42 protein-coding genes (2 of these 42 only partly in view) are annotated in these 57671 nt (G+C 73.5%); 17 read left to right on the top strand and 25 right to left on the bottom strand.

Annotated elements, in window-relative coordinates; genetic code table 11:
- Positions 1 to 55 carry the start of a hypothetical protein gene (locus tag NQZ70_RS39975; protein ID WP_272826527.1) on the bottom strand. Its footprint begins 137 nt before the window's first position, so 55 of the gene's 192 nt are visible here — the first part of the coding sequence; it begins with the start codon at positions 53 to 55; its stop codon lies off the left edge, out of view.
- Between the two features lie 393 nt (positions 56 to 448).
- On the opposite strand from NQZ70_RS39975, the gene NQZ70_RS39970 reads away from it, so the two are divergent.
- The 4 genes from NQZ70_RS39970 to NQZ70_RS39955 all read left to right on the top strand — a co-directional run bounded on the left by NQZ70_RS39970 (position 449) and on the right by NQZ70_RS39955 (position 4072).
- Positions 449 to 1369 (top strand): transposase, encoded by a 921-nt coding sequence (locus NQZ70_RS39970; protein WP_129578912.1) that lies wholly within the window; start codon positions 449 to 451, stop codon positions 1367 to 1369.
- A gap of 185 nt (positions 1370 to 1554) precedes the next feature.
- Entirely contained in the window at positions 1555 to 2205 is a 651-nt protein-coding gene (locus tag NQZ70_RS39965; protein ID WP_237244472.1) for a TetR/AcrR family transcriptional regulator, read from the top strand.
- Between the two features lie 467 nt (positions 2206 to 2672).
- A complete protein-coding gene (locus NQZ70_RS39960) occupies positions 2673 to 3341 on the top strand; it encodes a hypothetical protein (RefSeq protein WP_129578910.1) in 669 nt (222 codons plus the stop codon).
- On the top strand, positions 3338 to 4072 hold the full coding sequence (locus NQZ70_RS39955) for a ferritin-like domain-containing protein (protein WP_129578909.1): 735 nt from the start codon (positions 3338 to 3340) through the stop codon (positions 4070 to 4072). The genes NQZ70_RS39960 and NQZ70_RS39955 overlap by 4 nt, the downstream gene beginning before the upstream one ends.
- Before the next feature lie 55 nt (positions 4073 to 4127).
- Here NQZ70_RS39955 and NQZ70_RS39950 read toward each other — a convergent pair whose 3' ends face one another.
- Positions 4128 to 4775 (bottom strand): TetR/AcrR family transcriptional regulator, encoded by a 648-nt coding sequence (locus NQZ70_RS39950; protein WP_129578908.1) that lies wholly within the window; start codon positions 4773 to 4775, stop codon positions 4128 to 4130.
- Between the two features lie 161 nt (positions 4776 to 4936).
- Between NQZ70_RS39950 and NQZ70_RS39945 the strand changes: the two genes are divergently transcribed.
- Together NQZ70_RS39945 and NQZ70_RS39940 are read left to right on the top strand one after the other, a co-directional pair.
- Entirely contained in the window at positions 4937 to 5971 is a 1035-nt protein-coding gene (locus NQZ70_RS39945) for a DUF6268 family outer membrane beta-barrel protein (RefSeq protein WP_129578907.1), read from the top strand.
- A 94-nt stretch (positions 5972 to 6065) separates the two neighbouring features.
- Positions 6066 to 8900 (top strand): serine/threonine-protein kinase PknK, encoded by a 2835-nt coding sequence (locus NQZ70_RS39940; RefSeq protein ID WP_129578906.1) that lies wholly within the window; start codon positions 6066 to 6068, stop codon positions 8898 to 8900.
- A 4-nt stretch (positions 8901 to 8904) separates the two neighbouring features.
- Here NQZ70_RS39940 and NQZ70_RS39935 read toward each other — a convergent pair whose 3' ends face one another.
- On the bottom strand, positions 8905 to 10548 hold the full coding sequence (locus NQZ70_RS39935; RefSeq protein WP_272826523.1) for a sigma 54-interacting transcriptional regulator: 1644 nt from the start codon (positions 10546 to 10548) through the stop codon (positions 8905 to 8907).
- Positions 10549 to 10876: 328 nt separating this feature from the next.
- Between NQZ70_RS39935 and NQZ70_RS39930 the strand changes: the two genes are divergently transcribed.
- Positions 10877 to 12160, top strand: coding sequence for a serine hydrolase (locus NQZ70_RS39930; RefSeq protein WP_237244471.1), 1284 nt, complete (start codon positions 10877 to 10879; stop codon positions 12158 to 12160).
- 82 nt (positions 12161 to 12242) lie between these two features.
- Here NQZ70_RS39930 and NQZ70_RS39925 read toward each other — a convergent pair whose 3' ends face one another.
- The 5 genes from NQZ70_RS39925 to NQZ70_RS39905 all read right to left on the bottom strand — a co-directional run bounded on the left by NQZ70_RS39925 (position 12243) and on the right by NQZ70_RS39905 (position 18098).
- Positions 12243 to 13211 (bottom strand): DMT family transporter, encoded by a 969-nt coding sequence (locus NQZ70_RS39925; protein WP_129578905.1) that lies wholly within the window; start codon positions 13209 to 13211, stop codon positions 12243 to 12245.
- 105 nt (positions 13212 to 13316) lie between these two features.
- Entirely contained in the window at positions 13317 to 13490 is a 174-nt protein-coding gene (locus tag NQZ70_RS39920) for a hypothetical protein (protein ID WP_165374401.1), read from the bottom strand.
- A 230-nt stretch (positions 13491 to 13720) separates the two neighbouring features.
- Positions 13721 to 16015: a substrate-binding domain-containing protein gene (locus NQZ70_RS39915; protein ID WP_129578904.1), complete on the bottom strand. Its 2295-nt coding sequence runs from the start codon at positions 16013 to 16015 to the stop codon at positions 13721 to 13723.
- A 233-nt stretch (positions 16016 to 16248) separates the two neighbouring features.
- Positions 16249 to 17016 (bottom strand): TVP38/TMEM64 family protein, encoded by a 768-nt coding sequence (locus NQZ70_RS39910; RefSeq protein ID WP_237244470.1) that lies wholly within the window; start codon positions 17014 to 17016, stop codon positions 16249 to 16251.
- Between the two features lie 134 nt (positions 17017 to 17150).
- Positions 17151 to 18098, bottom strand: a complete 948-nt coding sequence (locus NQZ70_RS39905) for a hypothetical protein (protein WP_129578903.1) — start codon at positions 18096 to 18098, stop codon at positions 17151 to 17153.
- Positions 18099 to 18356: 258 nt separating this feature from the next.
- On the opposite strand from NQZ70_RS39905, the gene NQZ70_RS39900 reads away from it, so the two are divergent.
- From NQZ70_RS39900 to NQZ70_RS39890, 3 genes are all read left to right on the top strand, one after another.
- Complete coding sequence (locus tag NQZ70_RS39900) at positions 18357 to 19610, top strand: hypothetical protein (protein WP_129578902.1); 1254 nt, start codon at positions 18357 to 18359, stop codon at positions 19608 to 19610.
- Between the two features lie 311 nt (positions 19611 to 19921).
- A complete protein-coding gene (locus tag NQZ70_RS39895) occupies positions 19922 to 20383 on the top strand; it encodes a hypothetical protein (RefSeq protein WP_129578901.1) in 462 nt (153 codons plus the stop codon).
- 49 nt (positions 20384 to 20432) lie between these two features.
- Positions 20433 to 21440, top strand: a complete 1008-nt coding sequence (locus tag NQZ70_RS39890) for a cupin-like domain-containing protein (RefSeq protein WP_129578900.1) — start codon at positions 20433 to 20435, stop codon at positions 21438 to 21440.
- Positions 21441 to 21540: 100 nt separating this feature from the next.
- Here the strand turns inward: NQZ70_RS39890 and NQZ70_RS39885 are convergent, their stop codons facing one another.
- On the bottom strand, positions 21541 to 22428 hold the full coding sequence (locus NQZ70_RS39885; RefSeq protein WP_129578899.1) for a LysR family transcriptional regulator: 888 nt from the start codon (positions 22426 to 22428) through the stop codon (positions 21541 to 21543).
- A 65-nt stretch (positions 22429 to 22493) separates the two neighbouring features.
- On the opposite strand from NQZ70_RS39885, the gene NQZ70_RS39880 reads away from it, so the two are divergent.
- Positions 22494 to 23297 (top strand): SDR family oxidoreductase, encoded by an 804-nt coding sequence (locus NQZ70_RS39880; RefSeq protein WP_129578898.1) that lies wholly within the window; start codon positions 22494 to 22496, stop codon positions 23295 to 23297.
- Positions 23298 to 23397: 100 nt separating this feature from the next.
- Here NQZ70_RS39880 and NQZ70_RS39875 read toward each other — a convergent pair whose 3' ends face one another.
- The 3 genes from NQZ70_RS39875 to NQZ70_RS39865 form a co-directional block, all read right to left on the bottom strand.
- Positions 23398 to 24063, bottom strand: a complete 666-nt coding sequence (locus tag NQZ70_RS39875) for a hypothetical protein (RefSeq protein ID WP_165374399.1) — start codon at positions 24061 to 24063, stop codon at positions 23398 to 23400.
- Between the two features lie 190 nt (positions 24064 to 24253).
- Positions 24254 to 24988 carry an iron-containing redox enzyme family protein gene (locus tag NQZ70_RS39870; protein ID WP_129578896.1) on the bottom strand — a complete coding sequence of 245 codons (735 nt, stop codon included), beginning with the start codon at positions 24986 to 24988 and terminating at the stop codon, positions 24254 to 24256.
- Between the two features lie 231 nt (positions 24989 to 25219).
- The gene (locus NQZ70_RS39865) at positions 25220 to 27169 is read right to left on the bottom strand and encodes a putative Ig domain-containing protein (RefSeq protein ID WP_272826518.1); all 1950 of its coding nucleotides are present in this window, start codon (positions 27167 to 27169) and stop codon (positions 25220 to 25222) included.
- An 879-nt stretch (positions 27170 to 28048) separates the two neighbouring features.
- Between NQZ70_RS39865 and NQZ70_RS39860 the strand changes: the two genes are divergently transcribed.
- The gene (locus NQZ70_RS39860) at positions 28049 to 28813 is read left to right on the top strand and encodes a DUF1287 domain-containing protein (protein ID WP_165374398.1); all 765 of its coding nucleotides are present in this window, start codon (positions 28049 to 28051) and stop codon (positions 28811 to 28813) included.
- A gap of 245 nt (positions 28814 to 29058) precedes the next feature.
- On the opposite strand, the gene NQZ70_RS39855 is transcribed toward NQZ70_RS39860, so the two are convergent.
- Positions 29059 to 29874, bottom strand: coding sequence for an SRPBCC domain-containing protein (locus NQZ70_RS39855; protein WP_129578893.1), 816 nt, complete (start codon positions 29872 to 29874; stop codon positions 29059 to 29061).
- A 12-nt stretch (positions 29875 to 29886) separates the two neighbouring features.
- Complete coding sequence (locus NQZ70_RS39850) at positions 29887 to 30474, bottom strand: helix-turn-helix domain-containing protein (protein WP_061624597.1); 588 nt, start codon at positions 30472 to 30474, stop codon at positions 29887 to 29889.
- 1423 nt (positions 30475 to 31897) lie between these two features.
- On the opposite strand from NQZ70_RS39850, the gene NQZ70_RS39845 reads away from it, so the two are divergent.
- Positions 31898 to 32485, top strand: a complete 588-nt coding sequence (locus NQZ70_RS39845; protein WP_237244469.1) for a hypothetical protein — start codon at positions 31898 to 31900, stop codon at positions 32483 to 32485.
- 86 nt (positions 32486 to 32571) lie between these two features.
- Here NQZ70_RS39845 and NQZ70_RS39840 read toward each other — a convergent pair whose 3' ends face one another.
- Positions 32572 to 32802, bottom strand: a complete 231-nt coding sequence (locus tag NQZ70_RS39840; RefSeq protein WP_129578892.1) for a DNA-binding protein — start codon at positions 32800 to 32802, stop codon at positions 32572 to 32574.
- Between the two features lie 342 nt (positions 32803 to 33144).
- Here NQZ70_RS39840 and NQZ70_RS39835 point away from each other — a divergent pair, with 342 nt between their 5' ends.
- The gene (locus tag NQZ70_RS39835) at positions 33145 to 34008 is read left to right on the top strand and encodes an SDR family NAD(P)-dependent oxidoreductase (RefSeq protein ID WP_237244468.1); all 864 of its coding nucleotides are present in this window, start codon (positions 33145 to 33147) and stop codon (positions 34006 to 34008) included.
- On the opposite strand, the gene NQZ70_RS39830 is transcribed toward NQZ70_RS39835, so the two are convergent.
- The 8 genes from NQZ70_RS39830 to NQZ70_RS39795 all read right to left on the bottom strand — a co-directional run bounded on the left by NQZ70_RS39830 (position 34005) and on the right by NQZ70_RS39795 (position 41904).
- Positions 34005 to 34421, bottom strand: coding sequence for an aldo/keto reductase (locus tag NQZ70_RS39830; RefSeq protein WP_237244467.1), 417 nt, complete (start codon positions 34419 to 34421; stop codon positions 34005 to 34007). The two genes, NQZ70_RS39835 and NQZ70_RS39830, sit on opposite strands and share 4 nt — an antisense overlap.
- A gap of 31 nt (positions 34422 to 34452) precedes the next feature.
- Positions 34453 to 35217 (bottom strand): dienelactone hydrolase family protein, encoded by a 765-nt coding sequence (locus NQZ70_RS39825; RefSeq protein WP_129578891.1) that lies wholly within the window; start codon positions 35215 to 35217, stop codon positions 34453 to 34455.
- A 63-nt stretch (positions 35218 to 35280) separates the two neighbouring features.
- Entirely contained in the window at positions 35281 to 36588 is a 1308-nt protein-coding gene (locus NQZ70_RS39820; RefSeq protein ID WP_129581849.1) for an LLM class flavin-dependent oxidoreductase, read from the bottom strand.
- 263 nt (positions 36589 to 36851) lie between these two features.
- Positions 36852 to 37751 carry an ABC transporter ATP-binding protein gene (locus NQZ70_RS39815; RefSeq protein ID WP_165374397.1) on the bottom strand — a complete coding sequence of 300 codons (900 nt, stop codon included), beginning with the start codon at positions 37749 to 37751 and terminating at the stop codon, positions 36852 to 36854.
- Positions 37748 to 38821: an ABC transporter permease gene (locus NQZ70_RS39810; protein WP_129581847.1), complete on the bottom strand. Its 1074-nt coding sequence runs from the start codon at positions 38819 to 38821 to the stop codon at positions 37748 to 37750. The genes NQZ70_RS39815 and NQZ70_RS39810 overlap by 4 nt, the downstream gene beginning before the upstream one ends.
- Positions 38822 to 38889: 68 nt before the next feature.
- Positions 38890 to 39960, bottom strand: a complete 1071-nt coding sequence (locus NQZ70_RS39805) for an ABC transporter substrate-binding protein (protein WP_129578890.1) — start codon at positions 39958 to 39960, stop codon at positions 38890 to 38892.
- Between the two features lie 184 nt (positions 39961 to 40144).
- Positions 40145 to 40675, bottom strand: a complete 531-nt coding sequence (locus NQZ70_RS39800; protein WP_129578889.1) for a hypothetical protein — start codon at positions 40673 to 40675, stop codon at positions 40145 to 40147.
- 545 nt (positions 40676 to 41220) lie between these two features.
- On the bottom strand, positions 41221 to 41904 hold the full coding sequence (locus tag NQZ70_RS39795; RefSeq protein ID WP_129578888.1) for a hypothetical protein: 684 nt from the start codon (positions 41902 to 41904) through the stop codon (positions 41221 to 41223).
- Between the two features lie 573 nt (positions 41905 to 42477).
- Between NQZ70_RS39795 and NQZ70_RS39790 the strand changes: the two genes are divergently transcribed.
- Positions 42478 to 54639, top strand: coding sequence for a tetratricopeptide repeat protein (locus tag NQZ70_RS39790; protein WP_272826514.1), 12162 nt, complete (start codon positions 42478 to 42480; stop codon positions 54637 to 54639).
- A gap of 359 nt (positions 54640 to 54998) precedes the next feature.
- Positions 54999 to 55337 (top strand): HU family DNA-binding protein, encoded by a 339-nt coding sequence (locus NQZ70_RS39785; protein WP_129578885.1) that lies wholly within the window; start codon positions 54999 to 55001, stop codon positions 55335 to 55337.
- Between the two features lie 183 nt (positions 55338 to 55520).
- Here NQZ70_RS39785 and NQZ70_RS39780 read toward each other — a convergent pair whose 3' ends face one another.
- Positions 55521 to 56156, bottom strand: coding sequence for a hypothetical protein (locus NQZ70_RS39780; RefSeq protein ID WP_129578884.1), 636 nt, complete (start codon positions 56154 to 56156; stop codon positions 55521 to 55523).
- 179 nt (positions 56157 to 56335) lie between these two features.
- Entirely contained in the window at positions 56336 to 56614 is a 279-nt protein-coding gene (locus tag NQZ70_RS39775) for a hypothetical protein (protein ID WP_129578883.1), read from the bottom strand.
- Between the two features lie 271 nt (positions 56615 to 56885).
- Here NQZ70_RS39775 and NQZ70_RS39770 point away from each other — a divergent pair, with 271 nt between their 5' ends.
- Positions 56886 to 57671 carry the 5' portion of a hypothetical protein gene (locus NQZ70_RS39770; RefSeq protein ID WP_237244465.1) on the top strand. The gene runs 42 nt beyond the window's last position, so 786 of the gene's 828 nt are visible here — the first part of the coding sequence; the start codon lies at positions 56886 to 56888; the stop codon falls past the right edge of the window.

Below are 57671 nucleotides of genomic sequence, written 5' to 3'. Positions count from 1 at the left end.
CCATGAGCCCGTGCGCGGCCCGTGCCTCGGCGAGGCTCCACGAGCGCACGGGCACCCTGGCGACGTCTCCGATCGCCGAGATGAGGGTCGCCGTCGCCGTAGACCATGGGCACCAACCCGACCCAGGTTGGACCTGGCCCGGGTTGGACCCGACCCGGGTTGAGGTAGCTGGGCACCAACCCGACCCAGGTTGGACCGGTTGGACCCGACCCGGGTTGAGGTAGCAGAGGTAGCACCAGCACCAGCACGACCCGGGTTGAGGTAGCAGAAGCAGCAGAAGCAGACGGTAGCAAAGCGGCGTAACAACAGCAGAGATAGCCGCAGCCAGGATAAATAAGGATGGCGGACACGGATACCACCATGGCGCCGCCACCCACGGGGCCGAGATAACCCCTTGCAATCACTCGCGGCAAGTGTTGGCACGGCGTTTGTTGGTGCGCCTTCAACCATGAGCCAGCCCCGCGAGGTCATTCCCGGCGCCACGTACATGATCACTCGTCGCGTCCTGCGTCGACATCTGCTCTTCCGCCCCGACGCGGCGATCACTCAGCTCCTGATCTACGCCCTCGCGGTCTCCGCGCGGCGCTATGGCCTCCAGGTCCACGCGCTCTGCGCGATGTCGACGCATCTGCACTTGATCGTGACCGACGTGGCGGGCGTTTTGCCTCGCTTCCTGCAGTTCTTCCATCGCATCGTCGCGCTCGGCACGAAGGTGCTCCGCGCATGGGAAGGACCGGTGTGGGACCATGAGGCCCCGAGCGTGGTACGGCTGCTGACGCGCGCGGCCGTGGTGGAGAAGATCGCGTATATACTCGCGAATCCCGTGGCTGCTGGCCTCGTCCGACATGCGCGTGAGTGGCCGGGCGCCAAGGTGGATATGGATGCGCTCGGCCGCGGCGAGCTGCGCGCCGCGCGCCCCTCTGCGTATCTCGACCCGGACAACCCTCAGTGGCCCGAGGAAATTACGCTCCCGCTCTCGCTGCCGCCGGTCATTGCACAGGACACCGCGGAGGCCTTCCGCCAAGAGGTCGCCGCCGAGCTCGGGCGACAGGAAGCACAGGCTCATGCGGATCTGCTGCGGCAGGGGCGCCGCTGCCTGGGCGCTGAGCGAGTCAGTAACGTCTCCCCCTACGCGCGTGCTACGAGCTTCGAGGCGCTGCGCGAATGCAATCCTACGTTCGCGGTCGGCCGCGAGCAGGGTGACGCTCGGCGCACCGCTGGTGCTGCTGTGCGGGCGTTTCGCGCGTCGTACCGCGCTGCGCTCGAACGCTGGCGCGCCGGTGTGCGCAGCGTCGTATTCCCGGCCGGGACGTGGTGGATGCGCGTGTTCCACGGTGTCATCGTGCCGGACGTCGTGCTCTCGGCATAGACGCGGTGCACGTGCGCGCGCGGGGAGCGGCCGCATCCTGGATTGGGCCGCCCAGCATCGTCGTCTGGCGACGCGGGTCGCCGCCGTGTCGCGGCGCAGCTGGCAGCCCGGCTCGGGCGACCGGCCACAGGTCGCCCCCTGCACCAGTCCACCGCCGCGATCCGCCTTCTGGTATGCTGGTGATCATGGTCAGCTCGAGGGTCAGGCAAGCGCACGGGAACGAGACCCGCGAGCTCATCGTCTCCACCGCGGAGCGGCTCTTCGCCGAGCAGGGAGTAGCGGCGGTCTCGAATCGTCAGGTGAGCGAGGCCGCAGGGCAGGCGAACAACTTCGCGGTCGGCTATCACTTCGGCACCAAGGCCGACCTCGTGCTCGCCATCGTCCGCCGCCATGCCTCGGCCATCGAGCGACGGCGCGCGGAGATGCTGGCGTCGATCAAGGGCTCGTCCGATCTGCGCGATTGGATCGGATGCCTGGTGCGGCCGCTCACCGAGCACCTCGCCTCGCTGGGCAGCCCGAGCTGGTATGCGCGCTTCATCGCCCAGGCGACGACCGACCCTGCCTTCCGCCGCATCGTGATCGACGAGACGGTCGCCTCGACGTCGATGCAGGAGACCATCGAAGGGCTGATCCGGCTCATGCCGGTCCTCCCGGAGGAGGTGCGCGCGGAGCGCGGCGACATGAGCCGGCAGCTCATCGTGCACATGTGCGCCGAGCGCGAGCGGGCGCTGCAAGCGGGCACCGCCACGCCGCGAGCGACGTGGGAGGCCGCCGCGGTCGGGCTGGTGGACGCCCTCGTCGGGCTGTGGCGGGCCCCGTTCACCCCCACGACGTGATCCACGGAGCTGGCACGACAGCCCAGGAAAGCGCGGGCTCGATACACGCGTATCGTGCACCTCGCCGCGCACCGCAGAGCAGGCCAGCGACCCCTGCTCGCGCCGAACGTGCTCACCGGCGGCGCGACGGCAACGTGGCCCTGCTCCACGTGGCGCCCCCGGAGGAGCTCCACGCCGCCATCCCGGCGCCGCGATGAGGCTCGAAGCGCGCAAGAACACCCCTCGGCGCGTCAGCGGCCGTCGCCTCCCCGCCGGCGGCCGCGCGGCGCCGCCCGCACCTCCCCGAGCGCCGCGCCGGCAGAGACCGCGGCGCCATTGTTCGGATCTTTGATTCAATGCTGTGAGGAAGATGCAGATTCTCTTGGTTCTCCTACGCGCATACGCTGAACCACGCGGGCCGCGCGAGCGGCTTGTACCGCGGCGGAGGCACTCCGCAGCGCGTACCACCTTTCGTGGAGGCGGACTGTATGCGTGAGGAGACGAGACGGGCAGCATTGCGTGCGGCGGCGAGGGTCGCGCTGGGAGCGCTGGCCTATGGCGCCTCGGTCGGCTGCGGCGGGCATATCACCACCGGCGAGCAGTCATCGGATCTGGATCCCGACGAGCATCTCGCGCCGGACGCGCCGGGATCGCCGGAAGCGCCGGACGACGCGGCTCCGGCCGGAGAGGACGCCGGCGACGGCGGGGCAGCGCCGACACCCGAGGAGCCCGCGCCCGGCTGCACGCCCGCGGAAGGCGATCCCGACTGCTCCGAGGCCGTCCAGCCGGAGCCGCCCGAGCTCGCGTGCGCCGAGCCGGCGAGCCTCGACGACGCGGATGCCCGCCCTCGCGCGGAGCTCGAGTGCTGTCTCGGCTACACGGCAGAGCGCGCGCCCGACCCCGGGGCGGGCCTCTCCGAGCAGGACCTGGCCGCCCTCGCGGAAGACGCCTCCTTCGTGAACTGCTGCACGGCGTTGATCGTGGGCGTGGGCGCCCGCGCCATCTCGTACCGAGAGGCCGAGCCGGTCCGCAGCGTCTGCTGCTTCAGCGGCGTGGTCGCGCCCGAGCAGGAGCTCTATACCCAGACGTTCTGCACGCCGTGGGGCCCCCCGGTTCCGCCGGCGCTCGACGCCGACGCCGCGCCGGAGGTCGCATGAACGCCTCGCTGCTCGACCTCCGCGGCGAGGCGCGCGCCCGGGCCTTCGACGTGAGCGGGTATCCGGCGGCGCTGTTCCCCTCGGCGATCCGCACCTGGCGCGCGCGGATGGTGAACGAGCACGCGTCGTCGGCGGTGTTCGAGGCGCTCGCGCGTCAGCTCGCCGAGGCTGGCTTCCCGCCGGAGCTCGCCGACGCGTGCCGGGGCTTCGCCGCCGAGGAGCGCCGGCACGGGATCCTCTGCGGCGCCGTGGTGGAGGCCCTCGGCGGGACCGCGACCGCGAGCGTCCCGGAGCGACCGGAGTTCCCCCTGCACCGCGACGCGCCCCCCCGCGCCGCCGTGCTCCGGAACGTGATCCACATCTGCTGCATGAGCGAGACCGTGGCCGTGGCCTTGATCGGCGCCGAGCGGCTGGAGATGCCGCCCGGGCCGCTGCTCGAGCTGCTGACGCGCATCTACGCCGACGAGGTCGGGCACGCCCGCTTCGGCTGGCGCCTGCTCGAGCAGGTCGCGCCTGAGCTCTCCGCGGCGGAGCGGACGGCGGTCGAGCGCTACCTCCCCGTCGCGTTCCGGCACCTCGTGCAGCACGAGCACGCGCACTTGCCGCCTCACGACGCTCCCCCGCAAGGCGAGCAGCTCGGGCTGTGCAGCGGCCTGAATGCGCGCGTGTTGCTCGACGAGACCATCGAGGAGGTCATCCGCCCCGGGCTCCGGCGCTACTTCGACTGCTGACCGCCCCCGGAAACCCCTCCTCATCGCAGGGATCCCCCCGGGTGACCCTCGCCGATCACCCGCGCTTCGGCCGCTTGCCGCGGGCCGCGGGCGCCTCGGTCTCCGCGGGCGCCAGGGTCTGCCGCGCCAGCTCGCGCGCGTAGGTGAGGCGGTCGGCCGGCGAGCCGAGCGCGCTCAGCCCCTCGTAGAGCCCCGCGAAGAACGCCGGGAAGAAGACCGCCGAGAGCGCGGCCACCACGCGGCGCGCCGCCGCCCGCTCCTCCAGCCCAGGCACCGCCGCCCGGACGAGATCGCGCAGGCGCGCCACCACCGGCGCGAAGAGCCTCGGGAAAGGACCGCTGTAGTCGTCGGCGTGAAACGCGTCGTGCAGGTGGGCCCGGCTCAGGTTCGGGTAGCGCAGGCAGCCCTCGAGGAGGTAGCCGAGCAGCCCGCTGAGCGCGTCCATCGGATCGTCGGGCATCCGGGCGAGGAACTCCTCGGTGTCCTCGAGCATGTGGCGAATCGACCCCTCGAGCGCCGCCGCGAGCAGCGCCTCCTTGGACCGGAAGTAGTAGTTCACCGCGGCGATGTTCACCTCCGCCGCGGCCGCGATCCTCCGCACCGTCGCCTGCCCGATGCCGTGCTTCTCGATCTGATCGATCGCGGCGACCACGAGCCGCTGGCGTGGATCGTCCGCGTGGGCAGGGCGGTCTCGGTCGCTCATACGCTTGTTTGAAACGCACCTTGACAACGCTCCGCGCAGATGTCAATGACGTTAAACGTGTGTTTGAGTCGATTGTTTTTTTTCAGGCGCCGGAGATGCATCGATGATCGATCGACGGAGGTTCCTCACCCATACGGCGGTCGCGGGCAGCGGGTGATGCGATGAGGCCGGCCGATCGTGCCGCCGCGCGCTCCGCGGAGCAGCTTCGAGGAGGCACCTGCCGCCGGATCGCGCGGATCTCGCGGCTCTTCGCCCTCGCGGCGCTCCTGGGGGCCCTCGCGCCGGGCGCTGCCTGGGCCCAGCTCCCCGACCTCGCGGACCTGAGCGCGCAGTACATGCCGGGCGCCGCGCTCGAGGACCCACGCCCGACGCGGGCGCAGGTCACGTCGTACGAGGTGGGCGTCAACGTGCCCCTCCCTCTCGGAGAGAAGACGTTCCTGATCCCGGGGGCGGTGTACCACGTCGAAGCGGTCTCCTACGCCGACGCCTTGCCCGGCTTCGACCAGCTCCGGGCCTTTCACTCCGTCGATGTCTCCGTGCTGTTCGTCCAGCTCCTCCCCCGCGACTGGTCGCTCTCGCTGCGCGTCGCGCCGGGGCTCGCGGGCGACTTCGAGGGCTTCGACGGCGGGCTCGCCCGCATCAGCGCGCTCGGGCTCGTGACCCACACGCTCTCGGAGCGGCTCGTGCTCGGGGGTGGCGCGCTCGCGTCGTTCAGCTTTGGCACGCTCCTCCCGCTGCCAGCCGCCTATGTCGACTGGACACCGACTCCGTACTTCCGCCTCGAGGCCTTCCTTCCTGGCTTCGCGGCGGCGAAGCTCCTGTTCTCGGATCGCGTCGAGATCGGCCTGCGCGCGGACCTGGCGGGGAACGCCTACGCGGTGCGCGACGCGCGCGTCGCGGGCGCCTGGCCCTGCGCCGCCCAGCCGGCCGACGACCCGGCGACCGAGCCGGACGAGCGGGTGGCGCGGCCCGATCGGTGCGTCGATCACATCGCCTGTTCGGTCGCCACCGCGGGCGTGACGCTCGGCGTGCGCGCCTTCGGGACGGTGTGGCTGACCGCCCACGCGGGCCACAGCCTGTTCCGTCGCTTCGAGCCGATGAACGCCGACGACGACGGCATCCCCGGAGAGGGGCAGAGCATGCCGAACGTGCTCTTCTTCCGCGCCGGCGCGACGTGGCGTATCCCGAGGAGCTGAGGCGCGACGCCGCGGCGTGGGGGCGACGCGCACACCAGGCGCCCCCGGCGCCGGACCGTTGATGGCGGCTCGACCCCGGTGCATCCTCCGCCTCATGCGCCCGGGAGAGGTCATCGACAGCCGCTTCGAGATCGAGCGCGTCGCGGCCTCCGGCGGGATGGGGACGATCTACCGCGCCCTCGACCGGACCACCGGGGCGCCGGTCGCGCTGAAGCTCCTCGGCCAGCCCGACCGGAGCGCCTCCCACCGCTTCGAGCACGAGGCCCGCATCCTCGCCGAGCTCGATCACCCGAGGATCGTCCGCCACGTGGCCCACGGCGTCACCCCCGACGAGGTGCCGTACCTCGCCATGGAGTGGCTCGAAGGCGAGAGCCTCGCGCAGCGCCTCGCCCGGCAGAAGCTCGACCTCGAGGAGAGCGTCGCGGTGCTCCGCGCGACCGCCGAGGCGCTCGGGGCGGCGCACGCGCGGGGCATCGTCCACCGCGACATCAAGCCGGGCAACCTCCTGCTCGTCGGCGGCGAGGTCGCCGGCCTCAAGGTGCTCGACTTCGGCATCGCCCGGACGAAGCGCACCCTCGGCGCGCTGACGCGCACCGGCTCGGTGATGGGAACGCCGGGCTACATGGCCCCCGAGCAGGCCACCGGCGACCGCGACCGCCTCGACGCGCGGGCCGACATCTTCTCGCTCGGCGCCGTGGTCTTCGAGTGCCTCACGGGCAGGCCGGCGTTCCAGGGCCAGCACGTGATGGCCCTCCTCGCCAAGCTCCTCATGGAAGACCCGCCGCGCGTGCGGCACCTCCGCCCCGAGCTGCCGCAGGAGCTCGACGACTTCGTCGCCCGCATGCTCGCGAAGGACCCGGAGCAGCGGCCGCGCGACGGCTCGGCCGTGCTCGAGGCGCTCGACGCCCTCGAGCGCGACCCGAGCAGCGGCCTGGCCGCGCCGCCCGTGCTGTACGAGGCGATCACCACGGGCGAGCTCCGGCTGCTCTCGATGGTGGCCGCGAAGGAGCTGCACCCCGCCTCGTCCGACGGCTCGGCCAACACCCTCGTCGCCGCCATGCCGGGAGACCTCACGCGCAAGCTCCACACGAGCGCGCAGCCGTTCGGCGCGCGCGTGGACGCGCTCGCCGACGGGACCATCGTGCTCTCGATCGCCGGCGTGGGCGACGCGGTCGAGCAGGCCGCGCGCGCGGCGCGGTGCGCCCTGAAGCTCGGACAGATCTTGCCCGACGCCTCGGTCGTGCTCGCGACCGGCCGCGCCGAGCACACCGGCAGCCTCCCGGTCGGGCCCGTCATGGACCGCGCGGCCTCGCTCCTCGCCCTCGCCGAGCTCGAGGCGCGGGCGCGTCCGGAACGGAAGCCCGATCCCGTGCGGATCGACGACGTCACCCGGGCGTTGCTCGACGCGCGCTTCGAGATCGAGGCGGCGCGGTCCGGCACGTTCTTCCTGCTGCACGAGCGGGAGGTCGGCCGGTCGGCGCGGACGCTCCTCGGCAAGCCGAGCCCCTACGTCGGCCGCGACCGGGAGCTCCGGAACCTGCGCGAGCTCCTGGAGGACAGCTTCAGCGGGCCCGAGCCCCGCGCCATCCTGATCACCGGGCCGCCGGGGATCGGCAAGTCCCGCCTGCGCCACGAGCTCATCGAGGTCCTGCGGGAGCGGCACCCCGAGATCACCGTCGCGGTCGGCCGCGGCGACTCGCTGAGCGCGGGGTCGCCGTTCTCGCTGCTCGGCTCCGCGCTCCGAGGCGCGGCCGGGATCACCGGGGGCGAGCCCGCGCCGGCGCAGCGCGAGCGGCTCCTCTCGCTGGTCGCGCGCGCCCCGGCGCTCGGGCCGGGCGACAGGACGCGGATCGCCGCCTTCCTCGGCGAGATCGTGGGCACGCCGTTCCCGAGCGAGGCCGACCCGAGGTTCCAGGAGGCGCGGCAGAGCCCGGCCCTCATGGCCGACCAGATCCCGCTCGCCTACCTCGACTTCATGGAGGCGGCGTGCGCGGCGGGGCCGTACCTGCTCGTGCTCGAGGACATCCAGTGGGGCGACGCGGCGTCGCTCAAGCTGATCGCGCGGGTCCTCCGGGAGCTCCGCGACCGGCCGTTCGCGGTGCTTTACGTGGCGCGCGTCGAGGTGCGCAAGGTCTTCCCCATCCTCTGGGAGGGCAGCGAGGTCCACGAGATGACGCTCGGCGCGCTCCCGCGCCGCGCCGCCGAGGAGCTCGTGCGGCAGATGCTCGGCGACGGCCTCCCGCCCGCGGAGGTCGCGCGCCTCGTCGAGCGCGCGAGCGGCAACGCCTTCTACCTCGAGGAGCTCATCCGGGCGGTCGCGGAGGGGCGCGCGGACCGGCTGCCGGAGACGATCCTGGGCATGGTGGAGGCGCGGCTCGAGGCGATCCCCCCGGAGGCGAGGCGGCTGCTCCGGGCGGCGAGCGTCTTCGGCGAGACGTTCTGGAAGCAGGGGGCGCTCGCCCTCCTGGGCGACGCCGGCGGCTCGACCCTCGCGGTGGACTGGTTGCCCTGGATGCTCCAGCGCGAGCTCCTCGAGCGGCGCGAGCAGAGCCGCTTCTCGGACCAGGAGGAGTACGCGTTCCGGCACGCGCTCATCCGCGACGGCTGCTACGCGATGCTCCCGGACCACGATCGCGCGCTCGGCCACAGGCTCGCGGCCGAGTGGCTCCTCCAGGCGGGGGAGCACGACGCCAAGGTGCTCGCCGAGCACTTCGAGCGGGGCGGCGAGCCGCGGCTGGCCGTGGAGTTCTACCTGCACGCGGCCGAGCAGGCGCTCGCCGGGAGCGACTCGGCCGCGGCGCGCGCGCTGGCGGAGCGGGGGCTCGCCCTGGGCGCGGAGCGGGACGTCGAGGCGGCGCTCCGCGGCATCCGCGAGGGGGCGACCAGCACGCTCCGCAAGGGCGGCGCCGCCCTCTCGTCCAGCTCGTGAGCGCTCAGGGCGACCGCTTCCGCGGCCGCGGGATTCCGTACGCGTCGATGCGGTTGATCAGCGTGCGCAGCGAGATGCCGAGGAGCTTCGCGGCGCGCGTCTGGTTGCCGGCGGACTGCTCGAGCGCCTCCAGGACGCGCTGGCGATCGACGGCCCTCATCTCGAGCCGCAGCCTCTCCATCTCCTCGGAGTGCGGCGTCGGCGTGGGGGGCTCCGCGGGGGATCCGGCGCCCTCGGCGCCCTCGCCCGGCGGCCCCCCGCGCGCCCGGGCGGCGTCCCCGGCCGGCGGCGGGGGAGCCGGCGGTGGCGTGGAGCCCCTCGGCGGCGGCGTGGAGCCCCGCGACGGCGGCGCGGGGCCGACCGGCGGCGGCGGGGGAGCCGGCGGCGGCGTGGAGCCCCTCGACGGCGGCGCGGCGCTGCTCAGCGGCGCCGGTCCGCTCAGCGGCGGCGCGGAGCCGCTGCGCGGGCCCGCGCCCCCGCTCGCCAGGTGCGGCGGCAGATCGGCGGGCTCGACCGAATCTCCCGCGCACAGGACCGCCGCGCGCTCGATCACGTTGCGCAGCTCGCGCACGTTCCCCGGCCAGGCGTACGCCTCGAGGACGGCGAGCGCCTCCGGCGAGAGGCGGGGCGCGCTGCGCTGCTCCAGCTGCCGGCACGCCTCCTCGAGGAACCTGTCGGCGAGCGGGCCGATCTCGGCGACCCGCTCGCGCAGCGGCGGGACGACCAGCGAGATGCCGTTCAGCCGGAAGTAGAGGTCCTGCCGGAAGGCGCCGCGCGCGACCTCCGCCTCGAGATCGCGGTTGGTCGCCGCCACGAAGCGGAGATCGATCCGCCGGGGCGTGCGGCCTCCGATGCGGAGCACCTTCCGGTCCTCGAGGACGCGGAGCAGCTTCGCCTGGAAGGCGAGCGGCAGCTCGCCGATCTCGTCCAGGAAGAGCGTTCCGCCGTGGGCCGACTCGAGGAGGCCCGGGCGCGCCTGGCTCGCGCCCGTGAAGGCGCTCTTCTCGTGGCCGAAGAGCTCGCTCTCGAGGAGCGACGGCGGCAGCGCGGCGCAGTTCAGCTCGACGTAGGGGCCGCCGGCCCGCGGCGAGCGCGCGTGGAGGGTCCGGGCGAGCACCTCCTTGCCGACCCCCGTCTCGCCGAGGATGAGCACGCTGATGAGGCTCCGCGCGGCGCGGGCGGCCTGCTCGTACAGCGCGAGCATGGCCGCGGCCCGCACCACGACGCCCGCGGGCGCGCAGCAGTCGGGCGCCGCGGCGGCTTCCGCGGGCGCGCGGCCGACGACGATGGTCGTCGCGCCCAGGTTGAAGCGCTCGCCGATGCCGATCTCGGCGCTGTCCCGCGACAGGCGGCGCAGCCGGTGGGTCCGCGCCGTCATCCCCGGGAGCTGCTGCTCGCCGACGAAGGTGCCGTTGGCGCTCCCGAGATCCTCGATCCGGAGCGGCGGGCCGACGTGGAGGACGGCGTGCCGGCGCGAGACCGAGCGGTCCTCGATGCGCACGTCGCACCCCTCGTCGCGGCCGAGGACGACGCAGCCGCGGGGCGGCAGGGGGGCGAAGGCGATCGTGCTGCCCGCCACGATCGCGAGCCGGAGGGTCGCGCAGGAGCCCCGCGCATCGCCGCCGGGAAAACCTTCGTCCACGAGCACATCCTACGCGGGGCCGCGCACCGAGCTGCACGAAGATCTGCACGAATCATGCAAATCCGTGCAGATCGTTCGGATCGTGCAGGCGGATGCACGACCCGCGCGCCGGTCGCCGGAGCGAACGGGCGCCACCGCCGCAAATTGCTGGGTTCGTCGCCCGGCACGCGTCCTGCTCTTCGCTCAGCGACCGCTGAGAGCGGCGATGGCGACCTCGATCCACAGCGCGGGGAGCGCCTCCGAGCGGCCTCTGCGGCGGCGCGGCTCGGCCCCCGCGGATCGCGGTTCGCCACCCCACGGATCAGGAGCGATCATGTGCACTGAGCATGGATCTTTGAATCGCAGGCGTCTTCTCCAGGGGCTGGGCCGCACGGCGGCGGTGGCTGCGCTCGCGCCATCGGTCCTGTCGGCCCGGGTGGCCGAGGCGCACGCGCCGATGCATGCGCCGATCTACGACAGGCTCGTTCACGGGCGGCCCGAGGGCGTGGGCCTGAGCTCGGAGCGCATCGAGGACGTCTTTGCGCGAATCCAGCGCCGCGTGAACGACGGTCTCTTCCCGGGCGCGGTCGCCCTGATTGCGCGGCGGGGGAGGATCGTGGGGCACCGGGCGTTCGGCACCCGGGTCCGCGGCGCGCGCGAGCCGGTCACGCTCGACACGCTGTTCGACCTGCTCTCGATCACGAAGGTCCTGGCGACGGCCACGTCGGCGCTGATCCTCGTGGAGGACGGCGTCCTACGGCTGCACGATCGGGTCGCCGACTTCGTGCCGGGATTCGCGGCCAACGGCAAGCGCCGCATCACCGTGCGGGACATGCTCCGGTACGCGGCCGGCCTGCCGATGGACGTCCCCTTCATGGAGGACCCGGACGACGAGCGCGTCTGGCGGCGAATGGCCGAGTCGCCGCTCGAGTACGTGCCCGGCACGCAGGTGCTCTACAGCGATCTCACCTACCGGCTCCTCGGGCGGGTGATCGAGGCCGCCGCGGGCGTGGATCTCGACACCTTCGCGAAGGAGCGCATCTGGGGCCCGCTCGGCATGCGCGACACGACGTTCAACCCGCCGGCGTCGCTGATCCGGCGGACCGCGGCCACGGGCTACTCCGAGATCAGGGGCCGGTGGGTCCGCGGCGAGGTGCAGGACGAGCAGGATTATGCGCTCGGCGGCATCGTCGGCTGCGACGGCGTCTTCTCGACGGCGATCGACATGGCGGTCTTCTGCCAGATGATGCTGAACGGCGGCAGGTACGGCGGCGTCCGCATCCTGAGCGGCCAGGCCGCCGCGGCGATGGTGAGCAACCAGACGCCCGAGGTCTCGGCGGTGGAGACCGATGTGTCCCCGCTGTCCAACCTGCTGTCGACGCCCAAGGGCTATGGCTGGGAGCTCGCGACGCGTCGCTTCTCCAGCGGCGGGATGCGCCTATCGAGGGGCTCTTATGGGAAGGCGGGCGGCGCGGGGACCTTCATGTGGATCGACCGCAGCCGCGAGCTGTTCGGGATCCTGCTCACCAACCACGGCCTGCCGAACCCGTTCGACGAGATCGGGTGGAGCCGGATGCTCGACGCGGTCGGGACCGGGGAGTTCTTCGACGGGATCATCCAGGCGGTCATCGACGAGTGAGGGGCGCGGGAGCCCTTGCGGTGACCCGTCCAGCGCGCTCTCCACCTGGGCCGGGTCGCGGGCGTCCTGTCCCGGGCGAGCTTCAACGCTCATCGGTGGAGAGCTCGAACAACCCGCCTTCGATTCGGCGCCGGGACGCGCATCGATTCTCCCGCTGCGACCGTCTCCCGTGGCGGCCGCGCGCCATCGCCGCCGCCGCGACGAGCGACGTGATCCCCACGACGCCCGCGAGCGTGAGCACCGAGGGCTGCAGCCGCCGATCCAGGAGCTGCAGCAGGAAGGCGACCAACGGCGACAGGGACGTGATGAGAGAGGCCGTGATCGGTTCGGTGTGCTCGATGCCGAGCTGGATGAGGTACAGCGGCAGCGCGACCCCGATCACCGTGATGACGGTGGCCGGGAGGAGCGCCTCGGCGAGCGAGGCCATCGCGCTCGTACCCGCCATGGTCCAGGACACGGCGATCGTGAGGAAGAATCGGATCGCCAGCACCGATTCCGGGCTCTGCCCGGCGTCGCTGAGCCGCTTCGAGTAGATGACGCTGGCCGTCGAGGCCAGGCCGCAGGTCAAGGTCAGGAGGACACCGATGGCGGCGTTGCCTGCGCCGACGTGACCGACGCCGCTCCGTCCGGTGAACGTCCCCCAGACCAGCAAGGCGATAAAGGCGCAGATGCCGAGCGAGGCGACCATCTCGGTGACCAGCACCGAGCCCCTCCGACGCAGCAGCGCGCCCAGCAGGACCGTGAGCGCCGGCCCGATCGCGAGGCTGACCACGTTCACCACGGCCGGCTCCAGATGCTTCAAGGCGACGAGCATAGAAAGCCAACTTACCGCCGTCGACAGGTTGATCGCGGCGACGTCGCGGCGGCGGGTGCGCAGCGGGAGACAGGCGGCGGCCGCGCCTCGACGAGCGATGAGCCCGCCGAGGAAGAGCGCGGCGACCAGCGTGAAGGAGATCGCAGCCACGAGGATCGGGCTGAGCGCCTGCAGTCGGTTCCCGGCATAGATATCCAGCGCGGCGGAGAACGCCGCGAAGAGGAGCAGCGGGGTCACCCCGCGAGCGATGGGAGGTGCGCGCCTGGAGACCATCGATTCACCGGCCTTGCCGCCGTGCGATCGTCGTCGGCTTCGAATCTGCGTCCCATGTGCGTCGAGTCGTCATGCGACCTCGCTGTAGCTGTCGAACATGCCGTAGGCCTCGTCCAGGAGCACCGCCATGCCCCGCTCGCCGATCTCGATGCCGAAATGGATCTCCTCCTCCGAGCCGCCTTCGAGCGCCTCCACGGCGCGGTAGAGATCGCTCACGTGCTCTTCGTCGACGGCGATATGCATATCGCCACGGCCCGATGGTCGAGCTCCGGTGTGAGGCGGCCCTGAGCAGGCCTCATGCCAAGGGCCCGATCGTCGAACGGCGCGAGAAGAGGCTGCGGTGCAGGCTCCCGAGGCCCCGGCGACGCTGGTCGGCGCGCAGTCCGTTGCTCGAATGAGCAAGAGCGCATTGCCTCGTCAGCCCCCGCCTCGTCGCTGGCGCCGAGGCTGCGTGGCTCCCCTGGCCCCGGCCGTCAGGCGGTGCGCGCCGCGCCGCGCCTTCCGGCGGCCGGGCGGAGACCGCCTGTCGTCAGCTCGTGCAGGACTCCCGCCAAGGACGAGTACGTCGACAGATCGCCGAGCTCCACGTCCACGAGGCTCCTGGCGATCTCGGGGCGCATGCCGACCAGGATGACGCGCGCGCCGAGCAGGGCGACCGCGCGGCTGGTCTGGCCCAGCGCGTGGGCGACCTGCGCGTCCACGGCCGGCACGCCGGTGATGTCGAGCAGCACGAAGCGCGCTTCATGTCGACCCACGCCCTCGGTCACGGCCGTGAGCACCTGCAGGGCGCGCTCCCGGTCGATCGCGCCGACCAGCGGCACGAGCAGCACGCCGGGCAGGAGCGGGATGAGCGGGCAGCCGAGCTCGCGGACCGCGTCCGAGAGCGTGCGCTCGGTCGCGTAGGCGGTCTGCAGCTCCTCGTTCTTCGCCGAGAGCGACTGGACGAGCTCGTTGCGCTCGAGGGCCGCGGCGAGCAGCGACGCCCAGATCCCGACCGTGCCCTCATCGCCGGTCAGCTCGCGGAGGGTCGGCCCCATGAGCGCCAGGATCCCCCAGTCGCGTCGGGCCGTGCGGATCGGCAAAAGGAGCATCATGAGCTCACCGCTCGCGACCGAGGGCGGCAGCAGATCCGCAGGCGGAAACGCCTCCAGACGGCGGCGGTCGCCGATCGGGGGCGTCGCGCTGCCGTCGCGGCTGTAGGCGCCGGCGATGACCAGCGTCGTCGCGTCCTCGTGGAGCGCGAGGCAGCCCCAGAGCGCGGTCGTCTTTGCAAGCCAGGAGAGCGAGAGGGATTCCTGCTGCGAGCCGCTGAGCAGCGACAGGCCCACCTCGTAATTGGACCTCACGAGCATCCCGAGCTGCGCCACGGCGTCCGTCTCGACCGTGAGCCGAGCCCGGGCCATCGAGAGATGCGCGCTGTCCAGGAACGCCGCGACCCGCTGCGCGGACGCCGCATCTCCGCCCAGCCGCTCGCGGCGCCGCTCGTACGAGCGGCGGAGCAGGCGGACGCACGCCATCAAGGTGCCGATATCGGGCGCGATGCCGATGGCCTGCTGGTAAGCGTGCTCCAGCTCCTTCGCCGGAGGGGGCGCGGTGCCCTCGATCGCCGCGGAGTACCCCTCGAGCACCACGGCGACCCCTGGCCACACCGCGGCGGGCGACGCATCGGGCGCGAGGCGCTGGGGCGCGAGGAGCAGCTCGACCATCCGTCGGTCCAGGTCGCCGGCCTCGTCCTCCCCGGACGACGCGTCCTCGTCGAGGAGGCTCTGGATCACGTCGCATCCGCACGAGAGCCGCTGGATCAAGGTGGTCGGCGTGAGCACGAGATCGGGCGGGGCGGTCTGGCCGGCGAGCATCGACACGACGAGATTGCACGCGGCGCTCCCCATCATCTCGAACCGCTGGCGCACGGTGGTCAGCGGCGGGTCCGTCGCTTGCGCGTCCGGCACATCGTCGAAGCCGACGATCGCCATCTCCTCCGGGATACGGACGCCCGCCGCCTTCAACAAGGGGATCATCCCGAGCGCGTTCTTGTCCGTCCCGAAGACCGCCGCCGTGCACGCATGCCGTCGCGCGAGGAGCTGCGGAGCGGCGTTCTCGCCTCCGGTATACCAGTTGTCGTCGCTCCGGATGACCAGCTCGGGATCGAACGGTATCCCCGCCTCCGCGAGCGTCTCTCTGTAGCCTTCGAAGCGAACGAGCACATCGGATTCATGGAAGCAGCCAACGAACGCGATGCGCCGGTGCCCGTGCTCGATCAGATGGCGCACCGCGCTCCGGATCCCGCTGCGGTTGTCCGGGATCACGGACGGGCAGTTGCCCTGGTGGACATGGGTGCCGACGACGACGAGCGGGACCCGCTCGCCGGCGAGCTGCTCGATGCCGCTCACCCCGATCACGACGATCCACCCATCCACCTGTTCTCGGGCGAGCGAGGGGGCCTGGAGCGTGGCGGGCGTGCCGCGCAATACCAGCGTCCGACAACCGCGCTGCCGCGCTGCCTCGTGGATGCCCGTCAGGACCGGGTTCCAGAACGAGCCGTCGAGATAGGGGGTGATAACGCCGATGGTGTACGCACGGCGCGTTCCATGGACACCCGCTCCGCGGAGCGGTGGCGCTGCGGGGCGACCCGCATTGCACGTCGGGCGACCGGCCTCTTCTTCCGTGGTCAGTCCTCCGGCCGCGCCATCTCCCTGGTCCGAGCCGCCGGGTTGGCTGCCCGGCGGCTCCGGCGGCTCGACGTCACTGCTCCGGCTAGCTTGAACCATCGCCCGCTCTCCCTGCTCACCCGTCCCACGGCTGCGCTGCCTCGTGCATCCATACCATGATCTGGACGGGGGCTTCCGCTACGCATCGGCGTCGAGAGCGCCGCGCGTGTGGCCCTCAGGGCCGTGAAGCGACCGAGCAGCAGGAAGAAGAGCGACGCCATTTCGTAGTGTATCGGTCCCACCGACGGCCTCGAAACGAGCTGCGCGCGCGTGGCGCTGGTCGATCTCTGGCCCTACGGCGCGCTCCGCCCCGCTCCCCGCTTCCAACGCTGCGCCTTGAAGAGCACGATCGCGACGACGACCGTCATCGCGCCCATGCCGACCCACACCGCGGGGGGCGCGCCGCGCAGGAAGTCGAAGACCTTTGGACCGAAATAGGCGGTCGCCAGGAGCGGCAGGACATACCCGGCCAGCGAGCCCCAGAAATGGGTCCAGAACGGCACCCTCGAGACGCCGAAGAACACGTGGAGCATGGGCGGCATCCAGAAGACGAGGCGGAGCACGAACACCGTGAGCCAGGCCCGCTTCTCCAGCGCCTCGTCGTAGGCGCGGAAGCGCGCCGGCACCCGCCTCGCCACCCAGTCGCGCGCGACGAAGCGCGCGAACGAGAAGCCCACGACGCTCGCCGCCATCGTCCCTGCCATGGAGAGCGCGAACGCCGTCGGCCACGGCCAGATGAGCGGCGCCGCCACGATGAACACCGTACCCGGCACGCCGAACGGCTGCAGCGCGGCGTACGCCGCCACGAACGCGACGTACCCCCACGGCCCGAGCTCCACGAGCGCCTGCTTGATCCGGGCGGGCTCGCCGAAGGTCTCGAACACGCCGGCGCGCTGCGCGACCACGAGGAGGGCGGCCACCGCCGCCACGGCGCCGAGCCTCACCCCGCGAAGGGCGCGGGCGGCGACGTCGGGCGGCGCCGGCGAGGTCGAGGCCAGGCCCGCGGCGCGGGCGCCGCCCGGCTCGGGCGCGCGATCGGCCGGTGAAGGGGACTGCCGCACGCGACAGAATTGACACTAATGGTCGATTTTGTCAAATCCTGGAGATCGACAGAGTGACGTTGCCACTGTCGATCTTGTCGTCCGTGAGCGAGACGAACGCCACCCCGCGCAGCGTCATCCGCGCGGCGCGGCCCTCACGGACCGCAGCCGGCGCGCTCCGCCCCGAGCGCGAGATCGTCGTACCACATCGTCTTGGCGCCGCCGTGGTACTTCTCGAACCCGAACTTGAAGAGCTTGTAATCGTACGGACCCCAGTCCGTGACGTGCATCGCGTCCACCTCTTTGCTGTCCACGAACACGCGCACCTCCCTGCCCGGGCCGTCGTAGTAGAATTCGAGGCAGTACCAGGTGTTCGCGACGAGCTTCACGCCGCCGGAGCACGTGTACATCCCGCCGTTCGAGAGCTTCTCGGCGTCGTCGCTCTTGCGGTTCAGCTCGAGCTGGCACTGGTGCTCGCCGATGCGGATAGCCTCGCCGTCGTTGGGATCGCCGGTGCCGGACACCGCCGCGACATAGGTGTTGTGGCCCATCTGGATGTCGGTATCGCTCTTGAGGTAGACCCTGCCCCAGAACTTGCTCGGGACGGCGACGCCGAGCATCTGGCTGAAGTCTGTGCCCGACACCTTCACCGAGCCCGTCCCGCTGTGACCCGTGCTGTCCAGCTTGACGTAGTTGCCCATATTGCTGCGCTGGTATTCGGGGAAGAACTGGAGCTCGGAGGGCAGCGAGCCCCCCTCGAAGTCAGAGCAGAAAATGCTGCACCCACCGGAACCCGTGCTGCCGGTCGACGTGCTGCTCGTGACGTCGCCGCCCCCGGTCCCCGTCGTGGCGCTGCTGGTGCTGGTGACGCTTCCGGTGGTGGTGCTCCCGGTGGTGACGCCGCTGCTGGTGACGCTTCCGCTGGTGACGGCGCCGCTGGTGACGCCGGAGGAGGTGCTCCCCGGACCCGCGGGGCCGCCACCGGCGCCGCCGGCGCCCCCGCCACCGTCGTTTCCGGAGCTCGAGGTACCGCCGCACGCGGCCGCCGCGGACGCAAGCGCGAGCGCGGCAAAGAAGGCAAAGGAACGAGCCGAGAAGGACATACTGGAGATCTCCTCAACAAAGGGCGCAGAATGGCCCAAGCGATGCTTGCGACTCTACCAGTGAACCCTGCGCGTGTCAGGCACAACCGGAGGAGTGGACCGCGCCAGCGCGGTTGCGGGCGTGCAGGCGAGGCGGCGATGCGCGCGCCCGCGCACGCACAAGCGGTCTTCGCCGGCCCCGGCCGGCCGGCGCATGCGATCTCGCGCGCGCCGCGCGGCGGCGCTCCTCCCCGGCCGAGCTGATCCGGCGGTCGCGACATGCCGCCTGCTTCCCGGCCCCCCTTCGAGCTCACGAGCCCGCGCGTCGCGTGGCGTTACGAGGCCGTGGGCCGCGTCCTCGGGGGCGTCGCGCTGCTCCCGATCGTGGTGCCCTTCGTCGCCAGCACGGTGGCCGTCGTCCTCGCCGAGGTGCTGGACGACGGGGGCCTCAAGAAGACCGCGTTCGGCGCGCTGGCCCTGGTCCTGCTCGGCGTGCTCCTCGCCTTCGTCCTCGCCCTGGTGAGCGCCTTGCTCAGCACCACCGCCTTCGGCCCGAGGCGCCCGGTGCGCGTGTCCGCCGGGGCGGCCGGGCTGCGCCTCGCCCGCGGCGCGACGCAGCGCTCGATCCCGCGCGCCGAGATCGTGTCGGGCCTGGTCTTGACCGAGCCGCGCGTCCGGGTCGAGCTCCACCTGCGCGGCGGCCGGGTGCTCGAGGTGCAGGTCGCGCGGGAGCGCGATGGCGAGCGCCTGCTCGCGGCGCTCAGGATCGGCCCGGCGGAGCGGCGCGTCGCGGTCTCGCTGGGCGGCGTCAACCGCGAGCTCGTGGCCGGCTGCGTCGGCCTGCCGGTCTTCATGGCCCTCTGGGGCGCCGCGCTCGCGGCGATCTCCAGGCCGATCTTCGGCAGCGCCGCACTGGCCGTGGCGTGGCTGGTCCTCAGCCTGGCGTCCACGTGGCTCTTCCGCCGCGCCGTTCGCCGCACCGAGGTCGTGGTGGGCAGCGACGGCGTGCGCGTCGAGCGCCCGTTCGCGAGCGTCTGGCTCCCCTACACCGAGCTCACCGCGGTGCAGGCGCGCGGCGATCGGCTCGTGCTCTCGCGCCGGCGTGGCGAGGCCGCGGTCGAGCTCGCGACCGGGGAAGACCTGACCGAGGCGCTCGCGCAGCGCATCCGCGAGGCGCACGCCTCCGCGGTGGGCAGCGCGGCGCCCCGCGGCGCGGAGGCGCTGGAGCGGCGCGGCCGCGACCTCGCGGCGTGGCTCGACGACCTCCGCAAGCTCGTCTCCGCCGGCGACTACCGGGCCACGGCCCTGAGCCCCGAGGACGTGCTCCACACCCTCGACGACGCCGACTCCCCGCCGGATCGCCGGCTCGGCGCGGCCCTGGTCCTGCGCATCGCCGGCTACCCCGAGGCGCGGGCCCGCATCCGCGTCGCCGCCGAGGCCACGGCCGACGACGCGCTCCGCGCGGCGCTGGAGCACGCCGCCGAGGAGGAGGTCGACGACGCCGCGCTCGCGCGCGCGCTGCGCCGACCTTGACCGCGCTCGCGCTCGCGCGCGCGTTGCGCCGAGCTCGCGCCGTGGAGCGCTGGGCCAGGGGCGTTGAGCCACTCTGGGCCAGGCGCGCCAGAGGATCCGGGCCAGGGCCGCTAACAGCGCGAACTCCGGGGAGAACAGGCGCTGTACGGATGGCACATGCCGTGCACGATGCAGGCGTGGAGGTGTTCATGTCACGGTTCTTTCTTGTGGACGATGCATCCTTGTTGTCGCCGCGGCCCACGCCCACGCCCCGAACGGCGGCCCTGGTTCGTGGGGTATCCCGCGCTGCCGCTGCGGCGGCGGCCGTCTTCGTGGTTGCCTGTGGTGCGCCGGTCGTCGAGGAGGGGAGTCAGGGGGACCCGGGCACCAACGAGCCTCAGCCGGAGGAGGGGTGTGGCGACGGGGTGGCGATCCCGCCGATGCCTCCTCCTCGGGACGACGAGGGCGAGATCATCCCACCGATGCCGCCTCCGCCGCCGGACGGCGAGGCCATCCCGCCGATGCCGCCGCCGATGCCTCCGCCGTGTGGCGACGAGGGCGAAATCATCCCGCCGATGCCGCCGCCGCCGCCGGACGGCGATGAGGGCGAGATCATCCCGCCGATGCCGCCGCCGGTGCCGCCGCCGTGCGGCGACGAGGGCGAGATCATCCCGCCGATGCACCCCCCTATCGAGGAGGATGGCGAGATCATCCCGCCGATGCCGCCGCCGCCGCCGGACGGCGATGAGGGCGAGATCATCCCGCCGATGCCGCCGCCCGCGCCGTGCGCGTGAGCCGTTCGCGGGTCGTGCCGGTGCATCCCTTCACCTGATGAGGTCGACGATGGGCGAACGCGATCGCGAGCTGGAAGTTGCGCCGGAGTGGTGGCGCTGGGCCACGGAGAACCTGCTCCGCGGCGTGTCGGAAGGCGCGGTGTCGGAGCAGCTCCAGGCAGCGGGCGTGAGCCGCGCGCAGGCCAGCGAGCTGCTCTCGGCCATCGTCCGTTCGCCCATCTTCCTCGCTGCCCGGCCGTTCGCCCGGGCGGCGCGGCAGCAGGAGATGGTGGTCCGGCTACAGCAGAGGATGGCGTCGAACGCCCTGGACCCGACGGGGATCCCGCGGCGCTCCGGCGTGTCTGCCGCGGAGTTTCGCGACGTCTATGTCGCCGGGAACATCCCGGTCATCTTGACCGACGTGGTGACCCGCTGGCCCGCGTTCGGCCGGTGGACGCCGGCGTATCTGGCCGAGGCCTTCGGCGACGTCATGGTCGACGTCACGACGGGACGCATGAGCGATCCCGATTACGACATGCACGCGGCGAAGCACACGCAGAGCACGCCGCTGCGCGAATTCGTCGCGCGCATCGAGGCCGCCCGCACGGAGACGAACGACTTCTACATGGTCGCCAACAACCGCGTCCTGGAGCGGACGAGGCTCGGCTCGCTGCTCGGCGACGTGGTCCTCCCGGACGGGTACTGCGCCGCGCATCGGCTCCTCGGCAGCTCGGCGCTGTGGCTCGGCCCCGCCGGGACCATCACGCCGCTGCATTACGACACGTCCAACATCCTCTTCGGGCAGGTGTACGGCAGGAAGCGATACCGCATGATCGCGCCGTTCGAGACGTCGCTGTTCGAGGGGGCGCGCGCGATGTACGCCGACCGGGATCCGGAGCAGGACGCGATGAGCCCGGCGCTCGTGAAGGACGTCGTGCTCGAGCCGGGCGAGGCGCTCTTCATCCCCGTCGGCTGGTGGCACCACGTCCGCGCGCTGGACGTCAGCATCAGCCTCGGGATCAACAGCTTTCCGTTCCACAACAACTTCGACTGGTACCGGCCGAGCAGCGTGGCGTAGCAGAGGCGGCGGCGATCGGCTTGCGGATGACCCGAGGATCGGAGTTCTGATCGTCGCTCGACGATGCGGGCCTCCTTTCGCCGCGTCGGTCCGCGGCGCGCTAGCGAAGCGCCTCGCGCACCGCGGCGTCGAGCGTGTCGACCACGAGGCGCACGCGCGGCACCTTCCGGAGCTCTCGATGGTACGCGAGGAAGATGGACGACGACGGCAGCTCCGCGTCGACCTCGAGCCGCACGAGCCCCGCGATCGAGCGCACCGACGGGTCGGACATGAGCGCGATCCCCTGGCCCTGGAGCGCCGCTTCGAGGAGCGCGTGGTGCGAGTTCGACCTCACGACGAAGCGCTTCGCCCCGTGGGCCATGAGCCACGAGCTCTTCGCGGTCTGCGCCAGCGTCCCCTCGTAGCCGACGAAATCGTGGCGCGCGAGCTCCGCCGTCCGCAGCCGCGCGCCCCGCAGCCGCCGCTCGACGTAGCTCGGCGCGGCGTAGAGCCCGAACGAGGCCCGCCCGACCAGGCGATGGACGACCGCGGGCGACGACGACTTGCTCCCGCGAATCGCGACGTCCGCCTCGCGCCGCGCGAGGTCGACGAGCCGCGTCTCCGAGAGGATCTCGAGCTCCAGCGCCGGATACAGCCGCCGGAGCTCGCAGAGGCGCTGCGTGACGGGCCGCACGACCTCATCGGCCAGCGACAGGCGCACCGTCCCGGAGAACGCCTCGTCCCCTTCGTCGCGCCGGATCGCGTGGAGCCCGCTCTCGATGCGCTCGGCGAGCGCCACGAGATCGAGCGCGTCGGGCTCGACCGACGTCCCCCCGTTGCTCCGGTGCACCAGCGGCCGCCCGAGCGCCGCCTCCAGCGCGTCGATGCGCCGCGCCGCGGTGGAGGTCGAGACCCCGAGCGCCCGGCCCGCGGCGAGGAAGCTGCGGTGGCGGTGCAGCGCGAGGAGCACGCGGAGATCGTCCCAGAGCGGAGCACCTGCGTTTTGCATCCGTGGAAATCGGATTACCACCGATGCCCATTGTCGACAAGCGCGCCGGAGGCCATCTTCCCGTCATGAATGCTTTCGACTTCAAGGGAAAGACGGTGCTCGTCACGGGCGCCTCGATGGGCATCGGCGAGGCGTTCGCCCGCGAGCTGTCGCGGCGCGGGGCGACCCTGGTCCTCGTCGCTCGCAGCGAAGCAAAGCTCGCCGCGCTGGCCTCCGAGCTCGGCAGAGCGCATGTCGTCGCCGTGGATCTCGCCGCTCCGGGGGGCCCGCGGCGCGTCTTCGACGCCGTCACGGCGAAGGGGCTCGACGTCGATGTCCTCGTCAACAACGCGGCCTTCGGCGTCTATGGCGCCTTCGGCGGCCTCCCCCTGGCGACGCACCGCGAGCAGATCGATCTCAACGTCGGCGCGCTCGTCGAGCTCACGCACCTGTTCCTGCCCATGATCGAGCGGCGCCAGGGGGGCGTGATCCAGGTGGCGTCGACGGGGGCCTTCGTGCCTTCCCCGTACTTCGCGGTCTACGCGGCGACGAAGGCGTTCGTCCTCTCCTTCAGCGAGGCGCTCTGGGCCGAGTACCGCCCGCGCGGCGTTCGCGTCCTCACCCTGTGCCCCGGCGCGACGGATACGCCGTTCTTCCAGCGCTCGGGCGACATCCCGGGGGCCGACAAGCGGGCGCGGCCCGAGGACGTGGTGCGCCTCGGCCTCTCGGCCTTCGTGGCCGGTCGCGCCTCGGTCGTCCACGGCGCCGCGAACAGCCTGAGCGTGTTCCTCGTCCGCTTCTTCAGCCGTGAGCTCCTCGTGAAGACGATGGCGCGGCTGATGACGCCGCGGGCGGCGGAGCTCCCCGGCGCCGCGGGTCGCGCGGCGTGACCTCGACGCGCGCGGCGCCCCGGTCGCGCCGCCGGGGGCGCGGGGGCGCTGCCGGGGTCGACGCGCGTTCCCCGGACGCGCGGCCCGGGGCGGCAGGGCCTCAGTCGACGCTGACGGTGGTCACGGCGGTCCAGTCGTTGCGGCCGTCTGCGGAGACGACGTGGAAGCGGAGCGCGTCCTCGTGGCGCGAGGTCGAGACGAGGGCCGCGCTGGCGCCGACGAAGTCGTCGCCGCGGCAGGTGTCGCGGAGATCGCCGCCGTCGTCGAGCACGCCGACGCGCACGGGCGCCGCGTGCCCCTGCAGGTACGGGGCGGCGATGAGCTCGGCCAGGGTCGACGGGGCGGGGACGGGCGCGTCGAGGTCCCAGAGGCGGAGGTGCTTCGCGTCCGCGAGGTGGGCATAGAGCCGCTCGACCTCCTTGCCGGAGTCCTCCTCGACGGCGAGGACGAGGAGGAGGATACGGTCGTTCTCGCGGGCGCGAGCGCGGGCCTTGAACGAGAGGGGACCGCGGAGGGTGAGCACCGCCGGGAAGCGGCCCCGGGGCGCGCTGAAACGCACGAGGGTGCGGCCGAGGGGGCGAGGGAGCGTGAGGCCGGCCGGCGCGCCCGGCGTGGGTGGCGCGGGGGGCGGGGCGCCCGGGTCGGGGGGGAAGAGCAGGTAGGCGGCGACGAGGAGGACCGGCTCGGGCGCGCCGCGGAGGAGGCCGTCGTGGCCGGAGGCGAGCTCGAGGGCGGTGATGCCGAGGCGGAGGCGGAAGGAGCGCACGCGCGGCGCGGGAGGCGCCGCGGGGGCAGGCGACGCGGAGGACGCGGGGCGGGGCGCGGAGGACGCGCCGCCCTTGCGGGACCTGGGTTTGCGCTTTGGGGACATCGGGCGAGCAGGAGATATCATGACCGGCGGCGCACGGGCGATCGGCGCGCGCGGCCCCGCCGGAAGGCGCGCGTGAGAGGCCCGCTCACGCCTGCCGGAGCCCCATCGCGCGCGCGACGCCGTCACGGTACGAGAGCCAGGCCGCGTGCGCGGCGGCCACCGCCGACGCGACCGCGTCCGCCGCGGGGCCCTCGTCCGGCACGTGCCCCAGCACCATCTCCCACGCGTCCCGACGGTGCCCGCCCTCGACCGCCCGGTGCGCCCGCACGAGGCGCATGCGCTCGGGCGGACACCCGTAGTGGCGCACGATCGGGTGCGCGCGCAGCGCCTCGTCGATCGGCGGCACCTCGCGCTGGCCGAGGAGCTCGGCGCGCTCGTGCACGCTGCCCTCCACGAAGATCGTGAGCACCGCCGCGCCCACGACCCACGGCGGCGCCGCGCTCACGCGGTCGAGCAGCGTCCGGTAGGCGCCGGCCTCGGGCTCGAGCGGGATGGACTCGTCCTCGACGGCCGCGCGCGGGATGCCCAGGCCGTCGATCATCTCCAGGAAGAGCTCCGGGTGCGGCGCGCCCAGGGAGAGCTTGCCGGTCTGCTCCTCGAACAGGTTCTCCGCCAGGGCGCTGCGCACCGCGGCCGGCGGCGACTGGCCGAGCACGCGCGCGAGCAGCACCGGGAAGTCGCGCACGTAGACCCGGTACTCGTGCCGGAAGTGGACGGTGAGCTGGTCGCGCGTGAGGCCAGGGCCGGTGAGGTGCGTCCAGGCCCAGTGGTTCTTGCGATCCATGATCGCGAGCAGGCGCTCCTGAAGGCGACTCGTCATGCGGCAGCTCCTCGGCAAGGGGAGCCTTGGTTGTACAGCACGGGGGAGCCGCGCGCCCACGTCCTCCGGGCGAGGGGGAGCGCGCTTCACGGCCTGGGCGCGAACCTCGACCGCATCAGGGCGAACTACGCCTCCTCCGAGGTCTGTCGCCGCGCGGCGACGAGCGGCGCGATGTTCTCCGACGGCCCGCTGCGCGAGCTGGCCATGGCCGTCCCTCGCGGGACGCCAGGATCAGCGGCGGGCGGCGTTCGCGTCGTTGCGTCTGGCTGCTCTTCGACGAGACGCGCCGAGCGCCGTCGTCGCGAGGAGCAGGAGAAGCGCCGCGGGCGTGCGAGGGGGGCCGGGCACCGCGCAGCCGCAGCCGCTCGGCTCGCCGCCGGTGTCGCTCGCCGCGCCGGCCGCTCCCCCGCTGCCGTCTCCGCCGGCGCCCACGCCCGTCGTTCCCGCGCCTCCACCTCCTCCAAGGCCGCCTCCACCTTCGCTCGTGCTTCCGCCTCCGCTCGAGCTGCTCGTGGAGGCCGCGCTCGAGGCCTCGCCCATCCCGCCCGGCGGCGACAGCGTGTACATGAGCGCCGCGCCGGCGGGGACGCTGGCGGACAGCGCGTCGCTCATGCCGCTCACGTCGGCGCGGCGCCACAGATCGCGGATCACCGGCGTTCCCGTGACGCCAAGCTCCGAGAACTGCACGGACATCGCCATGTCCTGGTCTCCGTGATTGAAGAACGCCACGGCCTTGCGGTCGCCGCTCAGGTCACGGACCCAGATCTCGCCGCCGTTCACCGTCGTGCGGTGGCCGCGCGCGCCGAGCGCGTCCTGGTTCACGGCGAGCACCTCCTCGTTGGTGAGCAGCGCGAGCGTCCACGCGTCCGAGCCGAGCCGCGCGGGGTTGCCGCCGAACATGAGCGGCGACGGCAGCATGGTCCAGAGCGACATGATCGTGACCTGCTCGTTCTTGGTGAACGTCGTCTGACCGGACGCGTGCCATTCGTTGCGTGGGCCGAGGTAGCCGAGCGGCAGCATGTCGAGGTCGGGCCAGTGACCCGGGGTGAGATCGCCGACGCCCTGCCAGGTGCTCGCGGCGCGGAGCACGCCGGGAAGATCGGTGAGCGCGTTGAAATCCCAGAAGTCGTTCACGACGCGCCACATGTTGGCGTTGCTGTTCAGGTGGCCGGACGAGGTGATCAGCCACGAGGGATCGTTGGGACCCGGCGAGAAGCTCAGCACGATCGAGCGTCCCGTCTTTTCCACGGCCCTGTGGATCGCGTCGGCCTCGGCCTGGTGATACCTGCGCGTCGTGTTGTTGAGCATGTCGTCGATCTTCACGAAATCGACGCCCCAGGACGCGTACTGCTGGAAGAGCGCGTCGTACCAGGCCTGCCCCGCCGGCGTGTCGCCGCGCACGCCCCACATGTGATCATCCCAGGGGCAGGGATCGTTCGGGTTGCCCGCGTCGCGCGTGGTGAAGCTCGACGCCGCGATGGGGAGATTCGCGTCGTACGATTTGCGCGGCACGCCGCGCATGATGTGGATGCCGAAGCTCAAGCCCATCGCGTGGATGCGGTCCGCGAGGCTCTTGAGGCCGTTGCTGCCCGTCGCCGACGGGTACTTGCTCGCGGCCGGCAGATAGCGGCCGTTCGCGTCGATCGGCTGTCCGGGCTCGTACCAGCGATAGTCGATGACCACGGTGTTCCAGCCGTACGGCTGGAGGTGCGTCCTCACCGCCTGGGCCTGGTCGATCATGTCCTGCTCGGTGACGCTCGCGCCGAACGAGTCATAGCTGTTCCAGCCCATCGGAGGCGTGAGGGCGAGCGTGCCGCCGGACTGCAGCGTGTACGTAGCGCTCGCGGTGCCGGCGGAGCTCGTGACGGTGACGGTGACCGGGTAGGAACCGGCGGCCGGCGTCGTCCCCGAGATGATCCCCGTGGACGGCGCGAGCGTGAGCCCGGCGGGCAACCCCGAGGCAGAGAACTCGAGCGGCGCCCGGCCGGTGGCGGGGATGGCGAACAAGAACGGCGACGAGGGCGCGGCACCGTACACGAATGGGCCCTGCAGCCGCGGCGTCGCGGGCGCCTCCGCCAACGAGATGTCGATGCTCGACTGCGCGTGTGCGGCCCCGCTCAGGACCTGGGTCGCCGCGAGCGTGGCTCCAACCAGAAGAAAGGAGGTGCGAGGCAGTCTCATGAGCTCTCCTGAGTGTCGGATGCATGCCGGCGTCGTGCTCGGCGCACGAGCCTCAACGCCTCTCGCGCTGAGCAGCGCCGGCAGCTGGAGCGACGTTCACCCGCTTCGGATACGGGCCCATCTCGACGTTTTCGGTGCTCAGCGCACAGGAGTGCGCTTCCGCGCCGAAAACGCCGAGCTGGACCCGTCTCCTGTGCGGGTGAACGCCGCTCTGGGACGCATGTGCCAGAGACGGGCGAAAAAGGATATCGTTGGGGTCAAATGTTAACGTTAACATTAGCGGCGTCAACTCAAATCGACGGGTCGGCGGGGTATCGGCCAGCCCGAGAGAGGGGACGAGGCTGGCGGGGCTCCCCCGGTGCGCGGCGCCGCAAGGAGCGGGCGCGAGGCGCCGCGGGAGATCTGCTTCGTCGAGCTCAACGACATCCCGGACGCGGCGTCATCCACGCCTCCCTCACTACCGCCCGGCATGATGGCTGCGAGATCGAGCTCCGCTGCCTCCATCTCCGGCTGGGGGTGGATCGAGAGATGGACCAGCGCTCCTCGTCGCGCGTCGTGGTCGAGATCGCGCTGGTCCTGCGCAAGAGCACCGCGGTCCCGGCCGCCGCTCGGGCAGCGAGATCTACGCTATTGTTATCGTTAACATTAAGTGCCAGCGCGACCTCGCGCCGCGGGGTGGCGACCACCCCGACGTGGGTCGGGTTCCCCCAACGCCCAACCTGGGTCGCCTTGGCCCAGCCGGGGCGACCTCAACCTGGGCCACCTCGGGGCACCTCAACCTGGGGGCACCTCAACCTGGGACGGGCACCCGGCCACCTGAACCTGGGGCGCGTCGGCCCTGCCCTGTCACAGATCGCCCTATCCGGACGAGGATGCGTCATGAGCTCACGAACCTGGGCTGTCCTCGCGGTGATCGCCCTCCTGGCCTGTCGCTCGCGGGAGCTCGCTCCGCGCGAGGCGCGCCTCGCCCCGGCCTCTGCGCCTGCGCTGGCGATGACCCCCTCGCCAGAGCCGACCCCCGCGCCCGATGCTGCGCCAGCGCCTCTCGCCGGATCCACCTTCGTCCCCGCGACCTCGAGCCCGATCGTCGCCCGCGCTCGCCTCGAGGTCGCCCGTGCCGTCACGTACGACCCCGCCTGGGTCGCCATCGGCTACCCGAACGGAGATCCGGCCCCCGAGCGCGGCGTCTGCACCGATGTCGTCATCCGCGCTGTCCGCGCGGCTGGCATCGATCTCCAGAAGGTGATTCACGAGGACATCCTCGCGCGCCCGGCCGTCTACAGGACGATCGAGCGTCCCGATCGCAACATCGATCACCGCCGCGTCGGGCCGATGCTCACCTACCTGCGGGCCCATGCCATGTCGCTCCCGAGGACCTTCGACGCGGCCGCGGTGAGCACATGGGAGCCTGGAGATGTCGTCGTCTGGGCCTTCAAGCCGTGCCCTTCGTGCACGCCGGATCACGTCGGCATCGTCAGCGATCGCAAGGGCCCGCGCGGCATTCCGCTCGTCCTCCACAACATCGGGCCGACGCCGAGCGAGGACGACCACCTCGACGCGTGGACCGTGCTCGGCCACTTCAGGATCCGCGGGGCGCCGATGGGGGAGGGGGCCGAGGAAGCCCGAGGCGGTTCCGAGCCGTGAAGGCTCCGGAGCGCCGCCCCGACCTGGGTCGGGTGGGGTGGGGGCCTCAACCCGGGTCGGGTGGCGCGCGCAACCCGGGTCGGGTGGCGCATCTCAACCTGGTTCCGGTCCGGACGGTCCGCGCGCGGATCCTCAACCTGGGTCAGGCCAGGTCAACCCGGGTCGGGTGGCGCAACCCGGGTGGGTGGCGCACCTCAACCTGGTTCCGGTCCGGATGGGTTCCGGTCCGGACGGTCCGCGGATCCTCAACCTGGGTCAGGCCAGGTCGCCGGGAAGCGGGCCTCCAGCCAGGCGCGCCATCGTGGCTCGAGCTCCGCGGCGGCCTCGGCCGCTCGATCGCCGTAGAAGAACAGGCTGACGGCGACGCGCGCCTTGTCTTCCCAGGGATAGCTCCCGAGGAGCGCGACGCCCTGCGCCGGCTGCTCGAGGCGCAACAGGACCTCGCAGCTCTTGTCGCTCTGCTCGACGTGCTCGACGGTGCCGACGAGCGGCGGGGCCCCTGCCGGCGCTGACCGTCGCTCGCCCAGGTTGGGGCCGGAGACGCCGAGCGCGGTCGCGAGCTGCTTCCAGGCCTCGGCGTGCGCGCCAGGGTAGGCGCTCATCGCGCGCGCGGCGGCGGCGCGCTGGTCGGCGAAGTGACGCAAGTACAGGCGGAGGACCTGGAAGAAACCGGGCCAGCCGCTCTCGAACCCCTCGATCTCATCGTCCCAGGAGTCCTTGGACGTGAACAGGCTGTGCACGAGCCGCACGAGGCACTCGTCGCCCGAGCGGCTGGAGACGACGAACTCCGTCGCGAGGGGCGGAGCGCCCTCGCTCCAGCCGTGCTCCTCGTACTCGAGGCGCGACGGGGGCTCCCACGCCGTGATCGTTCCCGACGAGGCGGCGCCTTCGCCGAAGGTGAACTCGATCTTGCCGCCGACGCGCTCGTCGGCGGTGGTGGGCGCGAACCAGGCGCTGATGCCAGGGCCGGTCGCGAGGGCGCGCCACACCTGCTCCGGCGTTCCGGGCACGACGAGCTCGAGCTCGACCCAGCGTCGTCTTGCGTCGCTCTTTATCGGCATGTGGGCTCCTTTCTAGGGGTCATCGCTCGGCTTCGGATAAGCCATCACGAGCAACCGGTGCTCGCGCCCGCCGGGGGCGGTCGCGTCGTGATATCGCGCCACGAGGTCGGTGACGGCCTTGCTGAGATCGGCGGTGAAGGCGGCGCGCTCTGCGGCCGACGCGAACCGGATCTCCGTGTCGATCGAGAGCGTCGCCAGGCGCTTCTGGGCGTTGAACGCGAGGCGCCACAGCCTGCCGACCTCGCGCACGACGCGCGCCGCGAGCGCGATGAGGTAGCTCGCGGACAGGCGATCCCTGGTCCGCTGTGGATCGGCGGCGGCGGGGCCGAGGGCGCTCGGAGATACGACATAGGCGCTCGCCGTCGCCACGAACAGGCGCTCCGTCAGGCCGCCCCATTTCCGCTCGCCGGCCGCCCGCACCAGCTGGTGTGCTTCGAGCGCGCGCAGGTGGTAGTTGACCTTCTGCCGCGCCAGGCCCACCCGCTCCGCGAGGCTCGCGGCGGAGGCCGGCTGCGCGAGCTCCGAGAGCAATCGGCTCCGGACCGGGTCGAGCGCGACGACCGCCGCGGCAGGGTCTTCGATGACCTCAACGTCCAGCACGCGGGTCATCGTAGGTTGACAAATTTTATTGTCAAGGCTTGCGACCCGACCCGGGTTGAGGTGCCGCCGACCCGGGTTGGGGGCGGCACGGACCCGACCCGGGTTGAGGTGCCGCCGACCCGGGTTGGGGGCGGCACGGACCCACGGACCCGACCCGGGTTGAGGTGCCGTCGCCGACCCCGGTTGGGCGCGAGGGACCCGACCCAGGTTGAGGTGCGGCGGACCGATCCAGGTTCAGATGGCACGGACCCGACCCAGGTTGAGGTGCCGCCGACCCGGGTTGGGGGTGGCACGGACCCGACGGCGGCCCCGGGTCGCCCCTAACCCAGGTCGGGCCGCCTGCCGCCAACCCGGGTCAGCCCGTCGGTCGCCTCTTCCCCCGCGGGTGGCCCGGGTCGCCGCAACCCGGGTCAGCCCGCCGGTCGCCCATGCGGCGGCCGCGCGCTTCGCCGTCGGGCAGCCCTGCTCTTATGATGCGGCACATGGCGTCGTCTCCTGCCCGTGCATCGGGTCCGTCTCACCGCGCCGGCGCCGTGCCGCCGGCTCTCCTGCGGCTCCTCCTGGTCGCCGCGCTCGCAGGATGCGCCGTCGAGCAACGCACCTTCGTCGACAGGGGCCAGGGCGGCGCCGGCGGGACCGGCGCCGCCGGCGGGACCGGCGCCGCAGGCGGAGGCGGGGCGAGCAGCGACGGCGCTTCGACCACCGGTCCCGGCGGCGGCAGCTGCACGGGGCCATCGGATTGCCCTCCCCCCGCGGAGCCATGCCAGATCCCAGCGTGCGTCGACGGCAGGTGCGGCACGGCGCCGCTGCCGGAAGGTACCGAGATCGCGCCGACGATGGGCGATTGCCAGCGCACCGTCTGCAACGGTCGCGGCGCCCACGTCGTCGTCGCTGCCGACGAGCCCGAGGATGACGGCAACCCGTGCACGTCGGACTCCTGCGACGGGATAACACCTGTGCACGCGCCCCAGCCCGGACCGTGCCCAGGCGGACGATGCGACGATGCTGGCAAGTGCGCTCCGCTCCAGTGCGCGCAGGACATCGAGTGCGGCGCCTCGACGGAATGCTACCGATACACCTGTGATAACGGCCTCTGCGCAGAGGGACCCGCGCCGGCAGGCACCTTGTGCAACGCGCAGCAGGATCAGTGCGACGGCGCGGGCCGCTGCGTCGACTGCGTGAACAGCGGCGGCTGCGGAGAGTGCTGCGTCTGTTCCACGAGCGGGGTCTGCGTCCCGGCGTGAGCCGTCCCCGGACCCGCGATCCCGCCCCGCGCCCCGACCCCCGCGCCCCGACCCGGGTCGGGGCCCGCGTTCACGGCCGCGGACCGCCCTCGCTTTCTTGCTCCGCCGGCGGCGCCTGCCGCTAGCATCGCGGCATCGTGCGCCCGCGCGCCGCCACCGCCCGAGAAGGAGACCGCCCCGTGCACCGTCGACATGCGCTCTTGATCCTGATGCTCCTCTGCCTCGCCCCCCTGCTCGTCGGGTGCGGGCACCCCTGGAAGACCACCCGTCAGGCCGTGCCGAACCCGTTCTACGGCAAGGGGCGCTTCGCGGTCGTCCCGGTGGCGTTCCTCGGCACCACGGTCGGCGACATCTCCGAGGCCGACTGGATGGCCGACAAGGACGCCGAGCAGCGGCAGAGCTGGCAGGAGGACAAGTCGGCGATCAACGAGCAGTTCACCGAAGCCCTCATGGCGGAGACAGCGTCGGAGGACGCCGTCGTCGTCAGGGCGGTGAGCGCAGCCGACGCGCCGTTCTTCATCCGTGCGAACGTCACATCCTATGAGCCCGGCATCTTCACGGGCGTCTTCAACAGGCCCACCGTCCTCAAAGCGACGGTGCAGATCACCGATCCGGCCGGGACGGTGCTCGACGAGGTCCTGCTCGAGACGGCGGCGCCCGCGAGCTTGTTCAATCCGTCGAGCGGAGGGCGCGCGCGGGCAGCGGCGAAGGAGCTCGGAAAGCTGACGGGGATGTACGTGCTCCACCGCGTCCGCGGCGACGACTGAGCTGCCCTGGCGACCCGACCCGGGTCGAGGTCGCCCGCCCCACCGCAGCCGGGCCCCCGCGTCATGCCGCGCCTGGACGACGGGGGCTATCCGCCCTTGGCGAGAGACCTTCCCTGGGCCTCGAGGGCGGCTTTGAGGACTCCGATCGCCTTCGGCCCCACGCCATGAAGCGCCAGGAGCTGGGCCTCCGAGAATCGGGTGACCTGGTCCAGGCTGAAGACGCCGATCAGAGCGAGCGCTCGCGTCGCCGGCTTCCCGATGCCCTTCGGGAGCGAGGATTCTGGTTGTTCCTTCGGTTTGCTCGGTTTGCTCGGCATGGGCCCATCCAGATGTGGTGATTGGCCGCCCGGCGGCCAGCGCATCCCTATTCATCGGCAGCGCCAACCCCGCGACCGCGTTCAGCATGCCAGGACGAGGGCCCGCTGGACAACACCGCGGTACGGTCAACGAGAGCCCCCGCGCGGTCAACGGCACGTTCCGCAACCTCACGCTGGTGAACGCGCGCGACGACACCTGCGACTAGCCCCCGAGCCGACGGTTCCCTTCCTCCCTCCGGTCGATGGGCGCGCGCGTGACCGTGCCGGAGCAGCGGATCACCACCGGCTGCTGCCGCGGCAGCAACACGGGCGGCACAGCCGCGCCCTCACCGCACCGGAGGGGTGCCCGAGGCCGAGCGTGCGTCGCGAGGGCGGCTCGGCGGCGTCCGGCGAGCGACGCGGCGGCATGGGAGTTGTTTCTTCAGGGGCGCCATGGATCTCGGCTTGAAGGGACAGGTGGCCATCGTCACCGGTGGGAGCGAAGGCATCGGGAGGGCCGCCGCGCTTCGGCTCGCGGAAGAAGGGGCCCGGGTTGCGATCGCGGCGCGGCGGCCAGACGTCCTCGCGAGCGCGGAGCGGGAGATCCGGGACCGAGGCGGAGATGTGCTGGCGATCGTGGCAGACGTCACGAGGCCCGCCGACGTCGAGCGCCTCGTGGCGGAGACGATCGCCCGATTCGGACGGCTGGATATCCTGGTCAACAACGCCGGCACCGGACGGGCAGCCCATTTCGAGGAGGTCGACGACGAGACCTGGCAGGCCGATCTCGACCTCAAGCTGCACGCGGCGATCCGTACGTCGCGCGCAGCCATTCCCCATCTCAAGAAGCAGCGCGGCGGGCGCATCATCAACGTGACGACGCCCGCCGGCAAGCAGCCCGGGGCGAGATCGCTGCCGACCTCGGTCAGCCGCGCGGCGGGGATCGCGCTCACCAAGGCCCTGTCCAAGGACCTGGCCGAGCACGGCATCCTGGTGAACACCGTCTGCGTCGGCGTCATCAAGAGCGGCCAGCAGCGGAGGAACGCAGAGCGCCGCGGGCTCATCCCCGAGGAGCACTACGCGGCGCTCGGGAAGAACGTGCCGCTCGGCCGCGTGGGCGAGGCCGAGGAGGTGGCCAACGTGATCGCCTTCCTCGCCTCCAAGGCCGCGAGCTACGTGACCGGCACCAGCATCAACGTGGACGGCGGAACCTCCGGCGCGATTTAACCCGCGCCGCCGGCCCGCTCCCAGCGGTCTTGCATGGTGGTGCCCGGCAGCATGTAGTTCGTGCGCTGCCAGTCGGTGGGCGCGCCGCGCGCCACACCGCCGCGGATGATGATGCCGGCTCCGGCCTGGGCCGCCTTGCCGATCACCTCCTCGTGCTCGCGCTGCAGCGCGGAGTAGGGGATCTGGAAGGCGTCGAAGACGCCCATCTCGATCTGCTCCACCAGGTTGGGCAGCGTGCCCGAGACGCCGAGGAAGCGAACCTTGCCCTCGCCCTTGAGCTTCAGCGCCCCCTCGAGCGCGCCGTCCTGCTCGAACTCTCGCCGGGTGAGGCTCCGGTGGAACTGCACCAGGTCGAGGCACGCGCGCCGCAGCTTGCAAGCCTGAGAACGGGCGAGCCCCGAGGGCCCGCCCACCTTGTGGAGATGAGCGCTGGCGCCGCCCGGCTCAGCTCTTCGGAGGCGCCGACTTGAGCGTCGCGTCGAACAGCGCGAGCAACGTCTGGTAATGGCGCTCGGACGCGGCCTGGTTGTACACCGCCGAATCGGAGGGGACCCAGCCGTGCTTCGCGCCCGCGTACGTCTCGACCGTGTGCCGCACGCCCGCCTGCTCGAAGGCGTCGATCAGCCGCTGCTTCTGCTGGTCCGGGAACGAGGCGTCCTCGACGGCGCCCGCGACGTAGACGCGCGCCCGGATGCGCGGCGCCAAGAGGTGCGGGCTCTCCGGATCGTCGGTCGCCAGGTTGCCGCCGTGGTACGACGCCGCCGCGATCACGCGGTCGGGAAAATGGCCGGCGGCCGACAGCGACAGCCCGCCTCCCATGCAATAGCCCGTGGTGCCGATCGACAGCGAGCTGACGTCGGGGTGGTCGGCCAAGAAGGCGAGCAACGCCTCGGTGTCCGAGCGCACGTTGGCCTTGGTGGCCGTGGCCATGTATTTCTGCTGCCAGTGCTTTCGAAACTCGGGATCTCGGCTGAAGGTCTCGGCGTCCGGCGCCTGGTAGGGGCCGCCGCGATAGAACAGATCGGGCAGCAGGACGAAATAACCGCCCTGCGCGACGCGCTCCCCCAGCTCGAAGAGCGCGGGGCGTATGCCGCGGCCGTCCTGGTACACCAGCACCGCGGGCCAGGGACCTTCACCGGCGTCGGGCCGGAAGATGGAGGTTTCGGTCTGCCCGTCCCGAGTCTTCAACGTGACCGTGGTTCGTGACATCTCATCCTCGTGCCCGGCGTCCGGGCGGGTGGTCGTCGATGCGAGCGGGCGCGCCGATCGCGCTCAGCGCTGCGCGGCGCGCTCTGGAAAGAATCGATTCGCGGGCCGCGCGAGCCCCAGGTTCTCGCGCAGCGTTTTCCCTTCGTACTCGCGCCGGAACAAGCCCCGTCGCTGGAGCTCGGGGACGACGCGATCGACGAAGTCGTCGAGCCCGCCCGGCAAGTAAGGGAACATGATGTTGAAGCCGTCGCAGCCGTTCTGGACCAGCCACTCTTCCATCTGGTCCGCGATGCTGTCGGGCGTGCCGACGAACGCGAGCCCCCCGAAGCCGCCGAGGCGCTGCGCGAGCTGACGAACGGTGAGCCCTTCCCGCTGCGCCAGCTCGATGGCGCGCTCGCGCCCGGACTGCCCGGCGTTCGTGGGCGGGATCTCCGGGAGCGGCGCGTCCGGATCGAAGCGCGAGGCGTCGCAGCCGAGCACCACCGAGAGCGACGCGATGCTGCTGTCGAAGTGCACGAGGCCATCGAGCCGCGCGCGCTTCTCCTGCGCTTCCTGCGCGGTCTCGCCCACGACGACCAGCGCGCCGGGCAGGATCTTGAGCGTGTCGGGATCCCGCCCCAGGCGCTCCCGCCTCCCCTTGACGTCGGCGTAGAAGCGCCGCGCGCCTTCCAGCGTGGATTGCGCCGCGAACACGACCTCGGCGGTCTCCGCCGCGAGCTGCCGGCCTGCTTCCGAGGCGCCCGCCTGCACGATCACCGGCCATCCCTGGACCGGACGCGCGATGTTCAGCGGCCCGCGCGCGGAGTAATACTTGCCCTTGTGGTTCAGCACGTGCAGGCGCTCCGGGTCGAAGTAGATCCCAGCCTCGACGTCGCGCACGAACGCATCGTCGGCGAAGCTGTCCCACAGCCCCGTGACCACCTCATAGAACTCGCGCGCGCGCCGATAGCGCTCGTCGTGCTCCACGTGCTCGGTGAGGCCGAAATTCAGCGCTGCGTCCGGGTTCGAGGTGGTGACGATGTTCCAGCCGGCGCGCCCGCCGCTGATGTGATCGAGGGACGCGAAGCGCCGGGCGACGTGATACGGCTGATCGAACGTGGTCGACGCGGTCGCCACCAGACCGATGCGCTCGGTGGCGCCGGCCAGCGCAGAGAGCAGCGTGAACGGCTCGAAGGACGTGACCGTGTGACTGCGCATCAGCGCGCTGAGCGGCATGTTCAGCACGGCCAGGTGATCGGCCATGAAGAACGCGTCGAAACGAGCCTGCTCCAGGCGCTGCGCGAAGCGCTTGAGGTGAGAAAGATTGAAGTTCGCGTCCGGGTAGGCCCCCGGATAGCGCCAGGCGCCCGTATGAATGCTGACAGGGCGCATGAACGCGCCGAGCCTCAGCGTGCGTGCGGCCACGTTCGGCCCCCACGCCGCGAGCGCGGCCACTCCAAGCGTCCCGTTGCCATGTGGGATGTCTACTATAACGGATGCCGAGGCGAAAGCGGAAAATATAACGGATGCCACGGCGCCGGTGGAGACGGCGGGCGAGCTCCCTGGAAGCCCCAGCCGCTCGCCGGGCGCTTTTCGTGCCGCGCATGGCAGGGCATGCCTGGTACCTCGACTGGCGCGCCGGAGCGCCCGGGGCGCTACTCCATCGAACGAGCGGCGGCCTGCGCGCTCGATGGTGCCGCGCGCGCCGCGGGGGCGCGATCGTGGATCAGCTCCTCCAGACGCTTCTTCGTCGCCAGGAAGTTCCCCGACAGGAGCTGCTCCGGCCCGCGCGGGCGCGCCACCGGCACCTCGATGATCTCGAGCACCCGGCCAGGGTTCGCCCCGAGGACGACGATGCGATCCGAGAGGTAGATCGCCTCGTCGAGGTCGTGCGTGATGAAGAGGATCGTGACGTCGACCCGCTCCCAGATGCGGAGCAGGTGCGCCTGCATGCTCGCCCGCGTCTGCGCGTCGAGCGCGCCGAACGGCTCGTCCATCAGCAGGATGCGCGGCTCGTTCGCGAGCGCGCGGGCGATCGCCACGCGCTGCTTCATCCCGCCGGAGAGCTGAGAGGGGTAGTGATCGGCGAAGCCCGAGAGCCCCACGACCTCGAGCCACTCGAGCGCGATCCGCTCGGCCTCGCCGCCGCCCACGCCCCGCATCTTGAGGCCGAACATCACGTTCTTCTTCACGGTGAGCCAGGGGAACAGCGTGTAGCTCTGGAACACCATGCCCCGGTCGGCGCCCGGCCCCGCGACGGGGGCCCCGTCGATCCGCACCTCGCCCGCGCTCGGCGCGTCGAGCCCGGCCACGACGCGGATCAGCGTCGACTTCCCGCACCCGGACGGCCCGATCACGCTGATGAGCTCCCGCCGGCGCACGTCGAAGCTCACCCCGTCGAGCGCCGTGACCGGCCCGCGATCGCCCTCGAAGCGGCGCGTGAGCCGCTCGATGCGCATCACCACCGGGCGCGCCCGGAGCTCGGCGAGGCGCGCGGCGACCTCGGCCGTGTGGTGCCTGTAGCTGGGGAGCTCGATCCGATCGTCCGCTGTCATCGGGGGTCTCCTTGGAGCCGCGGCGCGAGCGCGGGCTCGCCGCCCGGCGCGCCCGCGCCGCGCGCGGGCGGGAGCAGCCGGCGGAGGACGCGCGCCCAGCGCGCGAGCGCGGTGTTGCCGGTCTCCCAGGGGAACAGGTGACGCCCGAGGAGGGCGAGGAGCTGATCGGTCGCGAGCCCGATGAGGCCGATGATGACGATCCCGGCGTACACGTTGGCGAAGTTCCGGTAGCGCTGCTGCTGGTACAGGAACGCGCTCAGCCCCGATTTCTCGCCGATCAGCTCGGCGACCACGAGGTAAGTCCACGCGCAGCCGATGAGGAGGCGCAGGTCGCGGAAGAGCGCCGGCAGCGCCGCCGGGAGCACGACGTGGGCGACCAGCTGGCGGGGGCGCGCGCCGAGCGTCTGCGCGGCCTGGAGCAATGCCGGGTCGACCGAGCGCACCGTGTTCGCGACGACGAGGACCATCTGGAAGAAGACGCCGATGAAGATGATGGCGATCTTCGGCGCGTCCCCGAGCCCGAGCACGGCGACGGCGAGCGCGCCGAACACGGGCGCCGGCATGTAACGAATGAAGTCGACGAACGGCTCGACGAGCCTCGAGAAGAGCGCGAACGCCCCGCAGAGCACGCCGAGCGGGACGCCGAGGAGCGCGGCGCAGCAGAACCCCCAGAAGATGACCTGGCAGCTCTGGAGCAGGCTCTCGTGCAGCCAGGTGTCGCCCGTGCGCTGCGGGGGCGTGGTGAAGGCGGCGTAGAAGGCGCGGCCGACCTCGTGCGGCGCCGGCAGGAAGACGGGGTTCGCGCGCTCCCCGCGGGCGAGCGGCCGCCCGGCCTGCGCGAGCTCGAGGTTGCGCCTCTCGAACACCTCGCGATCGACGAGCTGGCCCTCCGCGATGTACGCATAGGCGCCGGGCGCGGCCGCGTCGCCCGGATCGGTCACGCGCACCAGCGGGTGCCAGACGAACGGCACATAGCTGACGACGCACCACGCGGCGAGCGGCAGAACGAAGGCGAGCGCCGCGAGCGTGAGGCCCGCTCGCCGCGGGAGCGGCCTCTGCACCGCGAGCAAGCCGGAGAGCGCCCCGGGCCGCGCGCGCCTCGCGCCGCCGGCCGCCCGGGGGAGGGGATTCTCCGCGCTCACGGGGCCTGACCTGCCTTGAGGGCCTCGGCGGTGAGGCTTGGATCGATGTATCCGTCGACCGCGAGCGGCGCCTTGTAGGCGCCGTTCTCGACGTTGAACTCGTCGACGACCCGGCTCGATCCATAGATCGAACCGAGGCCTTCGCCCTTCTCCAGGTGCTTCATGCCGCCGGCGAGATCGAGGAAGAACGTCCCCTTCATCAAGGGCCTGTACTGCTCCGGGGTGAGCCCGACGCGCGCGCTCATGATGCGCGCGGCCTCGTCGAGGTTCTTTTCGTCCTTGATGAACCGGGCGATGCGGTCCCACACCCTCACGACCTTGCCCCAGTCGGCGCGGCGCTCGGCGAGGCTCTTCGGGCTCACGGCGAGGACGTCGTAGATGATGCCCGGCACGTCCGCGCTGGTGAAGATCGCGGTCGAGCCAGGCAGCTCGCGCAGCGCCTGTCCGCTGTTGGGCTGCCAGGCGACGATGGCGTCGACGCCGCCGGATTTCAGGGTCTGCGGCGTCTGGTCCGTCGGCACATTGACGATCTGGACGTCCTTCTCGGTGAGGCCCGCGGACCTGAGCGCGTTCAGGAGCAGGAGGTGGCCGACGAAGCCGACCTCGACGCCGACCTTCTTGCCCTTGAGCGCGGCGACGGCGGTGATTCCGGGCCTCGCGACCACCATGTCGTTGCCGCTGCTGTAATCGTTGACGAGGATGGCGACGCTCGGCGCGCCGCCGTTGCCGGTGACGAGCGCGTCGCCGTTCGTGACGCACACCGCGTCGACCTTGCCGGCGGAGTAGGCCTCCATCGAGGGCACGTACTCGAACCACGTGAAGTCGACCTCGACGCCGGCCTCCTTGAACCATCCCTTCTGGATGCCGATCTCCCAGGCGACCCACCCGGGCCAGTCGCTGTAGGCGATGCGCAGCGGAGCGCCGGCGGGCTTCGGCGCGGGGAGCGCGCCCGCGGGCGCCCCGGCCTGCGCAGCGTCGTCGTTCGCGCCGTCCGCCGACCCCTTTCCGCACGCGGCGCCGAGCAGCAGCAGCGTCACGAGCCCGACCAGTCGAACAAGCCACGTCATGGTGCGACCCTTCCTCCGGCTCTTGGGGAGCAGAGGCGAGGGTGGCCGGGCGCCCGTTGCGCCAAGTTTTCGGGGCTGTTGCGCGAGCCATGTCGCGCGTTTTTTCGGCGCGCGCCCGCGCGTGGAGCGCCCCGCGCGCGGCCAGGGGCCGGCGGCGGCCCGCGGGGCGTTCCGCGCGACGGCGTCAGGGCTGACTGGCGCCCTGGCCGTCTCCCTCGTCGGAGCCGTCGAGATCCGGGCACTTCTGCACGATGAGATCGCACTCCGGGATGGTCGTCTGCAGCTCGCTCGCAGGGGAAGCGCACGTGAGCGCCCGGATCTTCGCGACGTGCGCGAGCAGGCACGCCTGGTACTCGGCCACGGTCGCGGTGCAGCCCGCGCGCGCGTCGGCCGGCGGCAGGCAGCTCGGCGGGGGGTCCGCGGCCTCGTCCGCCCGCGGCTGCTGGGTCTCGGACATGCATTTCTGCATCACCGCCTCGCACGCCTGCCCGACCGTGGACCACAGCATGCCGACGAACTCGCAGGTATCCTGCTTGGAGAGCTCGAGGCTCGGCGCGAGCGACTGGCACGTGGACTCGACGTCGGCGGTCGTGAGGTCCTTGAGGTGCTTGCTGCTCACATCGGCGGGTATCGGAGCGGCCGCCACGTCCTTGCCGCCCCAGAGGACGAGCGACAGGAAGGCCGAGAGTGCTCCGAATCGAATCAGTCGGTTCATTCGTTCTCTCCCTTGTACGAGCGGCCGCCTCGGCCGCGGTGGGGCTCGGGAGCAACCGACGTACCGGCGGCCTCGTTGTGCACGATGGGACCGCGCGCGCCCGGCGCGGCGGGGCGGGCGCGCATGGGATTCATTCGTCTTCCGAGCTTCCCGCCTTCCTGCTCGGTCGCTCTGACGATATCCCATGAGATCCACCCTCCCGGGCTGTCCTCCGGACCGCGCCGGCCGGGCGGGCAGGATGGGCACAGGGCTCCTCGTTCGCTGGAGAGCCTCCGATCACCGCGGACGGCGCTCCGGGGCTCGGAGGAGAAGGAGATGGACCGCCGAGGCGCCAAGGACGCCAGGAAGAGAACTTCTGGGCTCTCCTGGCGTCCTTGGCGTCTTTCTCTCTGGATCGCTGTATCCGATGCGGCCGAGCGGCGCGTCGCCCGAGTTCGTCCCTGGTTCCACGGAGGCGGCAGCCCGTGGAGACCTCCCGTGGACAGGGAGAGGAAGACGCCGGGGGACGCGCTCCGGACCCCGGGAGAGGCCCGGAGCGCCGGCCGTCAGACGAGCTCGCGCTCGCCGCCCGGATACACGAACGAGTCGCGGGGCGAGTACCACGAGGCGCTCTTCACCACCTGGATCGGGCTCCCGGGCCGGAGCGCATACACCGGGTGATCCTTCGCGAGGAACTCGACGGACAGGAGCTCGTACGGGTCGGCCATGTCCGCGATGTAGGGGTAGTTGCCGGCGAAGAGCCGATCTCCGATCTTCGTCACGTAGGTGAGGTGGCCGCGCGCGACCACGCCGATCTTGTGGCCGACGTGCGCCCGCGTCCGGATGATGGGCACGCCGTCCACCGAGGTCGTCGCCACGAGCTCCTTGCCGTGCACCTCCAGGGTCGTCGACCCCGGCGACGCCGGCACGCCGCGCTCGCTCACGTACCGGCGCACCACGTCGGATGAGTTGAAGTAGTGCGTGAAGAAGCGGGCCGGGCTCGCGCCGTCCGGCGTGGTGTGACCCGCGAGATCGAGCCCCAGGTAGGTGAGCGAATACGCTCCGAAGCCGGACGTCTGCTCCGGCTTGTCGACCACGTACTGGTTCATGTAAATGGCCCTGTTCTCGGCCGGCCTGAGCCCGCTCGGCAAGAGCGCCGCCGCGGCCTCCGGATCGGCGGGTATCCAGCTCGAGTAGAGCATCCGGCTATCGATGACCATCTGCGGCGCGGCGAGCTTCGACTCCGACATGGTGCTGTCTTTCTCCCCCCCGGGAAGGACGAGCACTATCACAACTCGCCGCCCGGCGATCCGCGGCTGTCCGGGAGCGGACACGGCGATTGCCCGGCCACGAGGGTGAGAGGCTGTCGAAGGAGGGAGTTGGGCGGGCGACACCGACGCAAACAGCAGCGCTGGGCGGCGGGCGCGATCGCCGCTCGGCCGGGCGGCGCCGGCGCCCGAGGTGGCGAGACGGAGGCGATGCGCCTACCCGAGCGCCGGTGAGCGGACAACGCACCACCCCGAGCGCGCGCCCGCCGTCGGCGCGCTTCAGGCCGCGCCGACGAGGGGCCGGCGCGCAGGCGCCTTGCCGTCGCGCCCGCCGGCCGGAGCAGGCGCGGTCGGCCCCACCCGCCTCACCGCATCTCAGCGCCACTGCCCGGGCCATTCTCCACCGCCGTCGCCGGGCCCCCGATCGCCGAGCCCATTTGGGAAACGCTCCTGTTACCTTGGGCGACGCTCCGCAGCGCACTGCGGGCGCAGGTTCGCGGGCAGCGCCGGCACGCCGGCCTGCTGCCCCATCGCCAGCCGAGGTCCGGATCCAACATGCAGCAGGACACGAAGGGCGCGCGCGTCTCTTTCCGTATCGATAACCTCGAAGCCGCGCTCGAGCAGGGGATCGACAACGAAGCGGCCGCGCTCGACGTGCTCGTGGCCGCCGCGGCGAAGGGGAGCCCGCACCCCGAGCTGTGGGCGAAGCTCCACGAGTCCGCTGCGCGCCACGACAGGTTCTCCGAGCTCGCGTTCGCGTACGAGCGCTTCGCCAGCGAGCGGCGCTTCGGGATGCTCCCGCAGGCCGCCCAGGCCGAGGTCCTCGTCCACGCCGCCGAGTTCCTCGCCGACTTCTTCAGCGACCCCGGCGGCGCTCGCCCCTACCTCGAGCGCGCGCTCTCCGTCCTGCCCTCGCACCCGGAGGCCTTCCTGCGCCTCGAGCGCATCCTCGTGGAGGCGAACGAGCCGCCGAAGCTCGCGGACCTCTACGCCCTCGCCGCGGGCTACCGCGCGGAGCGCGCCGAGCAGCTCGCGCTGCTCCGCCGCGCCTTCGCGCTCGTCGAGGTCAGCGGAAAGGAGGAGGAGCGCGCGGTCAAGCTGCTCCAGCAGATCCTCCGGATCGACCCCGGCGACGCCTCGGCGCGCTGGGCGCTCGAGGAGCGCTACGCGCGCGCCGGGCGGCTCCAGGAGATCGCGAGGATGCTCGAGCCGGCGCTCACCACGGAGCCGCCGCCGGCCGACGCGCTCGAGATCCGCTCGCGGCTCATCGACCTCTACAGCGGTCCGCTCAAGGAGATCGAGCGAGCCCTGCCGCACGTCGAGGAGGTGCTCGCGCTGAACCCGAGCCACGAGGCCGCCTACCGGGCGGCGGAGGCCCTGCTCGGGCGCAAGACGGCCGTCGTGCGCGCCGCCGCGGCGCTCGAGGCCGCCCACGCGCGCCGCGGGAGGCCGCAGGAAGCGGCGCGGATGATGGCCCTCCAGATCGAGAACCTCCGCGGGCCGCGCCGCGTCGAGGTGCAGAAGCGGCTCGTCGAGCTGCAGTTCCAGAGGCTCGGCGACCTCGCGGCGGCGTTCGCGCTGTCGGAGCAGATCCTCGCGGTCGACCCCTCGGACGAGGCCGTGCGCGACCGCTTCCTCCAGCTCGCGTCGGTGCTCGACCGCCGCGCCGACGCGGCGCGCGTGCTCGTACGCGCGGCGTCCGGCGCCAAGGACAAGCCGCTCCGGGCGCACATCGCCGCCGACCTCGGCGAGCTGTACGAGGGCCTCGGGGACGTCCGGAAGGCGCGCGCGGCGTTCCAGCAGGCGCTCGACGGCGAGCCCGACGCCGCGGCCGTGCGGCGCGCGGCCCGCGGGCTCGCGAAGCTCTGCGAGCGCGAGCGCGACGCGCGCGGGCTCGCCGGCGCGCTCGAGCGGCTCGCCGAGGCCGAGCCGGAGGCCGAGGCGCGCGAGGCCGCGGCGGAGCGGCTCGCGCGCCTCTACGAGGAGGAGCTCAACGACCCGGCGGGCGCGATCGCGGCGTACCGCAAGCTCGCGGAGGCGGGCTCCTCGCGCGAGGCGCGCGCCCTCGCCGCGCTCGAGCGGCTGTACGAGGCCACCGCCGCGCACGAGGGGCTCGCGTGGGTCCTCGAGCGGCGCGCCGAGGCCGAGGCGGACCGCCGCGCGGCGCGGGACCTCGCCTTCCGCGCGGCCGAGCTGCGCACCCGGCTCGCCGACCTGCCGGCCGCCATCGCCGCCTGGCGCCGCTACCTCGCGGCGTTCGGGCCGTCGCGCGAGGCGCACGCGCGGCTCCTCCCGCTGCTCGAGCAGGAGCGGCGCTGGGCCGAGCTCGAGGCGCTCCTCGAGGCCGAGGCCGAGCTCGCGGCCGGGCAGGAGCGCGCCTCGGTCCTCGCCCGCATCGGCGCGATCCGCATGGCGCGGCTCGACGATCCGGCCGGCGCGATCGCCGCGTACCGCGAGGCGCTCGCGCTCGATCCGACGGATCGACCGAGCCGGCTCGCGGTCGAGAAGATGCTCGGCCCGCCCCCGGCGAGCGGCGCCGGCGGGGCGGAGCCCACCCCGTCGCGGCAGAGCGCCCACCTCGTCTTGACCGACGAGCAGCGGCTCGCGGCCTGCGCGGTGCTGGAGCCGATCGCGCGCGGGGACGGCGCGGCGCAGCTCCTCGTGCGCGTGCTCGAGACCCGGGCGGAGATCGCGCCCGTCGCGTGGGCCCCGGGCGCGGCCGCGCCGGCGCCGGCCGACGCGTCGGGCCGGCTCGCTGCGCTCGAGGAGGCGGCCGCGGTCGCCGAGCGCGAGCTCCGGGACCCGAAGAAGGCGCTCGACCTGGCGGCGCGCGGGCTCTCGATCGCGACCGCGTCCGCGCCGGAGCGCATCGCCCGGTGGGTCGCCGAGGTCGAGCGGCTGACCGAGCACGGAAGCGAGTCCGCGCGGCGCGCGCCGACGCTCGCCGGCGCGCTCGGGGAGCGCGCGGTGGACAGCGCGCCGCTGTCGCACCTCGCGCGGCGGGCGGGCGAGGCGCTGCTCGCGAGCGGCGACGTGACGCAGGCGCTCGCGCTCTACCGGCGGGCGCTCGCCTTCGAGCCGTCGTCGCGCGAGCTCATCGCGCGGGTGGACGCGCTCCTGCGCGAGCAGGGCAGCCCCGAGGAGCGGCTCGCCCTCTACCGCGAGGCGCTCGCGCAGCCGTGCCCGCCCGCGCGGCGGCGCGAGCTCCTGCACGCGATCGGCACGATCCAGCGCCGCGACGTCGGCGACCTCGCCGGGGCGGCCGAGACGTACCGCGCCGCGATCGAGGACGACCCGGGCGACGACGCTGCGTACGAGGCGCTCCTGGAGACGTACGCGGCGGGCGGCGCGTGGGACGCGCTCTACGACGCGCTGGCCGAGCGGCTCCCGAGCGCCCCGCCCGACGAGCGCGTCGGGCGCGAGCTGCGCATGGCCGAGGCGGCGGCGAAGGGCGGGAAGGTGCCGAGCGCGGTCGCGCATTACCGCGCGATCCTGTCGGGCGGCGCGGCGCTCTCCGACGCGGCGCTCTCCGCGATGGAGGCGCTCGCGCTGTCGGCCGGCGACGCGGCGCTGCTCCGCGAGGTGCTCGAGCGGCGGGTCGCCGCCTCGGGCGATCCGCAGGACGAGGCGCTCTGGCTGGAGCGGCTCGGCGAGCTGTCGGCGTTCGGGATCGGCGGCGCGTCCGGCGCGGACGCCGCCCCGGGCGATCTCGACGCCGCGGTGGCGGCCTGGCTGCGCGCCGCCGCGCTCGCCGAGGGGCCGATCGCGGATCCGGAGCGGGCGCAGAAGCTCTACGAGCGCGTGCTCTCCGTCGCGCCGAAGCACCGTGACGCCGCCGGGCGCCTCGCCGCGCTCTACCGCGGGCAGGGGGCCTGGGAGCGGCTCGCCGCGGTCTGCGAGGTCCTGCTCGACACCGCGGAGGGCGACGACGAGGCGCTCGCCGCGCTCGCGGCGCTCGAGGACGCGGCGATCCGGGCGCGCGCGACGTCGCGCTTCGTCGACGCCGCGCTCGAGCTCCGCGATCGCATGAGGGGCGAGGGGGAGGGGAGCGAGGGGGAGCGGAGCGCGCCCGCCGGCAAGCCGGCCGCGGCCCGGCTCCGCGCGATCGACGCCGCGCTCGCGCGGGTGCTCGCCGCCGATCCCGACCGGCAGGACGACGCCGCGTCCGTCTACCGGCGGCTGCTCTCGCCGCCCGAGGGCGGCGACGCCGCGCAGGGCGCGCTCGATCCCGCCGCGCTGGAGGCGTTCCGCGCGTTCCTCGCGCAGAGCCCGGACACGCTCGCGCGCCGCGTGGACCGGCGCTGGCTCTTCACGCTCCTCATGGAGCGCTCGCGCGAGGGCGAGCGCCAGCGGGCGCTCGCCGCGTGGGCCGCGTGGGAGGAGGAGATCGGCGAGCGCGCGGCGGCCGCGGCGCTCTACGCCCGGCTGCTCGAGGCGGATCCCGAGAACGACGACGCGCTCGCGGCGCGGGGGCGCCTCCTCGCCGAGCTCGGCGACGACGAGGGCGCGGCGGAGGTGCTCGCGATGCGCCGCGATCGCAGCGAGGGCAGCGCGCGCGTGGCGCTCGACGTCGAGCTCGCGACGCTCCTGCTCGATCGGCTGGATCGGCCGGCGGAGGCGCTCGACGCCGTCGCGCCCGCGATCGAGGCCGGGATCGTCGAGCCCGCGGTGCTCGAGATCGCCGAGTGCGCGCTGGGGCGGCCCGAGACGCAGGCGCGCGCCGCGCTCTTGCTCGAGCGGGCGTGTGACGCGCTCGACGACCCCGAGGCGCGCGTCGCGCTGCTCGAGACGCTGCTCGCGAGCTCGCCCGCGCCGCGCCCGCCGTCGGAGGCGAGCGCCGCGCCGGGCGCGCCGCGCGCAGCGCTGGACGGGGGCAGCCTGGCGTCCGCGCAGCGCGCCGCCGTCCGCCGCGGCTGGTTCGAGCGCCTGCTCGATCTCCACGAGGGCGACGCCGCGCGGGGCCTCGAGGTCGCCCTGCGCGCGGTCTCCGAGCTGCCGGGCGAGCTCGACCTCTGGGATCGGCTCGAGGAGCTCGGCCGCCGGGCGAAGCAGCCCGAGCGCGTCGCGGCCGCGCACGCCGCGGCGCTCGGCGACGCGGGCGCGGCGCTCCCGCCCGACGTCGTCGAGGAGATCGGCCGGCGCGCCGTCGAGCACCACGAGGAGTGGTTCGACGCGCCGGAGGCCGCCCTCGCGCTGCTCCGCCGGCTCGTGGAGCTCGTGCCGGGCTCGCTCTGGGGCTTCGAGCGGCTGAAGCTCGCCTACAACGCGGCCGAGCGCTGGGAGGACCTCTTCGCGCTCTACGACGCGATGCTCGATCGCACCTCGGCGCCCGACGAGCGCATCTTCCTCCTGGAGGACGCCGCGGCCGTGGCGCGCGATCTCGCGGGCGACGGCGAGCGCACGATGCGCTACCTCGAGCAGCTCCTGCCGCTCCAGGACGACGCGCGCACCCGCGCCGCGCTCGAGCGGCTCTACGAGCGCCACGGCAGGCATCGGCCGCTCATCGATCTCCTGACGGCCGAGCTGCCGAGGCTCTCCGGCGAGGCCGCGGAGCGGCTCCGCGAGCGCGTCGCGCTCCTCTGGATCGAGGGGGTCGGCGACGCCGCGTCGGCGCTCCCCGTGATCGAGCAGCTCCTCGACGCGTGGCTCTCGTCCCGCGCGCCCGGCGCGCCCGGCGCCGCCTTCGCGCTGCTCGAGCGCGTCCTCGCGGCGATCCCGCCCGAGGAGGCGCCCGCCGGCGAGGCGGGCGCGCTCGCCGCGCGCGCGGCGCGGCAGCGGTCGGCCGTCCTGCTCGCGCGGCGCTACCGCGAGGAGGGGCGGCCGGAGGACCTCGTGCGCGTGCTGGAGATCCAGATCGAGGGCGCCGACGTGGACGACCGCCCGGCGCTCTTGCGCGAGATCGTGCGGCTCCGCCGCGACGCCCTCGGCGACGAGCCGGGCGCGTTCGCGCGGCTCGCCGAGCTCATCGAGCTCAGGCCGTCGGACCCCGGCGATCGCGCCGAGCTCGCCGAGCTCGCCGAGCGGCTCGGCCGGCACGACCGCCTGGCCGAGGTCCTCGCCGCGGCCGAGCCGCGCGCCGAGGGCCCGCAGCAGGCGCTCGCGCTCGTCCGCGACGCCGCGCTCCTCCGCCGCGACCGGCTCCGCGACGCGGACGGCGCGATCGCGCTCTTCCGCCGGCTCTTCTCGCTGGCCGAGCGCCACGGCGACGCCGCGGCCGCGCGCGACGCGGCCCGCGCGCTCGACCGGCTCTTCGCCGAGGGCGACCGCGTCGCCGAGCGGTGCGACGTGCTCGACACGCTCGCCGCGCTCGAGGCCGACCCGGCGGCGCGGCGCGAGGCCCTCGGCGAGCTCGCGCGGCTCGCCGGGTCGCGGCTCCACGACGAGGCGCGGGCGATCGCCGCGTACTCGGCGCGCCTCGCCGACGATCGGCAGGACCTCGAGGCGCTCGACGGGCTCGCCGCCATCCTCGAGGAGGGCGGGCGCTACCGGGAGCTCACGGCCGTGCTGGAGCGCCGCGCGGCCGTGCGCGGCGGCGCGGGCGGCCGGCGCGATCTCGGGCGGGTCGCGCGGCTCTTCGAGCGCGAGCTCGGCGACGCAGAGCAGGCGATCGCCACCTGGCGCCGCATCCGCGAGGAGCTCGCGCCCGATCCCGAGAGCGGGGACGCGCTCGCCGCGCTCTACACGCGCGCCGAGCGCTGGGGCGACCTCGTCGCGCTGCTCGAGGTCGAGGCGTCCGCGGCCCGCGCGCTCCCCGGCGGGGCCGGCGCGGCGCGCAGCGCGGAGCTCTTCCGCCGCCTCGGCGACGCGCACCGCGATCGAACGCTCGCGTGGGAGCGCGCCGTCGAGGGCTACCGCCGCGCGCACGAGGCCGAGCGGGCCGCGCGCGGCGAGCGCGGCGAGGGTGGCGAGGGCGGGGAGGGGACCGCGCGCGGGTCGTCCACGGCGCGCGCGGGGCTCGAAGAGCTGCTCCGCCGCGTCGATCCGGCGTCGACCGAGCACCGCCGCGCGCTGGTCGCCGCGGTGGGCGCGCTGCTCGAGATCTGCGCCGCCGCGGACGACTGGCGCGCCGAGGTCGCGCTGCTCGAGCCGCGGCTCGCCGCCGCCGAGACGGACGTCGAGCGGGTCGCCATCCTGAAGGCCTCCGCGGCGCTGCTCGAGGAGCGCGGCGGCGACCGGGAGGGCGCCTTCGAGCTCGCCTTCCGCGCGTTCCTCCTGTCGCCCGGCGAGGGGCAGCCCGAGGGCCTCCTGCGGCTCACCGACCTCGCGGGCCGCTGGCACACGATCGCCGACGCGCTCCCCGAGCTCGAGCGCCGCGGCGACGTGCCTCCTGCCACGCTCCGCGACCTCACCTTCCGCGTCGGCCGCTGGCACCGCGACGCGCGCGCCGACGCCGACGCGGCCGAGCGCGCGTTCGAGCGGGCGCTCCTCCACGACCCCACGAACAGCGCCATCCTGCTCGATCTCGCGGAGCTCCTGCGGCACCGGCGCGGGCCCTCGCTCGTCCCGACCCTGCTCCGGCTCGCGGCGTCGACCGGGCACGACCTCGCCCTCTACCGCGAGGCCGTCGAGACCGCGCGCGACGCGGGCGACGCCGCCCGGGCCCGCGACATCGCCGCGGAGCTCCTCGAGATCGCCGTGCGGCGCCTCGGCGACGAGGAGGGGCAGCCTCCGGTCCCCGGCGCGTGGCCCCCGTCGCGCGCCGCGCTCTGGGCGATCGACGCGCTCGTCGCCATGCTCGCGGACGCCGGCGACAGGCCGCAGATCGTCGCGCTCTGCCGGCGCGGCGCCGCGCTCCCGCTCGCGTCGAGCGAGCAGCGCCGGCTCCTGCGGACCGCGGCCGAGGCGGCGGAGCCCGAGGAGGCGATCGCCCTCTACGGCGGGCTCTTCGACGACGATCCGGCGGACGAGCCGGTCGGCGAGAGCCTCGCGGCGCTCCTCCGGGAGGCCTCCCGGTACGAGGAGCTCGTGCGCCTGCGCGAGCGGCAGATCGAGGTCTCGGGCGACGCCGAGCGCCGCGTCGCGCTCCGGTACGACGCCGCCGAGCTCCTCGCGGAGACCCCGCGCGCCGCCGACGCGATCGCGCTGCTCCGCAAGAACCTCGCCGAGCGCCCGGGGCACGCCGCGTCGATCGACAAGCTCGCCGCGCTGCTTGAGGCGGGCGGGCTGCACCGCGAGCTCATGCTGCTCCGCGAGGAGCAGGCGTCCGCGCGCGAGGCGGAGGGCGCCGGGCCGGCGGCGGCCGAGCTCTGGCTCCAGGCGGCGTCCCTCGCCGAGCACGAGCTCAACGAGCCCGAGCGCGCGATCGCGAGCTACGGCCGCGCCGCGGAGATCGGCTCGGTCGAGGCGCTCGACGCCCTCGCCCGGCTGCTCGCGCGCCGCGGCGAGCACGCGGCGGCCGCCGAGGCGCTCGAGCGGCTCTGCGCGGGCGCGCCGGCCGAGGAGCTCCACCAGGCCGCGCTGCGCCTCGCGGACGCGTACCTCGCCGCCGGCGAGCCCGATCGCGCCCGCGCCGCCCTCGAGCGAGCGGCGCCGCGCGCCGCCCAACCCGCGCCGCTCCGCGAGCGGCTCGCGTACCTCTACCGCGCCTCGGGCGCGTGGGGCTCGCTGGCCGAGCTCATCGCCGGCGACGCCGCGCGCGCCGACGAGGCGCCGGCCCGGCTCTCGCTCCTCCGCGAGGCCGCGGATCTCTACCTCACGCGCGCGAGCGCGCCGGCCGCCGCGATCCCGCTGTTCGACGACGCCATCGTCCTCGCCCCCGACGACCTCTCGCTGCGCCTCGCGCGGAGCCGCGCCCTCTCCGCCGCGGGCAGGACCGACGACGCGACCGCGGCCCTGCGCGCGATCGTCGCCGACTTCGGCAGCCGCCGCCCGAAGGAGCGCGCGTTCGTCCACTACGAGCTCGCCCGCGTCGCCCTCGCCGCGGGCGACCGCGCCCGCGCGATGGCGGAGTTCGACCTCGCGCTGCGCGTCGACCCCGCGCACCCGGACGCGCTCCACGGCCTCGCCGGCCTCGCCCTCGAGGACGGCCAGCTCGAGCGCGCGCACCGCGCCTACCGCGCACTGCTGCTCGTCGCGCGCCGGCCCCGCGACGAGGGCGGCGAGGGGTTCGCCGGCGCGCGGCGGAGCACGATGCCGCCGACGCGCTCCAGCGTGGCCCTCCCGACGGCGACCTCGTTCAGCCGGGCCGAGGTCCTCCTCGCGCTCGGCGAGATCGCGCGGCGGCAGGGCGCGTCCGATCGCGAGATCGAGTACGTCGAGTCCGCCTTCGAGGCGGCGCGCGAGAGCGACGCCGAGCACGAGAAGCTCCTCGCCGCGCTGCGCGCCCGCGGGCGCCACGACCTGCTCGCCCGCGCGCTCGAGGCGCGGCTCGCCGGCCCGGCCCTCGAGCCCGCCGAGGACGCCGCCGCCGCGCTCGGCGAGCTCGCGTCGCTCTACGAGGGGCCGCTCGATCGCCCCGAGCCCGCGCTCGCGGCCCGCCTGCGCGCCCTGGATCTCGCGCCGGGCGCCGGCCCCGCCCACGACGCCGCCCTCGAGCTCGCGCGCCGTCTCGGCCAGACGCACCGGTACCTCGAGCTCGTCGAGCGGCTCTGCGCGCGGGCGGCCTCCGAGCCGCACGAGGTCGCGCTCCTGCTCCGCTTCGCCCGCGCCCTCGAGCTCGCGCCGGACGGCCAGGAGCGCGCCGCGGCCGTCTACCGCCGCGCCGAGGCGAAGATCGCGGCCGGCGGGCCCTCGGCCGGGCGCGAGGTGGGCGCCGACCTCGAGCAGCTGTGGCGCTCCCTCGGGGCCATCTACGAGCGCCTCGGCGACCGCCTGGCGCAGGCCGACGTCCTCCGCAAGCGCATCGCCCACGCCGACGCCGCGCGCGCCGCTGACCCGCGCGCGGACGACGCGCAGGCCGCCCCCGCGGGCCGCCCGGACCGCGCCGAGCCGCGGTACCGCCTGGCCGCGCTGCTCGCGTCGGACCCGGCCGAGGTCGATCCAGCGATCTCCCTCCTCGAGGAGGCGCTCGAGCTCTCCGCCGATCCGGACCGCGCCGAGGCGATCCTGCGGGACGCGCTCCGCGCGGATCCGAGGAACCCGCGCGCGATCCGCCTCTTCGAGCGCCTCGCCCGGCAGAGCGGGCGCCCGCGCGCCCTCGTGGACGCGCTGCTCCTGCTCGCCGAGATCGAGGGCCCGGGCGTCCTCGAAGAGGCGGTCCGCACCGCCCGCGCGCTCGGCGACCGCGAGCTGGCCGAGTCGATCCTGCTGCGCATCGTCGGCGCCGGCGCGGCGCCCTCGTCCGACCCGCCCGGCGCCGCGTGGGCGCTCGTCGCGCTGGCCGAGCTCCGCGAGGAGGCCGGCGATCTCGCGGCCGCCGCGTGGCTGAGCGAGCGCGCCGCGCGCGCCTCGGCGCCCGAGGACGAGCGCGCGCTGCTCCTGCACGCCGCGGAGCTCGCCGCGGGTCCGCTCGACGACCTCGCCCGCGCCGCGCGCCTCTACGAGGAGCTCCGCGCCCGCGAGCCCGCCGAGCGCGAGATCTGGATGCCGCTCGCCGGCGTGTACCGCCGGAGCGGCGACGCCGCGCGCCTCTCGACGCTGCTCGAGGAGACCGTCCCCCTCGTCGACGACCTCTCCGAGCGCTGCGCGCTGCGCCTGGAGCGCGCGCGCCTCCTCGCGCGGGAGTCGCCGGCCCAGGCGGCGCTCCTGCTCCGCGACATCCTCGACGAGGACCCGACCCAGGTGGAGGCCGCCATCCTCCTCGCCACGATGCTCGAGGAGGCCGGCCGCACCGAGGAGCTCGGCGAGCTCTTCGCGCTGCAGCTCGACGCCGCGAAGGACCGCGCGGACGTCGCCTCGATCGCGTCGATCTCGATGCGCCTCGGCGCCCTCCTCGAGCAGCGCGGCGACGATCGCGGCGCGCGCGACGTCTACCTCGGGGCCGTCGACTGGGACGCCACGAACCGCGACGTCCTGCGCGCCCTCGTGCGCCTCAGCCGCAAGCGCGACAGCGCGGACGATCTCGCCGACGCGCTCGAGAAGCTCCTGCGCATCGAGCAGGCCGACGAGGCGGCGCAGATCGCGCTGGAGCTCTCGGAGCTGCACGGCGCGCGCGGCGACGACGCCGCCGCCGAGGCCGCCCTCAAGGCCGGCTACGCGGTCTGCCCCGCGAGCGACCGGCTCCGCGAGGAGCTCGCGTCGCGCTACGCGGCCCGCGAGGCCTGGCACGCGCTCGCCGAGCTGCACGTGCTCACCGCGCGCGTCGCCGGCGCCGACGAGGCGCGCGTCGCGTCGCTCTGCCGCGCCGCCGAGATCCTCCGCGACCGCGCGGGCGACGCCGCGGCCGCGGCCGAGCTCCTCGAGCGCGCCCTCGGCATCGCCCCCGGGGATCGCGACGTCCTGCTCGCGCTCATCGACGCGTGCGGCGCGTCGTCCGACCACGCCCGCGCGGCCCGCGCGCTCACGGCGACGCTCGAGGCGAGCCCGGACGACCCGTGGCTCTACCGCGCGCGGGCCGAGGTCCACGGGGCGCTCGGGCAGGACGACCGCGCGCTCGGCGATCTCGAGCGCGCCTACGCGCTCGGCGGCGCCGAGTACGCGCGCGAGCTCGTCGCCGAGCTCGAGCGGGCGCTCGCGCGCGCGGCGGCGCGGCCCGCCGAGGCCGAGCCCGCGCCGTCCGAGCCCGCGCCGGAGGCGGCGGGGGCCGCCTCGCCCCGCGCGCTCCGGCTGCGCCTCGCCGAGATCCTCGCGCGCTCCGGCGATCTCGAGCGCGCGCGCGCCCACCTCGGCGACCTGCTCCACGCCGACTCCAAGGATCGCGCGGCGCTCAAGGCGCTCGCCGGCCTCGAAGAATCGGCCGAGCGGTGGGACGCCGCGAGCGCCGTCTACCGCCGGCTCATCGCGCTCGAGGAGGGCGACGCGCTCGTCGCCACCGCGCTCCGCCTGGCCGGCGCCTGCGCGCGCGCCGGCCACCTGAGCGACGCCCGCGGCGGGCTCGAGCGCGCGCGCCGCGCCGCGCCCGGCAACGCCGAGATCCGCGATCGCCTGCGCGCGCTCTACGCCGAGATCGGCGCGAGCCGCGAGCTCGCCGCGATCACGCTGGAGGAGGCGGCGGCCGCCTCCGACGTGGCCGGCCGCTTCGCGTTGCTCGTCAAGGCCGGCCGCCTGCTCCTCGAGGTCGGCGACGCGGCGCAGGCGGCCCCGGTGCTCCGGGAGGCGCGCTCCCTCCGCCCGGAGGACCAGGAGGTCGCCCTCCTGCTCGTCGACGCCCTGACGGCCGCGGGCAGCCCCAAGGAGGCGCGGGCGGTCACCTCGGAGCTCATCGTCGCCAGCAAGGGGCGCCGCTCGCGGCTCCTCGGCGCCGTCTACCACCGCCTCGCGCGGATCGAGGACGCCGAGGGGAATCCGCGCGAGTCGCTCACCGCGCTCTCGAGGGCGCTCGAGAACGACCCTCAGAACGGCGAGCTCGCCATGGCGCTCGGCGAGAGCGCGCTCGGGCTGGGGGAGCAGGACATCGCCGCGCGCGCCTACCGCGCGGTCACCCTGATGAAGATTGCCCCCGAGCCCGGCGAGGGCGGCACCACGCTCGCCGCGCGCGCGCTCGCCTATTACCACCTCGGGGCGATGGCGCTCGCCGCCGGCGACCGCCGCAAAGCGCGCCTGATGCTCGACAAGTCCGTCTCCGAGGACGGGTCGCTCGAGGCGGCCCGGGCGCTCCTCGACGAGCTGCGCGCCGGCTAAACCCCCCTCCCGCGCGTCTCGTCAGGTATGCCCCGGTCGCGGCGGCCGCCCTCGCGGCCGCCCCAGGCGGCGCGGCGGCCGCGGCGCGCGCCGGCGCGCCCGATTCCAGCGGTATTTTGCGGCTTTCGTGCCTCTCTCCGGCCCGCGGCGGCGCCGCGCCGCCGGCCCTCCCGGCGGCGCGTTCCCCCTCAGGCGCGCCGCTCCGGCGCGGCCTTTCAGGGGTCCGCGCGATGCCCGTTCTCAGAAATCGCGATTTCTCCCCGCATTTTTGTCTTTTTTTGTCCTGAGTCGTGTGTAAGGTTCACTAAGGCTGTGCGCGGCGAGGTGTCGCGCGCGAGCTCATGTCCGAGGAGAGTGCCATGGCAACTAAGAAGACGGCCGGGGGCGGCGCGAAGAAGACGTTGAGCAAGAGCGGCCTGATCCAGGCCATCACCGAAGCTGCCGGTGATGAGCTGAGCCGCAAGCAGGTGAAGAACGTTCTCGAGTCCCTCATCTCGATCGGTCATCGCGAGCTGAAGAAGTCGGGCGTGTTCACGCTCCCCGGCTTTGCGAAGTTCCGGGTGGTCAAGCGCCCTGCGACGAAGGCGCGCCAGGGGATCAACCCGTTTACCAAGCAGCCGATGACCTTCGCCGCGAAGCCGGCGAGCAAGTCCGTCCGCGCTCGGCCGATCAAGGCCATCAAGGACGCGCTCCTCTAGGCAACCGGATCTCCCAGCGGAGCGCAGGGCGGCCACGGCGACGTGGCCGTTCTTGCTCCATGGCCCCGCGCCGGCCCCCTTCGGGTTCGTGGCGGGGGCGGGGCCTCCCCGCGCGCCGGCCGGACGCCGGCTCCCGGGGCCGGGCGGCGCGGGGCGGCCCGCGCCGCCCGCGCCGCCGCTACGTCATTTCTTGCGGCTGTAGGCCTGCGCCGCCACCGGACCCGAGCCGGTGCGCGCCTTGACGACCAGCTTCACCGTCGCCGGCAGGGGGAACGGCCATTGGTAGCAGCTCTGCTTGGCGCCGATGGCGGCTGTCGGGCCGGTGTCCGAGTCGACCGCGAGCACCGGTTTCAGGTTGAGCGCGGCGAGCCCCGGCTGACCTCCGGCGTTGAGATCGAGCTCCAGCTGGAGATCGACCTCGGTGACGGTGGGGAGCGCCTGCGCCAGGAACGTGTAGCAATAGCCCGGTTGGAGCATGAAGGTCTGCCCCGACGCCGTCTGCCCCTCGGGGACCACGTTGCACACCGGCGCCCCTTCCGGCTGCATCTTCGGCGCCTCGCCGGAGGCGCGGCCCTGGAACATGGTGGTCATCGCCAGCGACTGGACTCCATCGCAGGGCGCCGCCGTGGGCACCGCGACCGGGGGCAGGCCGGTGTCCGGGGGCGGGGCGGACACCGTCGGCTGCGGGGGCGGCAGCGCCCCCGCGTCCGGGGGCTCGTCCGCGAACTCCGACTCCTTGCTGCCGCCGCCGCAGCCCAGCGCTGCCGCCGAGAGAGCCAAGAGCACTGCTGAACCCAACGACCTACCCGTCACCGTCATCTGCGGCCTCCTCGCGCACAGCCCTGCCGCACGCCGCGGCTCCTCGTTCGGACAGCTGCGCTCGCGGGCGCTCATACACCCGAAGGAGGCCGGGGGCTACGAGCGAGGCGCGTCCGCCCGGGCGGGCCAGCGCAGGCGCGCCCGCGGCGGCGGCCCTGCTCGTGCGCCCCTCGCGCCGCTCAGCCGGACCCGCCCACGAGCTCGCGCAGGACGCACATGCGCGCGACGAGGAGCGCCTCGGGCCGGATCGCGTCGTCGAGGTACGCGGCCGAGTTCGCCTCCGCCAGCGACTCGCGCAGCATCCCCTGCTCCAGGAAGGTGACCGCGCGCCCGAGGTGCAGCCGCGCCCTGTCGGCCGCGATCCCCATGCCGGCGCTCGCCAGCATCTCTCGTTCCAGGAACCACCGCGAAAACTCTCCGGGACGATCGAGCTTCGCACGGGAGCCTTGGTCGGTCATGACGTAGGCTACCTCACTTTTTGGGCCCCGGCCAGCCGAGCCCGGCGGCGGTGACGCTGGAAATCATGGCAGAAGCAGCATCAATCCGCCGGGCCGGCGCGATGAAAGCCAGGGCGTGACCCGTCCAAAGCGACATCCGGCGAACGGCCCTGAAGCCCGATGGATCGGGCCTCGGGGCTCGCTCCGCGGAGCTCCCGCGAGCGACCCGTTGCGTCGCGAGCCCGTCAGTGAGATTGAACGCGGCGTTCTGCCGGAATTCGAGGAGGTTCTTTTGCTCCGTACGTTGGGCGTCCTGCCAGCCATGGTCCTCACCGCCGCCCTCGCTGCTGGTTGTCAACAGCGAGAGGCCTCCCCGCCGCCGAGCTACGCGAACCAGCCCCCGCCCGGCTACTACCAGCAGCCCGGCTACCAGCAGCCTGGCTACCAGCAGCCCGGCTATCAGCAGCCCGGTTATCAGCAACCCGGCTATCAGCAGCCCGGCTACCAGCAGCCCGGCTATCAGCAGCCGGCGCCGACGCAGCCGGCGCCGACGCAGCCGGCGCCGACGCAGCCGGCGCCGACGCAGCCCGCCCCGACGACCTCGGCGCAGCCCGGCGGCTTCCCGTGGCCGTTCCCGTTCCCCGGCCAGACCGGCGGCCAGCAGACCGGCGGCCAGCAGCCCGCCCCGAGCGGCGGCGGGAGCAGCTCCGGCAGCGCGTCGCCGATCGACCCGAACTTCGCCACTGCCGCGACCATCCCGCTGAACAACCTCGCCGCGACCGAGGCGCCGGGCATGACGAAGGAGGGCGGGCCGATCGCGGGCCAGTTCAGCGCCGGACAGACCCTCGAGCAGCAGATCCAGCTGATGCCCGGCAAGTGCTACACGATCCTCGGCGTCGGCGCGGGGATCACCGAGCTCGACATCAGCCTCGTCGCGCTGACCCCCATCCCGATGGGCTCGTCGGTGCTGGCGCAGGACAACCTGACCGGCGCGAACGCCGCGCTCGGCGGCCGGGGCAATTGCTACCGCTGGTCGCTGCCCGTGGGCATCAACGCCAAGTACATCGTCAAGGCCACC

The organism is Sorangium sp. So ce836, assembly GCF_028553905.1.
GTDB lineage: Bacteria > Myxococcota_A > Polyangia > Polyangiales > Polyangiaceae > Sorangium > Sorangium cellulosum_D.
Note: the sequence above shows the minus strand (reverse complement) of the source record. Positions and strands in the feature narration are given on the sequence as shown.

Bases quoted from the DNA above. Each gene is read 5' to 3' on its own strand.
- NQZ70_RS39970 (WP_129578912.1), top strand. From the start codon at position 449: ATGAGCCAGCCCCGCGAGGTCATTCCCGGCGCCACGTACATGATCACT.
- NQZ70_RS39965 (WP_237244472.1), top strand. From the start codon at position 1,555: ATGGTCAGCTCGAGGGTCAGGCAAGCGCACGGGAACGAGACCCGCGAG.
- NQZ70_RS39960 (WP_129578910.1), top strand. From the start codon at position 2,673: ATGCGTGAGGAGACGAGACGGGCAGCATTGCGTGCGGCGGCGAGGGTC.
- NQZ70_RS39955 (WP_129578909.1), top strand. From the start codon at position 3,338: ATGAACGCCTCGCTGCTCGACCTCCGCGGCGAGGCGCGCGCCCGGGCC.
- NQZ70_RS39950 (WP_129578908.1), bottom strand. From the start codon at position 4,775: ATGAGCGACCGAGACCGCCCTGCCCACGCGGACGATCCACGCCAGCGG.
- NQZ70_RS39945 (WP_129578907.1), top strand. From the start codon at position 4,937: ATGAGGCCGGCCGATCGTGCCGCCGCGCGCTCCGCGGAGCAGCTTCGA.
- NQZ70_RS39940 (WP_129578906.1), top strand. From the start codon at position 6,066: ATGCGCCCGGGAGAGGTCATCGACAGCCGCTTCGAGATCGAGCGCGTC.
- NQZ70_RS39920 (WP_165374401.1), bottom strand. From the start codon at position 13,490: ATGCATATCGCCGTCGACGAAGAGCACGTGAGCGATCTCTACCGCGCC.
- NQZ70_RS39915 (WP_129578904.1), bottom strand. From the start codon at position 16,015: ATGGTTCAAGCTAGCCGGAGCAGTGACGTCGAGCCGCCGGAGCCGCCG.
- NQZ70_RS39905 (WP_129578903.1), bottom strand. From the start codon at position 18,098: ATGTCCTTCTCGGCTCGTTCCTTTGCCTTCTTTGCCGCGCTCGCGCTT.
- NQZ70_RS39900 (WP_129578902.1), top strand. From the start codon at position 18,357: ATGCCGCCTGCTTCCCGGCCCCCCTTCGAGCTCACGAGCCCGCGCGTC.
- NQZ70_RS39890 (WP_129578900.1), top strand. From the start codon at position 20,433: ATGGGCGAACGCGATCGCGAGCTGGAAGTTGCGCCGGAGTGGTGGCGC.
- NQZ70_RS39885 (WP_129578899.1), bottom strand. From the start codon at position 22,428: ATGCAAAACGCAGGTGCTCCGCTCTGGGACGATCTCCGCGTGCTCCTC.
- NQZ70_RS39880 (WP_129578898.1), top strand. From the start codon at position 22,494: ATGAATGCTTTCGACTTCAAGGGAAAGACGGTGCTCGTCACGGGCGCC.
- NQZ70_RS39870 (WP_129578896.1), bottom strand. From the start codon at position 24,988: ATGACGAGTCGCCTTCAGGAGCGCCTGCTCGCGATCATGGATCGCAAG.
- NQZ70_RS39865 (WP_272826518.1), bottom strand. From the start codon at position 27,169: ATGAGACTGCCTCGCACCTCCTTTCTTCTGGTTGGAGCCACGCTCGCG.
- NQZ70_RS39860 (WP_165374398.1), top strand. From the start codon at position 28,049: ATGAGCTCACGAACCTGGGCTGTCCTCGCGGTGATCGCCCTCCTGGCC.
- NQZ70_RS39855 (WP_129578893.1), bottom strand. From the start codon at position 29,874: ATGCCGATAAAGAGCGACGCAAGACGACGCTGGGTCGAGCTCGAGCTC.
- NQZ70_RS39840 (WP_129578892.1), bottom strand. From the start codon at position 32,802: ATGCCGAGCAAACCGAGCAAACCGAAGGAACAACCAGAATCCTCGCTC.
- NQZ70_RS39825 (WP_129578891.1), bottom strand. From the start codon at position 35,217: ATGTCACGAACCACGGTCACGTTGAAGACTCGGGACGGGCAGACCGAA.
- NQZ70_RS39820 (WP_129581849.1), bottom strand. From the start codon at position 36,588: ATGCGCCCTGTCAGCATTCATACGGGCGCCTGGCGCTATCCGGGGGCC.
- NQZ70_RS39815 (WP_165374397.1), bottom strand. From the start codon at position 37,751: ATGACAGCGGACGATCGGATCGAGCTCCCCAGCTACAGGCACCACACG.
- NQZ70_RS39805 (WP_129578890.1), bottom strand. From the start codon at position 39,960: ATGACGTGGCTTGTTCGACTGGTCGGGCTCGTGACGCTGCTGCTGCTC.
- NQZ70_RS39800 (WP_129578889.1), bottom strand. From the start codon at position 40,675: ATGAACCGACTGATTCGATTCGGAGCACTCTCGGCCTTCCTGTCGCTC.
- NQZ70_RS39795 (WP_129578888.1), bottom strand. From the start codon at position 41,904: ATGTCGGAGTCGAAGCTCGCCGCGCCGCAGATGGTCATCGATAGCCGG.
- NQZ70_RS39790 (WP_272826514.1), top strand. From the start codon at position 42,478: ATGCAGCAGGACACGAAGGGCGCGCGCGTCTCTTTCCGTATCGATAAC.
- NQZ70_RS39785 (WP_129578885.1), top strand. From the start codon at position 54,999: ATGGCAACTAAGAAGACGGCCGGGGGCGGCGCGAAGAAGACGTTGAGC.
- NQZ70_RS39780 (WP_129578884.1), bottom strand. From the start codon at position 56,156: ATGACGGTGACGGGTAGGTCGTTGGGTTCAGCAGTGCTCTTGGCTCTC.
- NQZ70_RS39775 (WP_129578883.1), bottom strand. From the start codon at position 56,614: ATGACCGACCAAGGCTCCCGTGCGAAGCTCGATCGTCCCGGAGAGTTT.